Consider the following 57312-nt stretch of genomic DNA (forward strand, 5'->3'; position numbering starts at 1 on the left):
TCCTGTATAGGAGATAATCACTCATAATGGTTTTTAAACTGTAAAAACAATATATTAGCACCATTCAACAGCGAGTGCTGCCATCTGCTTTTTCTGACGATGCGTCATTGTGGATCATAGACGCGCCGATTGTCTAATTTACCTTGCCCCCAATGGAAGGTAGACAAGGCACCCGATGGCCTCGCCTTTCACGGCAGACCGTCTCAGCCGGCGGGAGGTGCCGGTCAGTTTTTGGGTGCATTTATACGAGCGGGATATCACAGTCCGGCTCGCGGAATGCTGAAGGAGGAAATCATGTCGGAAAAGCTTTACCCGGTACTTGCCGAGGCAAAGAGAAACACGCTCATCGACAACGCAACCTATCTCGACTGGTATGAGGAGAGCGTGAGCGACCCGGACGGCTTCTGGGCAAAGCACGGGCGGCGCATCGACTGGTTCAAGCCCTTCACCAAGGTCAAGAACACCGATTTCAACGGTGACGTGTCCATCAAGTGGTATGAGGACGGCGTTACCAACATTTCCTATAACTGTATCGACCGCCACCTGAAGAGTCGCGGCGATCAGGTCGCCATCATCTGGGAAGGCGACAATCCCTATATCGACAAGAAGATCACCTATCGCGAATTGCACGAAAACGTCTGCCGTCTGGCGAATGTGCTGAAGAAGCATGGCGTGAAGAAGGGCGACCGCGTCACGATCTACCTGCCGATGATCCCGGAAGCCGCCTATGCGATGCTCGCCTGCGCGCGTATCGGTGCGGTGCATTCGGTCGTCTTTGCCGGTTTCTCGCCGGAGGCACTTGCCGGTCGTATCGTCGACTGCGAATCCACGTTTGTCATCACGGCCGATGAAGGCGTGCGCGGCGGCAAGCCGGTTCCGCTGAAGGAAAACACCGACACCGCCATCGACATCGCTGCCAAGCAGTATGTCATGGTCAACAAGGTTCTCACCGTGCGCCGCACCGGCGGCAAGGTGAGCTGGGGACCGGGCCGCGATCTCTGGTACCATCAGGAAGTCGCAAGCGTCGAACCGACCTGCGACCCCGAACCGATGAATGCGGAAGATCCGCTGTTCATCCTCTACACGTCCGGCTCCACCGGCAAGCCGAAGGGCGTGCTGCACACTACGGCTGGCTATCTCGTCTATGCGTCGATGACGCATCAATATGTCTTCGACTATCACGACGGCGACATCTACTGGTGCACGGCGGATGTGGGCTGGGTGACGGGTCACTCCTATATCGTCTACGGCCCGCTCGCCAACGGCGCGACGACATTGATGTTCGAAGGCGTGCCCAATTTCCCCGATCAGGGGCGTTTCTGGGAAGTCATCGACAAGCATCATGTCAACATCTTCTACACTGCGCCTACGGCCATCCGTGCCTTGATGGGCGCAGGTGATGAATTCGTCACCCGTTCGTCGCGCTCGACGCTGCGCCTGCTCGGTTCAGTCGGCGAGCCGATCAACCCGGAAGCCTGGGAATGGTATTACAACGTCGTCGGAGACCAGCGGTCGCCGATTGTCGATACATGGTGGCAGACGGAAACCGGCGGCATTCTCATCACGCCGCTACCCGGCGCAACAGACCTCAAGCCGGGCTCGGCAACGCGTCCGTTCTTCGGTATCAAGCCGGAACTGGTGGACAATGAAGGCGCCGTTGTTGAAGGTGCAGTAGACGGCAATCTCTGCATCATCGATAGCTGGCCGGGCCAGATGCGCACGCTTTACGGCGATCATAGTCGCTTCATCGAAGCTTACTTCTCGACCTATAAGGGCAAGTACTTCACCGGCGATGGCTGCCGTCGCGACGAAGACGGCTATTACTGGATCACGGGCCGCGTCGATGATGTGCTCAATATTTCCGGCCATCGCCTCGGCACGGCGGAAATCGAATCGGCACTCGTCTCGCATCATTCGGTTTCGGAAGCTGCCGTGGTCGGCTATCCGCACCCGATCAAGGGACAGGGCATTTACTGCTATGTCACACTGATGACGGGCGAGGCAGTTCAGGACGAAGATGCCCTGCGCAAGGAGCTGACCCAGCACGTGCGCAAGGAAATCGGCCCGATCGCTACGCCCGACAAGATCCAGTTCTCGCCGGGACTGCCGAAAACCCGCTCTGGCAAGATCATGCGCCGCATCCTGCGCAAGATCGCCGAAGACGAATTCGGTGCACTGGGCGATACCTCGACGCTCGCTGATCCGGGCGTCGTGGACGATCTGATCGAAAATCGTCAGAACAAGAAGTAACAAACAAAAAGGCCGGGAAATTCCCGGCCTTTCCTTTTAAAACCGTTTTGACGTTCCTCATCCTGAGCAGGCCCTTGTGGCAGGCCGCAGGAGCGGAAACATCTCAATCCTAAAAATCGATCGATCTGCCCTTGATCTCCCAATCGCCGAAACGTGCGGGATCCTTGCCGCCGCGACCGCCGATTTCACGAGGCGCTTCGTTTGCCTTTTCGGCAACGCGGCGCGCTTCGGCTTCCTTCAGCGCGCGCTGGGCGGCAGGCGGAAGATCTTCGAACGTGCGCTTGTCCACGTTTTCCGGGCTTTGGGTTGCTTCGGCTTTTTCACTCATCGATCACATTCCCGTTCTCGGCTTTTGCTTCAAACATTGAAGCGAAGGCTTTTCATACCCATCATATAGGCAGAAAGGCTTGCTGTGCAAAACCCTTGCGGGTCACTCAGCTTAAGATTTGGAGACCGCCACGGATGAATATGACGAAAACGGCCATGCTGATCGCCCTCATGACGGCCATGTTCATGAGCATCGGCTATTTGCTGGGCGGTGGCAGCGGCATGATGATCGCGCTTGTGATCGCCGTCGCCATGAATCTGTTCGGCTACTGGAACTCCGACAAGATGGTGCTGCGCATGTACAACGCGCAGCAAGTGGATGAGCGCAGCGCGCCGGATTATTACCGCATGGTAAGCGGCCTTGCCGCCAATGCGGGCCTGCCGATGCCGAAGGTCTATATCATCCACGAAGACCAGCCGAACGCTTTTGCTACGGGCCGCAATCCCGAAAATGCCGCCGTTGCAGCCACGACCGGACTACTCAACCGCCTGACGCCGGAAGAAGTCGCAGGCGTGATGGCGCATGAGCTGGCACACGTCCAGAACCGCGACACGCTGACCATGACCATCGTGGCGACCCTTGCCGGTGCCATATCCATGCTCGGCAATTTCGCCTTCTTCCTTGGCGGCAATCGCGAGAACGGCAACGGCATCATGGGTGTCATCGGCACCATTCTCGCCATGATCGTTGCGCCCTTTGCCGCGATGATCGTGCAGATGGCCGTCAGCCGCACCCGCGAATATGCCGCCGACAAGCGCGGCGCCGAAATCTGCGGCAATCCGCTATGGCTCTCATCCGCCCTTGGCAAGATCGCGCGCGGCGCCAAGGCCATCCCAAACGAAGAGGCCGAACACAACCCGGCAACCGCGCATATGTTCATCATCAATCCGTTGAGCGGACGGGGTGCGGACAATCTTTTCTCGACACACCCGGACACTGACAACCGTATTGCGGCACTCGAACAGATGGCTGCCCAGATGGGTATCCGCTCGGCCGGAATGGCTCCCCGCGCTGCTGCCCCTTCCCAAAGCAGTGGTCCATGGGGTAATGCAGGCGATAACAACAGTGGCGGTTCCGGCTTTCGTGGACCGTGGTCATAAATAAAGTTGAACAGTGTGAACGATAAAAAGCCCGCGCCGAAGCGTGGAAATAAAAAGCCGCAATCCAACAACAGCGCTGCAGAGCTGCGCCCCGGTCTGGCCGCGCGCTTGACTGCAGCACGTCTGCTCGGCGCCGTGATCGAAAAGAACACCTCGCTCGATGGCCTGACCGACAATACGCATGGCCATCCGCAATATCTGGCGCTGGAGCCGCGCGACCGTGCGCTGGTTCGCGCCATTCTCGGTTCCGCACTGCGCAATCGCGGCAGCATCGAACGCGCCATCAACAAGCGCCTCGACCGGCCTTTGCCGGAAAATGCGGTGGCACTGAAGCATCTTCTGCATGTCGCCATCGCGCAGATTTTCTATCTCAATCTGCCTGATCATTCGGCAGTCGATCTGGCTGTGGAAGCAGCCAATGCCGATCCGCGCAATCGCAAATATGCCGGTCTCGTCAATGCACTGCTGCGGCGTCTGTCGCGCAACAAGGAACGCGCGCTCGCCCACACGCTTGAGCCTGAAACCAATGTGCCGGAGTGGTTTGCAAAGAGCATCGCCGACGCCTATGGCGCGGAAAAAGCAGCAAGCATTCTCGCCATGCATGCCTATGAGCCGTCGATCGATTTCACTGTGAAGGGTGATTCGAAGGCATGGGCCGAAAAGCTCGGCGGTGTCGCCCTGCCCAACGGTTCGGTACGCCTCCCGACGGTCGAAGGCAATCTCACCGAACTGCCCGGCTTTGCCGAGGGCGACTGGTGGGTGCAGGATGTGGCCGCCAGCCTGCCTGCGCGCCTGATGGGCGACATCAAAGGCAAACGCGTTGCCGACCTGTGTGCGGCTCCCGGCGGCAAGACGGCGCAGCTTGTGCTTCAGGGCGCAGACGTGACAGCACTCGATATGTCCGAAAACCGGCTCAAGCGCCTGCGCGGCAATCTGGAACGTCTCGGTTTCGAGGCGAAGACCGTCGCTACCAATCTGATGGATTTCCAGCCGGAAGAACTGTTCGACGCAGTCCTTCTGGATGCGCCCTGCTCTTCCACCGGCACCGTGCGCCGTCACCCTGACGTGCCGTGGACCAAGACGCCGCAGGACATTGCAAAGCTCGCCGAACTTCAGGGCAAGCTGCTGGCGCATGCGGCCACTCTGGTCAAACCCGGCGGCGTGATCGTCTTTTCCAATTGCTCGCTGCATCCGCTTGAAGGCGAGGAAATGGCGCGCAAGGCGGCGAAAAATCCGTTGCTTGCGCCCTACCCGATCACAGAGCAGGATTGCCCCGGCCTGGAAGGGCTGGTGACGGCGGAAGGTTTTCTGCGATCCACGCCGGCAGACCTGCCTTCGGATCGTTTTGACGGCAATCCGCACATGGCTGGCATGGATGGATTCTTCGCGGCCCGCTTCAAGCGCGTATAGCAATCGCTGCTAAATGAGCAATATTGGCATACGATGCATGACTTGCCTCGTATGGTTAACGCTCGATTCATCATTTCTGTACAATTGTATAAAAGGAAACCGGCTGTTCGATCTGGCCGCAGAATAATGACAAACGATACGGAGAAAGACCGGGTGGCAGTCGCCCTCAGCGAAACCCCACACCTCTGGGGACTGGCCGTTGCACAGGCGTGGCGCAAGTTCAGCCGCCGTCTGCGCATGGGGCCGCTCTATCGCTGGCGCTTCACCGGCTTTACCCCGGATCGCATCCTGATCGCACCACCCGATCTGCGCGTCGCAGACCCGCAGCTTGCGCAGGAATTCTATCACGGTCGTTTTGCCCTTGCTGGACGCCTTGTCGAAACAGGCGGACTGTCGCCTTTCGCCGTCGAGCCGCCGACGCCCGAATGGGAAGCTGCACTTCACAGTTTCGGCTGGCTGCGTCATCTGAAAAGCGCCAATAGCGAACTGGCGACCGCCAATGCGCGCGCGCTTATTGATGACTGGATGCGCATGTTCGGCAAGCGCATCGGTGGTCTCGCCTGGTCGCCCGAGGTGACCGCCCAGCGCATCATCGCCTGGCTTCAGCATTCAAACCTCATTTTGTCCGGAGCCGAACTCCCCGCCTATCGTCGCTTCATGCGCTCGCTGGCCATGCAGGTGCGCTATCTGCGCACAGTGGCTGCCGCCATGGATGACGGCGAAGAACGCTTACGCGCCCGCATCGCGTTGGCATTCGCCGCTCTGGCGCTACCAGTATCGCCGCCGACGGCACGCGCCGCCCGACGCAATCTTGAATATGAGCTGAAGCGTCAGATCCTGCCCGATGGCGGGCATATCTCGCGTAATCCGGTCACTGTTCTGGAACTTCTGGCCGATCTTCTCCCGCTCCGCCAGACCTATGCCAACGGCACGGAATCACCGCCCAAGGCGCTGATCGAAGCTGTCGAACGCATGTTGCCAGCCCTGCGGTTTTTCCGCCATCAGGATGGCAGCCTTGCGCTTTTCAACGGCGTCGGCCCGACCATGCCGGAACGCATCATCTCGGTTCTGCGACACGACGAAACGGCTGGCTCGCCGCTGACCCATGCCCCCTATTCCGGCTATGAACGGCTGTCGATGGGGTCAACCACCGTCATCGCCGATACAGGACTGCCGCCTCCGGTCACCGCTTCGCGAGATGCCCATGCCGGTTGCCTCGCCTTCGAAATGTCCTCCGGGCGCCAGCGCTATATCGTCAATTCCGGCATCGACCGTTTCGGTCCGCCGGAATTTCGTCCCTTGGGCCGCTCGACGGCTGCGCACTCCACCGTTACCATCAACGACACTTCCTCGTGCCGCTTCAGCCTCAATGCGGGCCTTTCCAACATGATCGGCACGCCGATCATTGCAGGCCCTGCCCGCGTGCAGCGTGACCGGATCGAGGAAATGGGACGGCAGGGATTTGTAGCCAGCCATGACGGCTATGCGCGCCTGTTCGGCATCTATCATGAACGTCGCCTCGTGCTTTCCCACAATGGCAGCGTCATCCAGGGCGCGGACCGTTTCTATCGCGGCGATGGCCGTCCGCTGAAAGCGAATGGACGCGACAATATTGCCGTGCGTTTCCATCTGCATCCGTCAGTCGACATTTCCTTCGATGAGAACGGATTGATCGTTCTGTCGGCGGACCGCGACGACACCTGGGTCTTCTCCTGCTTTGAAGTTGCACCGCAACTGGAAGATTCGATCTTCTTTGCAGGATTCCGCGGCCCTGTGACGTCAAAGCAGATCGTGCTTTCCTTCCCGGCTTCCGAATTGCCGGAAGTGAACTGGCAGTTCAGCCGCGTCGCGCTCGGCAGTTACGTATAAAGTTCAAACCGGTCTTTTGCGGTAGGATTCTCGGCGCGGCTGTGTTAGGGCGAGCCGTCCACTTTCCTGAACGCATCCGTTTCAGCAACGAAGAGACCAACTCCCTATGGCTGTCAGCTCCAAGCATATTCCCGCTCCCGATCTTCATCGGGTGCGCCGCGCTCTCATTTCCGTGTCCGACAAGACCGGCCTCATCGATTTCGCCAAGGCACTTCATGCCCATGGCGTTGAAATCCTCTCGACCGGCGGCACCGCCAAGTCGATTGCCGCAGAAGGCATTCCTGTAAAGGACGTTTCGGAAGTCACCGGCTTTCCGGAAATCATGGACGGACGCGTGAAGACGCTGCACCCGTCGGTGCATGGCGGTCTGCTCGCAGTGCGCAACGACCCTGAACACGTCGCAGCCATGGAAGCGCACGGCATTGGCGGTATCGATCTCGCCGTCATCAATCTCTACCCGTTTGAAGAAGTCCGCTTCAAGGGCGGCGACTACGACACCACTGTCGAGAACATCGACATTGGCGGCCCGGCGATGATCCGCGCTTCGGCCAAGAACCATGCCTATGTCGCAACCGTTGTCGATCCCGCTGACTACGCAGACGTTGTAGCTGAACTCGAAAAGAACGCAGGCTCGCTGCCGATTTCTTTCCGCAAAAAGCTCGCAGCCAAGGCGTTCTCGCGCACTGCTGCTTATGACGCCGCGATTTCCAACTGGTTTGCCGAAGCAATCAACGAAGAAACCCCCGTCTATCGTTCGGTTGCAGGCAAGCTGCATTCGGTCATGCGCTATGGTGAAAACCCGCACCAGACGGCTGGCTTTTATCTAACGGGCGAACAGCGCCCCGGCGTCGCCACCGCGACCCAGCTTCAGGGCAAGCAGCTTTCCTACAACAACATCAACGACACCGATGCAGCCTTCGAACTCGTCGCCGAATTCGATCCAGCCCGCACCGCAGCCGTTGCCATTATCAAGCACGCCAATCCTTGCGGCGTCGCGGAAGCTGCAACGATCACCGAAGCTTATCTCAAGGCGCTTGCCTGCGATCCGGTTTCGGCTTTTGGCGGCATCGTCGCCCTCAATCAAACGCTTGATGAAAAAGCTGCTGAAGAAATCGTCAAGATTTTCACCGAAGTCATCATCGCACCGGACGCCACCGAAGGCGCACAAGCCATCGTCGCGGCCAAGAAAAACCTGCGCCTGCTCGTGACCGGCGGTATGCCAGACCCACGCGCCAAGGGCATTGCCGCCAAGACTGTTGCCGGAGGTCTGCTGGTTCAGTCGCGCGACAACGGCGTGGTCGATGATCTCGATCTCAAGGTCGTCACCAAGCGTGCACCGACCGAAGCCGAACTCAACGATCTGAAATTCGCCTTCCGCGTCGGCAAGCATGTGAAGTCGAACGCCATCGTCTATGTGAAGGATAGCGCAACGGTCGGCATCGGCGCAGGTCAGATGAGCCGCGTGGATTCGGCTCGCATCGCAGCCCGCAAGGCGGAAGATGCTGCTGAGGCCGCAGGCCTTGCAGAACCGCTCACCAAGGGTTGCGTGGTCGCTTCCGACGCCTTCTTCCCCTTCGCCGATGGTCTGCTTTCTGCCGTTCAGGCCGGTGCGACCGCCGTCATCCAGCCGGGCGGCTCAATGCGTGACGACGACGTGATCGCCGCTGCCGACGAACATGGCATCGCCATGGTCATGACGGGGATGCGCCATTTCCGGCACTAACCCCTTATAGAACATGCATTTATCGAGGCCCCGGAACCAACCATTCCGGGGCTTTCGTTTACGTTGAGTTTCGTATTGTTTCGTTTAAATTCGTTTTAAACATAAGCCAGATCAACGGAGAAACCCGCCCCATGACGCAGTTTATCGGTTCCATCGACCAGGGAACCACGAGTTCGCGTTTCATCATTTTCGACAGGCAGGGCGATATCGTCGCGAGCGACCAGCGCGAACACGAGCAGGTTTATCCGAAAGCGGGCTGGGTCGAACACAATCCGCTGGAAATATGGCGCAACACGCAGCATGTGATTGCCGCCGCACTCAAAAAGGCAAAACTGAAGGCAGGCGATATTGCTTCTGTCGGCATCACCAACCAGCGCGAAACCACCTTGCTCTGGGACAGAAAGACCGGTGTGCCGCTTTATAATGCGGTCGTGTGGATGGATACCCGCACCGACGAACTCGTTGCCCGCTACACGAAGGAGGGCGGCGCGGATCGCTTGCGCGCCAGGACGGGCCTGCCGATTTCCACCTATTTCTCCGGCCTCAAGCTGCGCTGGATACTCGACAATGTTCCCGGTGCGCGCGAGAAGGCCGAAGCTGGCGACGCCCTTTTCGGCACCATCGACACATGGCTGGTCTGGAACCTGACCGGTGGCACCGATGGAGGCATTCACATCACCGATGTGACCAATGCATCCCGTACCCAGCTGATGGATCTGGCGACGTTGAAATGGGACGAGGACATCCTCCGCCTGTTCGATATTCCAGCCGCCTGCCTGCCGGAAATCCGCTCTTCAAGCGAAGTCTATGGCGAGATCACGCTGCCGTCGCTTTCCGGCGTCAAACTTGCGGGCATTCTGGGCGACCAGCAGGCCGCGCTCTTCGGTCAGGCCTGTCTGGAGCCGGGGGAAGCCAAGAACACCTACGGCACCGGCTGCTTCATGCTGATGAATACCGGCGAAAAACTGGTGCCCTCCAATTACGGGCTGCTGACCACGGTTGCCTACAAGCTCGACGGCGCCAAGCCGGTCTATGCGCTGGAAGGGTCCATCGCCATCACCGGCGCTCTGGTGCAATGGCTTCGCGATAATCTCGGCATCATCAAGAACAGCAGCGATATCGAGACGCTGGCGCGCACCGTCGATGATAATGGCGACGTCTATTTCGTTCCGGCCTTTTCCGGTCTCTTTGCGCCGCACTGGCAGGATTCCGCGCGGGGCATCATTGCTGGTCTGACCCGCTTCGCCAATAAGGGCCACATTGCGCGCGCAGCACTTGAAGCAAGCGCCTATCAGGTGCGCGAAGTGCTTGAGGCGATGGTCAAGGATTCCGGCGTAGAGATCACGGAGCTGCGCGCCGATGGCGGCATGACCATCAACGACCTTCTCATGCAGTTCCAGTCCGACATTCTGGATGTACCGGTCGTGCGCCCGAAAATCATCGAGACGACGGCGCTGGGCGCTGCCTATGCGGCGGGGCTTGCCGTCGGTTACTGGAAATCAACAAAGGACATTATCGAAAACTGGCAGGTGGGCCAGCGCTGGCATCCGCGAATGCCGGTCGAAGAGAGCACGCGCCTGTTTCGCGCCTGGGAAAAGGCAGTGCAACGTTCGCTCGGCTGGATCGAATAAAGCCGGCTGACTATCCTGGTTCCGGCCCGTCACAGCGGGCCGGCTGTGACCTGCTTGTTGGCGGGATAAGGCGTGATGGCCGCCAGATAGAGCCCGACAGCGAAGAACAGCACCAGGACCGACATCCCGAGCGTAGCCGACTGCGTAAGCGCGGTAACGGTTGCCACGAGGAAAGGACCGAGGAAGCTGGTTGCACGTCCGGAAAGCGCGTAGATGCCGAAATAGCGGCCCGATTCCTCCGGCTTGACGCTGCGGGCAAACCACGACCGGGATGAAGCCTGTACCGGACCGAATGCTGTACCAAGCAGAATGCCGTAAAACAGGTAGGCATGTTCGGCAGACGTCGAGAACAGGCCTTGCGTCACCGAATAGTCAAGCGCCACCAGACCAAACAGCAGGTAGTCCCGCCCCGTCGACACCATTCCTATGGTAGCAAGAAGCAGCAGCACGACCGCAATCATGACGATCACCTTGGAGCCGAAGCGCGTATCCATGCGGCTGGCTATCAGGCAACTGAAGGTCGCGATGATGATCGTGAACATGCCATAGAGCCCGATTTCGGTAATGGACCAGTTAAATAAAGACGCCGCATAGCCTGCCCCCAGAGCCGCGATGGAATTGACGCCATCCTGATAGATCATCCGGGCAACCAGAAACCGCCTGATCCCGGAACGCCTGCGCACTTCGCCAAGTGTGGCCTTCAATTCCGACAGGCCTTTGCCGACAGCCTGCCGCAAGGGCTTTCCTCGTGCCTGATCGGGCGTGAACAGGAACATCGGCAGGATGAAAACCAGATACCAGATAGCCGAAATCGGCCCCGTTATTCGGGCGTCCTCCCCTTTAGTCGGGTCGAGCCCGAACAAAGGCTTTATGCCGATGATCGTCCTGCCGGTTTCAGGCGAAGCCGAAAGGCACAGGACGACAAAGAAAAGAACGATCATACCGCCCATATAACCAAGGCCCCAGGCCAGGTTCGAGACCTTTCCGATATCTTCCCGCGGAATCAGGCGCGGCATCATGGAATCGTTGAAGACGATGGAAAACTCTGCCGAGATCATTGCGATGCTGAAAGCGAGAAGCACCCAGAACAGGCTTGCGCCAGGCACGGCGAACCACAGCATCATGAGGCTCACGATCTTCAAAACGGCAAAGAAGCCGATCCATGGTTTGCGCGCGCCGGTCTGATCGGCAATCGAGCCGAGAACCGGAGAGAGGATGGCAATAACGAAGCTGGCGGCGGCAAAGCCATATCCCCATGCGATCTGGCCAGCCTGCGGCGTTACTGCCATGCGGGATATGAAATACGGACCGAAGATGAACGTGACCACGACCGAAAAAAAGGGCTGCGCTGCCCAGTCAAAGAATATCCAGCCCCAGATGCCGCGCCGCATGGCATGGCTGCGGGCAGTCGCAACCTGATCGCTCAATTGCTCATTCCTTCCCCCGAAACCGAAAGCTATTTCCGAATAAGGACCGGCCAGTCGATCGGATGCTTCTCTTTGTTTTTACGCATTATCCTGCGCAAAACCGCTTCGCACTTTTGCTGGAAATGCTCTAGCGGGACCATATAACCCGAAATGTAAATGCAAAAGAAATGAAAAGGGCGGCCAAAGCCGCCCTTCTGCAAAAATTATATCGTGGCTTTTTACTTTGCGAGATCCGACATCAGGCCCGCCGCAACCGCCAGTCGCGAGACTGTCAGATCACCACCTTCTGTCAGCGCCACCATGCGGCTTTTCACCTGCTCGATACGCGCGCCGTCGGCTGCAAACCAGGCTGCAGCCGGGTCCTTGTCCTTGGCAAAACGCTTGAGCGCCGTAATGGTGATACCGCGTGCAGCCTGCGTGATCGTATCGCTTGCTCGTGACAGAGCAAGCCCGTCATAATAGTCCGTGACGGGGATGGAGCGCGCGGCTTCCTCGATGCGACCGATGCGGAAGGCTTCCGAAACACCGAAATAGGTCTTGGCGGTCGCCACCCGATCAGCGCCGGCCAGATGCGCGATCAGTGCAATATCCGGCATGATGCCTGCAAGCTGCAGATTGGCGAGACGCTGTGCGAGCTTTTCCGGCGCACCTTTTTCCACAAAAGCGGCCTTGTCGGCCTGAAGCGCGCTTTTCAGGTATTCCGGCATCAGGCCGTCGAAACGCGGTTCCAGCTCGGCACGTGCCCTGGTGATCGTATCCACCAGTTCTGTCAGGTTGGCGCGTGTCGTGTCGTTGCGCAGCACCCAGGCCGTCGTCGCCTGCAGCATTTCGCCGACGAGATGGTAGAACTGGTTCTGCACATCGCCCGTCACCTTGCTGTCGAGCGCATCGATGGCATCGTAGATCGTGTCGATATCGAAGCCGTCACGCACCGCCACATAGGCGCGGACGATATCGGCGGGCGACTTGCCCGTCGTATCGGCCAGACGGCTGATGAAGGTGATACCGCCCCGGTTGATGATATCGTTTGCCAGCAAAGTAGCGACGATTTCGCGGCGCAGACGATGGCCTGAGATTTCCTCGGCGTAAGTCTTGGTCATGCGCTTCGGGAAATAGCCGAATAACAGCGACTGGAAGTAAGGCTCGTCCGGAAGCTGACTTGCCACCAGATCATCCGACAGAGACAGCTTGGCATAAGCGAGCAGAACCGCCAGTTCCGGGCGCGTCAGTGGCTGGCCTGCCTTCTGGCGTTCAGCCAACAGCGCATCGGATGGCAGATACTCGACCTTACGGTCGAGAAGCTTGCGGTTTTCAAGCTCCGCCATGAATCGCGCCTGATAGGGCAGTTCCGCCAAACCCTGCCTTTCGCTGAGCGAAAGCGCCAGCGGCTGCAGGTAGTTGTTGCGCAGAACCAGTTCGGACACATCGTCGGTCATGCTGACCAGAAGCTTGTTGCGCGCCGGCCGCTTGAGATTGCCCGAACGCATGGCAGCCGCCAGCGCGATCTTGATGTTGACCTCGACGTCCGAACAGTTGACGCCCGCCGAATTGTCGATGGCATCGGTATTACCGCGACCGCCTGCCAGCGCATATTCGATGCGCCCGCGCTGTGTCACGCCAAGGTTTGCACCTTCACCGATCACACGCGCTCCCACTTCCGAGCCGGTGATACGGATCGCATCATTGGCACGGTCGCCAACCTGCGCATCCGTTTCAGCCGACGAGCGGATATAGGTGCCGATACCGCCGAACCAGAGGAGATCGACCTTCGATTTCAGGATCGCGGTCATGATTTCCTGCGGCGTGCCGGAGGTCTTTCCAAGGCCGATGACTGCGGCAGCTTCTGCTGACAAGGTGATCGTCTTCTGGCTGCGGCTATAAATGCCACCACCAGCCGATAGCTTGGAGCGGTCATAATCCTGCCAGCTCGAACGCGGCAGTTCGAACAGACGCTTGCGTTCGGCAAAGCCATCGGCCGGAACCGGATCCGGATCGATGAAGATATCGCGATGGTCGAACGCCGCCACCAGCCGGATCTGTTCGGAAAGCAACATGCCGTTGCCGAACACATCGCCCGACATGTCGCCCACACCGGCAACCGTGAAAGGCTCAGTCTGGATATCCGTGTCGAATTCGCGGAAATGCCGCTTCACGGCTTCCCACGCACCGCGCGCGGTGATGCCCATGCCCTTATGGTCGTAGCCTGCGGAACCGCCGGATGCGAAGGCATCGTCCAGCCAGAAATCATGCGCCTGACTGATGGCATTGGCCGTATCGGAGAAGGTAGCTGTGCCCTTGTCGGCGGCAACGACGAAATAAGGATCGTCATTGTCATGGCGCACGACTTCCGCCGGCGGCACAACATGGTTGTCCTCGATATTGTCGGTGACCGAAAGAAGCGTCGAGATAAACACCTTGTAGGCATCGCGACCGGCTTCGAACACCACATTGCGATCACCGCCGACCGGCAGACGCTTCGGATAGAAGCCGCCCTTGGCACCGACCGGCACGATCACCGCATTCTTGACCTGCTGTGCCTTCACGAGACCCAGCACTTCGGTGCGATAATCCTGCGCACGGTCCGACCAGCGCAAACCGCCACGGGCAACAGCGCCGAAGCGTAAGTGCACGCCTTCCACTTCAGGCCCATAGACGAAGATTTCGCGATAGGGGCGCGGGTCCGGCAGGCCTTCGACCAGACGCGGATTGAGCTTGAAGGCGAAGGTGACGCGCGGCTTGCCTTCAGCATCCGGCGAGAAAGCATTGGTGCGCAACGTTGCTTCGATCAGATTGCGGAAACGGCGCAAAATCTGGTCGTCATCGATGCTCGGCACGCCAAGCAATGCGGTCTCGATGGCATCGACCAGCTTCTTTTCAGCCGCATCACGGCGCTTTGCCGAAGGATTGAAGCGCAGGTCGAACAGCGAATAGAGATCGCTGGCGATTTCCGGATAGCGGTTCAGTGCTGCCGCGATGAAGCCCTGCGAATAGGCAATGCCAGCCTGCTGCAGATAACGGCCATAGGAACGCAGGATCATGATCTGGCGTGCCGTCAGCCGGGCGGTCTGCACCAGCGCGTTATAGCCGTCATTATCAGCCAGACCGTCCCAGACGTTGCGGAACACATCTTCCAGCATCTCGCCGTCATCGGAAAGATCGACCGGTGCGCCATAGGCGTTCACGAGCTGCATGTCGTGCACGTAGACTGCGGCACCGTCCTTGCCAGCATGCGGCAGGTCGATGGTCTGCTCGCTGACGACACGGAAGCCCATATTTTCCAGAAGCGGCACACGCTGCGACAGCACAACCGGCGCGCCGTGATGGTAGAGCTTCAGCGAAACAGCGTCAGGACCATCGGTACGATAGCGATAGAAGTCCACGAAAAGCGGAGCCTCTGCGCTCAGACCGGCGATGCGTTCAGCATCGACCAGCGCTTCCGGTGCTGTGAAGATTTCGCGATAGGAAGGCGGGAAGCTTGCAGCAAGCGCGATGGTCTTTGCGTCCGCGCTGTCCGAGCTTTCACGCACGGCGTCGTCCCAGGTGCGGACGATGGCGCGCACTTCGGCTTCCAGTGCTTCACGATCCACGTGCGGCGTGGAACGCTCGTGACGGCGGATCACAAACTGGACGCGCGTCAGGCCGTTCTGCAGGAAGACCGGGTGGAATTCGAAACTGTCACCGCCATAGACGTCCACCAGATAGTGGCCGATCTTCTCGCGCACGACCGAGTCGTAACGATCACGCGGAATATAGATCAATACAGTCGCGAAACGGCCAAAACGATCAAGACGCGGAACGGCGCGTACACGCGGACGTTCGCCGAGCGCTAGAATCAGTTCGGCATTGGCTGTCAGGCTTTCCACGTCGATCTGGAAAAGCTCGTCGCGTGGATATTCTTCCAGCACGTTGATGAGCGCCTTGCCCGAATGATCCTCGCGGTTGAAACCCAGATGCTTGATAACCGCATCAGCCTTGGAACGGATGAACGGAATGCCTGCAACCGAACTCGTATAGGCAACCGAGGTGAAGAGACCAACAAGGCGCAGTTCGCCGATGGCTTCGCCCTTCTCTCCAAAAATCTTCACGCCGACATAATCGAGATAGGAGCGGCGATGCACCAGCGAAAGCGAATTCGCCTTGGTCACGATCAGCGGTTCGTTGCTGTCGAGGAATTCGGTCACCTCGCGAGGGGTCACCGTGTCGTCGTCATCCTTGCGCAGAACGCGGACTTCACTGTCGTTGAGAATACCGAGCGTTTCCTTGACCGGAACCAGTTCGCGCTTGTCACCCTTGCCCTTGAAGGTCAGCTCGCGCAGTCCAAGGAAGATGAAACGGTCGTCGCGCAGCCATTCAAGAAACGCGATGGCTTCCGGCATGGCCGGATCGCTCGTCATTTCAGAAACGCGCTTGTAATCGGCAATCGCGCCATCGAGGCGCTTGAGCATCGGCTTCCAGTCGCTGACAGCGGCACGAACCTGTCCAAGCACGCGCTTGATGGCGGCAGTCAGATCGGCTTTGGTCTGCTTGTCGAGGGCGGGAAGATGAATCTGTACCAGGCTGACGCGCTCAACGCCCTTGGCAGGCGCGAGCTGCGATGCTTCACCCAGAATGACCAGCTCGTCCTTTTCATGCGCAATATCCAGAACCGGATGCACGACCATGAAAATCTGGCTGACATGATCGTTCAGCTCACCCATTATGGAGTCGAGCAGGAACGGCATATTGTCATTGACGATGGTGATGACGCTCACCGGCCGGCTATGGGGCTTACCATGGCGTTCGATACCGTTATCGACGCTGATGATGCTCTTACCCTTGCGATAGGCTTCGAGGGCGGCATAGCCGTGACGGGCTGAACTGTCGAGGGCGGCAGCATCGTAAGCGGCCAGATCTTCTGGTGGCGCCCATTCGAAGAGAAGCTGCGAAAAGGCTGTAAGCGCCTTCGACTTTCCTCCCTTCTTCTCCTCCTTGCTTGCCTTGGAACCTTTAACCTTGCTCGACCGATCCTGCTTTGCAGTCACGTCGGATACTCCTGTCATGATGGCAATGCGCGCCAAACTAGCAGATTAGGCATTGGTTTCGATGGTATTTCATTGAAAATAACGAAAATTTTCCCGGAAAGTCAGAAAGACAGCATTTAATCCATTTAATTTGGAACAAAACTTCGAAAACTTCCCGCGAAATTTCGGATTATGCCAGCGGATTTCCCCGCCGGTCGCGAAACGCCCCGCAAAAGGGTGATGCCGCAGGCCAGCTTCGCCACATTTCAGACTAAAGTTGCAGATGATTCTGATAAAGGAACTGGCCGGTCAGAGCTCGATCAAGTGGTCGTCGAGTTCATTGACATTTTCCGGCCCTGCCGGGAAATGTTTCTCCAGCAAAAGCCCGGCCTGACCGATGGCCAGCACGAAACCTTCGGCCACCTGTGCGCGCGATGCATGATGGATGAGCGTCGCGACGATCGCATTCCACTCCTCCTGCTCGACACGCGCATGGATGCCCGCATCGGCGATCACCTCGGCATAATGTTCAGCCATCGAGACGAAGAGCAGAATGCCGGTACGATGCTCCGTAATATGAACATTGCGCGCCAGAAACTGTTGCAGGGCATTGAGATGGGCGCGCTTGTAACGGATGCGGCGCGGCACCAGCAACATGCGGATTGCCGGGAAAAACCACAGCACCAGCATCGCAGTCAGGAATGCCGCCAGCACTGCAAGCCCGAACATGGGCAGGCGGATATCGAACCAATACCAATGGGCGGCAAAGGCCGCGATCACCGAAGCAACCAGAATACCGCAGGTCGCAACAAAGCCCGCCGCAAAGAAATAGTCGTCGCTGGAGCGCGCCAGGACGGCATAGATTTCGCCGCTGGTTTCGGCCTCCGCCTTGCGGATGGCCTCGGCAATGCGGGCATGGCCCTCGGCGCCAATCAGCGTGTGATGCTTCATCTTTGCGTCTCCCTACCAGCTACCCGAGGCGCCGCCACCACCGGATGAGCCGCCACCGCCGGAGAAACCGCCGCCTCCGCCGCCGGACGACCAGCCACCGCCGCCCCAGCTGCCCCCGCCCCTGCCGCCGGAGCCGCCGCCGCGATTGTTGTAATCCATAACCACGCCGAGCCACTGATATTTGCCGGGCCCGATCTTGCGCCCGAAAACCGGCGTTAGGATCGCCATGCCGAAACCGCCGAAGAAGATCAGGCACCAGAAGGCGATGAAGACGACGAAGATCCAGTCAACATCGTCCGAACTCGACTGCACATTGCGCTTGGCGCGCGCTTCAAGCTCGGCCGCATCGCCGGAAAGAACCGAAAGAATGCCGTCAACGCCCTGCACGATGCCTTTTGAATAATCGCCGGTGCGGAATTCGGGAATGATGGTGCCATTGATGATGACGCTTGAAAGCGCGTCGGTCATGACGCCTTCGAGGCCATAGCCGACCTCGATGCGCACCTTGCGGTCATTGGGCGCAACCACCAGCAATATGCCGTTGTTTTCCTGTTTCTGCCCCAGCGCCCAGGCGCGGAACAGACGGTTGGAATAGGTTTCGATGTCTTCGCCATTGAGGCTGGGAACCGTCACCACAACCACCTGATCCGACGACTTCGCTTCGAAATCGGCAAGCTTCTGGGTCAGTTGCTGGCGCTCTGCGGGATCGATGATCCCCGCCGCATCCACCACGCGACCGGTCAAGGCCTGTGCAGGCTTCGCCGCATCCTGTGCAAGGGCTGCCGTGTGCAGCGTCAGCGCTGCGGAAAACAGCATGAAAGCGAGCGCAAGGAGATGCCGCGGCCAGCGAAGGCCGCGACGATCAGCCAAGAGTGCTGCACCCGCCCCGAAACGCATCATGAAACGCGCCGTCAGTTGAAGTTGACTTTGGGCGCGGCCTGGCTGCCTGCATCAGCACTGAAGCTCTGCATCGGCTGCGCATCGCGATACCAGATCCACGTCCAGATCATCGTCGGCATGGTGCGCAGCGACGTGTTGTAGACGCGAACCGCCTCGATATAGTCGCGGCGTGCGACGGCGATGCGGTTTTCAGTGCCCTCGAGCTGCGACTGCAATGCAAGGAAGTTCTGGTTGGCTTTCAGGTCCGGATAGCGCTCGACCACCACCATCAGGCGCGACAGCGCGCTCGTCAGATTGGCCTGATTATCCTGAAACTGCTTGAAGAGCTCAGGATTGTTGAGCGTTTCCGGGGTGATCTGCACTTGCGTCGCCTTGGCGCGCGCATCGATCACCGCTTGCAGCGTGTCCTTTTCATGGGCGGCATAGCCCTTCACGGTCTCGACCAGATTGGGCACGAGATCGGCGCGGCGCTGGTACTGGTTCTGCACCTCGCTCCATGCGGCCTTTGCCTTTTCCTCATTGGTCGGGATCGTGTTGAAACCGCATGCGGAGAGCAGCGGAACAAGAACGGTGAGACCAAGAGCGATGAAAATACGGCGGAAAGAGAAAGAAGTGGCAACCGTCGCAGCCGACATGGACTTCTCCTGAAAAGAGCGCTTTGCCAAGCGCCGGGGATAAAATTCATCACTCACATATGCGCGTTCACGCAAATGCGAGCCGTCAAATCAACAAGATAGACGAAATTCACTCGTTTTCCAGTCGATTTAAACAACAAGGTAAAACCGGCAGGCTGGCCCTGCCCGATTTCAGGGATGCAGCCGGAGAACGCCACTTTCAACCGCCGACTGGACAGATGCAAGCGTCTGGCTCCGCGAAAACCCTTCCGTGGCCAGCACGTGCGGCTCAAGCGGACCCAGTGCAGACAATTGCCTGTGCAGTTCCGCAATCGGTCCCGGATCGGTGAGCGTGTTGCCGCCCCGCTCGCGGCAGCGCCGGATCGCCTCATCGAGAGACGGCCTCAGAACCACATAATGGAGCGGCGCGGCAAGCGTTCGGAAAGGCTCGAGGAACCACGGCCCGATGATTCCGTCGACAATGACGAAATAGCCGCCATCGGCATAAGCTTTCGCCACCTTGGTCAGCGCATCCATCACAATGGCATTTTGCACATGCGCTTCGGGCAGATAGGGCTGGATCGCACCGTTCTTGATGAAGTGCCAGAAATCGTCCGAATGAAGATGAACCTTTGGCGAACCCGGCTGGTTCGCAAGCATCTCGGCGGTTGTGGTTTTACCGGCGCCCGGTGTGCCGGTCAGGATAAGAATTTCACCAGAATGTTTCATGATCCGGCCTTATCACAAAATGACACAAGGTTCAGGTCCGACTTCTCAATTCATATCGGGATCATCGCCACAGACACCTGTGAACGCGCATCTGGAACCGATCCTCGGCCTGTGATCGGGGAGCTTTTTGATCTTCTCGCATATGCTAATCGAACTTGCATAGGTACTGTCGATTTCATTCCCGTCGATCATGACAATACCATTCCTGACGACCGGTTCAGTCTCACCTGCAGAAACGAGAAGAACAATGGACCTGAGAGCGATGTTCGCTTGATGGCAAGGTCCCATGGTCATTGCCAACTGCGCAAACGCGTTGCTGGCAACAGGTTCTGCCCCTTCCGCTACCGGTTCATTCTGTTCCTGAAGTACGGCCAAGGCTTCAAAAAACGGGCCATCCTGTTTCTTGATCTGTGTAGCAAGTGCGTCCAGACCAGCCTTGTCCCCAGCCTCAATGAGGTCAGCAATCCGGTCTTCGAGGCGCTGCGCTGCCGCTCCGTCTTCAAAAGAGATAACCGCCGCCGCCAGTTCCTTCGCTTCCATTGCGCCCGCCGGACCGGCAAGCCCGGCAAGCTCGGCGACAATAAGCGCCGACAGCACTGTGGCAAGTTTCAAGGCAACCCTCACTTGCATCCTTCATCCCCCGCGAAAGTCGCCAACAAAGAAAGCGGCGGATTGCTCCGCCGCTTTCTCAAAATGCAAACTGCGCGAAAGATTATTCGCTTGCAGCTTCTTCAGCCGGAGCAGCAGCGGCGGCAGCAGCTTCAGCGGCTTTTGCAGCAGCTTCTTCTTCAGCCTGCTTGGCCATGGCCAGACGTTCCACGGCCTTCTTGCCCGGCTCACCCTTGGTCGGGTTGCTGCGGGTCGGACGCTTTACCAGGCCAGCCTGATCGAGGAAGCGCAGAACGCGGTCGGTCGGCTGTGCGCCCTGCGAAATCCAATGCTGGATGCGGTCAGCGTCGAGCTTCACGCGTTCAGCGTCCTTGGCAAGCATCGGGTTCCATGCGCCAACGGTTTCGATGAAGCGGCCGTCACGCGGGCTGCGGACGTCAGCGATGACGATGTGGTAGTAAGGACGCTTCTTGGAGCCAGCGCGGGCGAGACGAATCTTCAGAGACATTTTTTCTTTCCTTTAGACAAGTGGTTCTGCCCTGACGGGCGATTGGTTGAGCCGTTGGACGGCTATTCACTTTCCGCCGTGGTTTGCGGCGGCATGCTCATGATGCCGAATGACTTCCTTCACGATGAAGTTCAGGAATTTTTCGGCGAAATCTGGATCGAGATGGGCGTCAACAGCGAGACCACGAAGGCGCTCTACCTGACGCTTCTCGCGGGCCGGGTCAGCAGCAGCAAGGCCGCGCTCGGCTTTCAGGACACCCACAGCCTTGGTGCAGCGAAAGCGCTCCGCAAGCATGTGGATCAGCGCCGCATCGATATTGTCGATGGAGGCGCGCAGTGCCAGAAGTTCAGCCGGTGCAGTGTTCTGTTCGTCGTTCATGATGCTCACTTCTTCTTCGGCAAACCGGGAAGGCCGCCACCAAGACCGGGAAGCTTGGGTCCACCCAGACCGGGCAGTCCGCCGCCGGGAAGCCCCGGCATCCCACCCTTGGTGAGACCGGCTGCTTCCGCCTGCTTGGCGAGCGCCTCAAGCTGTTTCGGATCCATCTTGGACAGATCAGGCATACCGCCCATTCCACCCCCGAGGCCACCGAGCCCCATCTTGCTGGCAAGGCCACCCATCATCTGCTTCATCATTCCGCCCTTGCCCTTGCCCATGACTTTCATCATGTCGGCCATCTGGCGGTGCATCTTGAGAAGCTTGTTGATGTCGGCAGCATTCGTGCCGGAACCCTTGGCGATACGCTGCTTGCGGCTGTGCTTCAGGAGGTCCGGATTGGCGCGCTCGGCTTTGGTCATCGAGCCGATGATTGCGAGCTGACGGTCGAACACCTTGTCGTCCAGACCGGCTGCTGCTGCCTTGTCCTTCATGCCGCCCATGCCGGGCATCATACCCATGATGCTGCCCATACCACCGAGCTTTTTCATCTGGCCCAGCTGGTCGGCAAGATCGTTAAGATCAAACTTGCCCGACTGCATTTTCTTGGCCATCGCAGCGGCTTTTTCCGCATCGATGTTTTCGGCAGCCTTTTCGACGAGCGAAACGATGTCGCCCATGCCAAGAATACGGTCGGCAATGCGCTTGGGATAGAATTCCTCGAGCGCATCCATTTTTTCGCCGGTGGCGATCAGCTTGATCGGCTTGCCGGTGATGGCGCGCATCGAAAGGGCTGCACCGCCACGGCCATCGCCGTCCATGCGGGTCAGAACGATACCGGTGATGCCGACACGATCGTCGAAGTTGCGCGCCAGATTGACCGCGTCCTGACCGGTCAGGCTGTCGGCAACGAGCAGGATTTCATGCGGATTGGCGGCCTTGCGGATATCCGCCATTTCCACCATCAGTGGCTCGTCAATATGCGTGCGACCGGCGGTATCGAGAATGACGACATCATGTGCGCCAAGCTTTGCAGCCTGAACGGCGCGCCTGGCAATTTCGACCGGCGACTGACCGGCGATGATCGGCAGCGTGTCGACGCTGGTCTGGATGCCTAGCTGGCGAAGCTGCTCCTGCGCGGCCGGACGGCGCGTATCGAGCGAAGCCATCAGCACTTTCTTGCGCTGGCGCTCGGTCAAACGTTTGGCAATCTTGCCGGTCGTGGTCGTCTTACCCGAACCCTGCAGACCGACCATCATGATGACGACCGGAGCAGGCGCGTTGAGATCAATCGCAACGCCTTCGGTGCCCAGCATTTCGATAAGTTCGTCATGGACGATCTTGACGACCATCTGGCCGGGCTTGATGCTCTTGAGAATCTCTGCCCCGACGGCCTTCTCACGAACGCGGTCGGTGAAGGAGCGAACCACTTCCAGCGAAACGTCGGCCTCGATCAGCGCGCGACGCACTTCGCGCAGCGCTGCCGTCACGTCGGCTTCGGAAAGAGCGCCGCGTCCGGTAAGGCCGTTCAGGATGGAGCCAAGACGCTCCTGAAGTGATTCAAACATCAAATTTCCCTTTAATCCAAGAAGAGGCTTATGCTTCGTCAGGGATAAATCGTCCCGCTTATCTGCCAGTTCAAGAAGCAACCAAAGCGATACAGCACCCGAGGGCGCATCGCGCTGTCGGGTGTGGACCTCCGGGATCGTTTTATACCAAATGGGTCCCGGTCGGTGGCTCGCGTTCTGAAGATCGCGGATAGATTGGGCAGGCTTTAAGGCGACCAGCCTGCAATGTCAAGCAAAAGGCGGAAAACAGGCTGAAACCGGCCCCGGTTTTATCCAGGGCCGGTTTCACCTTATGGCTTCATTTTATTGTGCTGCCGCACCGGCAAGCGGATCACCGATGCCCAGCACATAAAGACCGATCATCAGCAGCGTTCCCGCCAGAACCACATAATAGATCGTGGGAATGATGGTCATGCGCAGTGTCGTGCCTTCACGTCCCAGCAATCCGACGGTCGCGGAAGCCGCCACGACATTGTGGATCGCGATCATATTGCCTGCCGCTGCACCCACCGACTGACCGGCGACCATCAGCGCACCGGAAATACCGAGCCCTTCCGCCACACCATACTGGAACTGGCTGAGCATGAGGTTCGATACCGTGTTGGACCCGGCAAGGAAAGCGCCCAGCGCACCAACGGACGGCGCGAAGAACGGATAGACATTTCCGACTTCCGTTGCCACCCACTCCGCAACCATCAGCGGCATGCTGATGAGTTCCTTGCCGTTGACGCCGGAATTGATCATGACGCGCACCATCGGCACGGTGAACAGAAGCACGAAGCCTGCACCCAGCAGCGTTTTGGTGCTTTCTCCGAACGCCTTGGCGAACTGTCCGCCATTCATGCGATGCAGGAAGAAGGTGATCACGCAGACGAGGACCAGAAGACCGCCCGGCAGGAATAGCGGCGTGAAATCACCGCCGATCCCGGTTTCGCCCATGATATCCTTGGCAACGAAAGTGACCGACTTCAGCGCATTGCCCACGGAAGGGAATGTACGGCTGGCCACCAGAAAGATCGCCAGAAGAATGTAGGGCGTCCATGCCAGAGCGAGCGGGATCTTCTTCGAGGTCAATTCATCCAGCTTGATCTGGACACTGCCGACCCAGCCTGCAGGCCATTGCGAAGCGGGAGGGAAATCCCAGATTTGCTTCGGCATCAGGAAGCCGGCGCGCGCCGCAAATGTTGCCAGCGCAAGTCCGACCAGACCGCCGATCATCGACGGGAATTCAGCGCCGAGGAAAACCGCGCTCAGCACATAAGGTATGGTGAAGGAGAAGGCCGCAAACAGCGCGAAGGGCAGAATGGCGAAGCCTTCCGTCCAGGAGCGGTTGCGCCCGAAGAAGCGGGTCATGATGACCACGAGGAACAGCGGCATGAACGTGCCGCAGATTGCGTGCAGGATAGCCACTTCCGATGTGATGATATGGAAAAACTGTTCCCAGCTCGATCCGACGCCCTGCAATTGCGCCGTCAGCGCCTCGCGATTGAGACCGGACTGGACACCGACGATCAGCGGCGTGCCGACAGCACCGAACGATACCGGTGTGGACTGGATGATCAGTCCGAAAGTAACGGCGGCAAGCGCCGGGAACCCGACAGCCACCATCAGCGGTGCCACAACGGCAGCAGGTGTGCCGAAACCGGATGCGCCCTCGATAAACGAGCCGAACAGCCAGGCAATCAGGAACACCTGAATGCGGCGGTCAGGGCTGATTTGGGCAAAGCCCGAGCGGATTGCAGAAATGCCGCCTGAATATTTAAGCGTATTGAGAAGCAGGATTGCGCCGAAAATGATCCAGAGCAGCCCCGCTGTCTGGATCAAGCCCTGAATGGTCGAAGCAATGACGCGGTTGCCGCTCATACCCCAGATCGCCATCGCGATCACCACAGTCAGCACATAGGTCACCGGCATCGCAATGCGGGCCTGAATACGAAATCCAACCAGCATCACGCCGGCTACAAGAATTGGTAAAAACGCAAATAGCGCAAGAAATCCGTTCGACATGTGGCGTCCTCCCCGTCAATGTCACGAACCCTGAAAAAAATCAGTGATGAGATGGTGGTAAAGAAATTTTACCAGTCCATCCATAAGCAATAGGTATGAAAGCCACAGCTTCCAAGCAAAAAATGCCGATCAAGGTTTGAGGGCCAACAAAAGCTTGCTGTTTTTGTACAAAAGTGTTTGTAGACGCGGCATTTCGCACCCGCTTCTTCCCGCTTTTGCCGTTGCCGCATGACATTTGGTGTAAGGAATGGCAAATTCGCGTCGAGGTCGAATCAACTCCAAAGGAGAAACGAATGGCATTGGTTGCCAAGGGCCGTTCTTGGACGGCAGCAGCAGTTCTTGCAGTGGGCATGATGACCGGAACAGGCATTGCCGAGGCAGCCCAGTGCGGCAACAACGCCGCCGGTTATAATGCCTGGCTCCAGCAGACGGTGAAGGAAGCCGCTTCGCGCGGTATCGGCAAGGCCGGGATCAGCGCGCTGGGCAATACCAAATATGCGCAGGCAACCATCAATGCCGACCGCAACCAGAAGAGCTTCAAGCTCTCCTTCGAACAGTTCATGCAGAAGCGCGGCGCTGATACCATCATCAAGCGCGGCCGTGCGCAGAAGCAGCAGAACGCTGCTCTCTTCGCCGCAATCGAAAAGCGTTACGGCGTTCCAGCCGGTCCGCTTCTGGCGATCTGGGGCATGGAAACCGGTTTCGGCGCCTATCTCGGCAAGCAGCACACGCTGTCGGCCGTCGCGACACTCGCTTATGATTGCCGTCGTAGCGACTATTTCACCGACCAGCTCTATGCGGCCCTTCAGCTGATCGACCGTCAGGATCTCAATCCGAATGCGGTTGGCGCCATGCATGGTGAAATCGGCCAGACGCAGTTCCTGCCGGTCAACGTCCTGAAATACGGCGTCGACGGCGACGGCAGTGGCCATATCGACATGGCGCGCTCCAAGGCGGACGCGCTTTATTCAACCGCGAACTTCCTCGTCGGCCACGGCTGGAAGCGTGGTGCGGGCTATCAGCCGGGTGAACCGAACTACGGCGCAATCCAGGGCTGGAATGCCGCACAGGTCTACCAGCGCGCCATTGCAGTTATGGGCAAGGCCATCGACGGCAACTAAGAACTGAAGGCTGAAATCGCAATTCTGCTTTGGAATTGCCACGGAAAAGCCTCAAGCTTCACAGAATAGCCCCAAAGTTTGGGGCTATTTTTGTATCTTTTCCCGCGATTTTTCACGTTTGGGAAAGAAAACCGTCAATTTAAGCTGTCCAAATTATGGCAAAACGGCCCCTCTCGATCTGAAAGGAGCCGTTTCAAGAAGCAATATTGAAAGCTGGATCAGGCTGGGTCAGGACGCTTGAAATCACCCGTCTGATGATCCATCACCCAAAGCTCGCCGGTCGAAATATCGAACCATGCGCCATGCAGGGTGAGCTTGCCCTTCTTCTCCAGAATGTCGACGCAAGGAAATGTGCGCAGATTGTTGATGGAGTAGCGGATCGATATCCGTTCCAGCGCGGTCTGGCGCTCGCTTTGCGTCATGAGCTGATTGCCGCTGATGGCTTCCGCGGCAGGCGCGATGAGGCTCATCCATTTGCCGATGAAATCGCCCGGCGAAAGCGGCGCGCTTTCGGTATCGAGCGCAGCCTTGATACCGCCGCAGCGGCCATGGCCCATGACGACGATATTCTTCACCTTGAGGCTCTGGACTGCAAATTCCAGTGCCGCCGAGGCAGCATGATATTCGCCGTCAGGCTCGTAGGGCGGAATGAGATTGGCAACATTGCGCAGGACGAAGATTTCGCCGGGCGCCGTATTGAAGATGGTTTCGGGAGCCGCACGCGAATCGCAACAAGCGATAACCAGCGTTTCCGGTGATTGTCCCTTATCGGCCAAATGGCGATATCGTGAGGTTTCGTGGGTAAAATGCTCGCGCATGAAGGTTCGATAACCGGCGAGAAGTGAGTCTGGAAGATCAACCATATTTTTCCAATATCCCTATCGAAAACCGAGATCAATCGAAATGCATTGAACGGGCTGCGTCCAATTGGACATGCAATCCTGTTCGCTTTCATGCAAGCTTCTCAAGCCCATATCGCCATGCGAAGACCGAAAGCGTCATGTTCCACATGGTCGGGATGCGGGCGAGCTTCTCCGCGCGTATAGCGACCGGCCACAAGATACATGGCGCAGGCATCGAGAAAGTCATCCTCTTTTGCGCCGCGCGGAACGGGACCTTTCAAAAAATCCTCAGGCAATCCGCAACGTTGCAGCAATGCCCGGCGTTCAGCCATCCCGTCCGGGTTGACGCAGCTTTTGATCTTCTTCGGCAAGGACATAGCCTTCATGCCATTCAGCGCTGCAAAGGCCAATTCGGGATGCGATTCGATGACGCGCGCGGCAAGCCCGGCATCGCAGCGCAACAATTCATCCACCTCGCAAATCTTCGGGAAAAGCCCGAAAGCCTGCCGGGAAACCTTGCGTGGCGGGTCGGTTCGTTCGAGCGACAGCGCACAGCTCTCGCGATAATCCTCGGCATAGACGGCAGCACGCGGCGGAATGGAAAAGACACTCGATTGCCGCTGGCCGAGATGCGCCCGCGCGGCCCGCTCCGCCGCTCGCCCGTCTTTTTCCGGCAGGCCGATCGGCATATCGACGGCAATGATCGCCCCATCCGGAAGCGATCGCAACAAAGCGGCAAAGCTGGCGAATACTTCCGTGCGCAAGCCACTTTCGCCACCAATCACTGCAATCCAGCCGCGAGGGCAGCCGTCAACGCCAGCGAACACAGTGGCCGGAGATGTCACGCGCGAAGCCCCTTGGTCGGATGCATCAGCCGCCGCGTCTGCACCATCGCCATCGGCGTGGCGAGGCTCGACGCATCGGCCTCCAGCATTAATTCATCCGCCCCGCGCTTGGCCGAGCGCGCCATGATTTCGAACACTGCCGCCGTGGTGCTTTGCAGCATCTTTTCTTCCGGCATGCCGGACAGGCGGCGCGCGAGAAACACGGCTGACGTCAGATCGCCAAGACCGTTGGTCGGACCATCGACACGGCGATGCTCGGCCATCAGCGCCACAGTGGGCGTCAGCAGAATATTGCCGATGCTGCCGGTCATCAACGGAAAGGCCGATGTGACCAGCATGGTTGCCGGACCAGCCTCCAGCGCGGCCTCCATCAAGGCGTTATTGTCTTCCAGTGGAACACCGGTCAGCCAGGAAAGCTCGAACCGATTGGGCGTTGCAATATCGGCGAGCGGCAGAAGCTTGTCACGAATGCCCATGGCAGTCGCTTCCGGCACATAAAGCCCCTTTTCATCGCCGATCACCGGATCGCACAGATAGACGGATTGCGGATTTTTCGCCTTTACGGCTTTGACCAGTTCGGCAACGGCTGCCGCTTGTTCAGGATGTCCCAGATAGCCAGTCAGGACGGCGCCGACTTCGCCAAGCCACGGCGCGCGCTGAAGATCCTGCATCAGGCGCGAAAACTCTTCCGCCGGCGGCACGATGCGTCCGGCCGGAGCGCCTGGAACTCCGTGGCCCGGATGCCAGGGCAGCACCACTGTCGGCACGGCCCAGACGGGAAATCCCAGCGTTTCCAATGCGAAAACGGCGGCACGATTGCCGACAGAACCGCGCACGACATGGCTTGAGATGACAATAACGGTTGTCGCATCCGAAGGCGCAGAAAGCGTCATTGGGTACCTAGCTTTGCATGAGATAGAAAATGAGCCAGACGATGATCGCCAGCGTGATGAGGAAGCCGAGACCGCGCCCGACACGCGTGGCCCAAAGCTCGATAGGATCATTTTCGGGAGCGTCGGCGGCAGTCAGATGATGCGCCGTCCGGGTAAACCTGCGCCGTACGATACCTTCGGCACCGGTCTGCTCGCGTTCGAGCCGGTCAAGAATACGCCGGGCCTCTTCCTGGCGCTCGCGCCCCGGCCCGCCGCCTTCCCCTATGCCCGCCTGCTGGCGCTCGCCCATGCTCTGCCTGCCTGTCGAATAGTATTGACGGACACAGCATCACGCCCAAAGGACCGTTCTGCAAGCAGAATATTACGTGTTCAGGCGAGCTTTACGATGAGCTTTCCAAAATTGCCGCCTTCCAGCAGGGAAATGAAAGCTGTCGGCGCATTTTCCAACCCCTCAGCGATATCCTCGCGATAGCGCACCTGCCCGTCGGCAATCCACTTCACCATGTCATGATAGAAAGCCGGCCTCTGATCGGCAAAGTCACGCTGGATAAAGCCGCGAATGGTCAGGCTTTTCGACAAAATATCCCGCATCACCGGCGGCAGCCGGTCTGGCCCATCGAACGGTCCGGTCTGATTATACTGCGCGATCAGGCCACAGACCGGCACACGCGCAAACTGGTTCAACAGTGGAAACACCGCCTCGAAAACCTTGCCGCCGACATTCTCGAAATAAACATCGATACCCTTCGGACAGGCCTGCGCCAGTTCCTGCGCAAAATTCTCGCTGCGGTGGTCAATCGCCACATCGAAGCCGAACTCGTCGATCAAGGCCTTGCATTTAGCCGCCCCGCCCGCAATGCCGACGGCGCGCGCGCCTTTCATCCGGGCAATCTGCCCGACAGCAGAACCGACAGGTCCGGTTGCCGCAGCAACCACGACGGTTTCGCCCGATTTCGGTTGGCCGATGGTGAGCAGACCGGAATAGGCGGTAAAGCCCGGCATGCCAAGAACGCCAAGCGCCGTCGTTACTGGCGCTTCCTTCGGATCGAGCTTGCGCAAGGACGAGGCATCGGCGACCGCATAATCCTGCCAGCCGGAATGGGAAAGCACGAAATCACCTGGAGCAAAGCCAGCACTTCTGCTTTCAATGACTTCGCCGACCGTGCCGCCTTCCATCAGTTCGCCGATTGCCACTGGCGCAGCATAGGATTTGGCAGCGCTCATACGCCCACGCATATAGGGGTCGAGCGACAAATAGTGCAGTCTCAGGAGAACCTCGCCGTCACCGGGGCTCGGGATCGCCGCTTCCTCCAGCCGGAAATTTTCTGCGGTCGGTCGACCGTCTGGGCGCGATGCGAGCACGATACGGCGGTTGATCTTTTCGCTCATGGACGGAACTCCTGATAGTGATGATCAGACTTCAAGCTTTGTATTATTTAGGGCGTTGATCGGAAAAGTTGACCTCTTGCCATCGGGATCAAGCTATACATCCATTGTAAGCGTCTGGCTTGGAAAGCTGTTCTAGAACGCATCCCGAAAAGTGTGAAACGGTTTCCGGAACAGACGCACGTTAAAACGTGCAATTTCGCCCCACGCATCACCCTCTTTGCAATCCGCTCCAGCTTTGGGACATATGGCATGAATCAGGACAGGCTTTTTCTCTTGAAACCCGGCTTTGAAGACCCGGCTTATCCCGGCCAGCAATTCTATTGCTGGCATTGTGCACTCATCGAAGGTGTTCTGGCTTCATTTCCGGAGCTGGGAAACAGGCTGGACATCAAGCGCATCGACTGGCAGCGCCCCCGCAAATCCGTCATAGCGCTGGCAGGCGAAGACAATCAAAGCCTACCCTTGCTAATATTGAAGGATGGTGACCGCTCCGCGTTCGAGACCGGCGTGCATGAAGGGCGTTCACTGATCGCCGACCCGCATAAGATACTGTCTGCCCTCACCGAGCGGCATGGTTGCCCGCCACTACACCCCTGAAACAAAAACCCCGCCACAAGGGCGGCGTTTCGCTTGGCGGACTGTAAGGTTGCCGATCACCTCATCCTGAATTCATCGAAGGACGAGGTGACGAGTGCAAGGCTTACTTCATCGTCGGGATGACGAACTCAGCACCATCCTTGACGCCAAGCCGCGCGCCCGCAGCGGAGCGAGGACGCGCAAGCAAAGCATAGTCTGGCGTTACTTCATCGTCGGGATGACGAATTCTGCACCATCTTTCACGCCAGACGGCCAGCGCGAGGTGACGGTCTTGGTCTTGGTGTAGAAGCGGAAGGCATCCGGGCCGTGCTGGTTGAGATCGCCGAAACCGGAAGCTTTCCAACCGCCGAAGGTGTAGTAGGCGATTGGAACCGGGATCGGCACGTTGATACCGACCATGCCGACCTGAACGCGGCTGGCGAAATCGCGGGCCGCATCGCCATCACGGGTGAAGATGGCAACGCCGTTACCAAATTCATGTTCATTCGGCAGAGCCAGCGCTTCCTCGTAGTTCTTGGCACGAACGACCGAGAGAACCGGGCCGAAGATTTCTTCCTTATAGATGCGCATGTCCGACGTGACATTGTCGAACAGGCAGCCGCCCATGTAGAAGCCGTTCTCATAGCCCTGCATCTTGAAGTTACGGCCATCGACGACCAGCTTCGCGCCTTCCTCGACGCCGAGATCGACATAACCGCGAATGCGGTCAAGGGCTGCCTTGGTCACAACCGGGCCGTAATCGGCGGAATTGTCGGTGGACGGGCCGATCTTGAGCGATTCAACGCGCGGGATCAGCTTTTCCATCAGGCGGTTGGCGGTGTCTTCACCGACCGGAACAGCAACGGAAATTGCCATGCAGCGTTCGCCTGCCGAGCCGTAACCGGCACCGATCAGCGCATCGACGGTCTGGTCCATATCGGCATCGGGCATGATGAGCATGTGGTTCTTGGCGCCGCCGAAGCACTGTACGCGCTTGCCGTTCGAGCAGCCGCGACCATAGATATACTGGGCAATCGGCGTGGAACCGACGAAGCCGATGGCCTGTACGTCCGGATCGTCGAGCAATGCATCGACCGCATCCTTGTCACCGTTGACCACGTTGAAGATACCGGCAGGCAGACCAGCTTCCATGAACAGTTCGGCCAGACGCATCGGGACGCCGGGGTCGCGTTCGGACGGCTTCAAAATGAAAGCGTTGCCGCTGGCAATCGCCGGGCCGGCTTTCCAGAGCGGGATCATGGCCGGGAAGTTGAACGGCGTGATACCGGCAACAACGCCAAGCGGCTGGCGCATGGAATAGGTGTCGATGCCTGTACCGGCATTGTCGGTGAACTCACCTTTAAGCATATGCGCAGAACCGAGGCAGACTTCCACCACTTCAAGACCGCGCTGGATGTCGCCCTTGGCATCGGCAATCGTCTTGCCGTGCTCGCGTGCCAGCAATTCGGCCAGGCTGTCATATTCGGCTTCGACCAGCTCGAGGAACTTGCGCAGGACGCGGACGCGGCGCTGCGGATTGGTCGCGCCCCATGCAGGCTGTGCAGCCTTGGCGTTTTCGACCGCAGCGCGCACTTCAGCCTTGGTGGCCAGCGCCACTTTCGCCTGCACCGTGCCGTCAAGCGGCTGGAAAACGTCGGCGGTGCGACCGCTGTTGCTGGCAACGTGCTTGCCGCCGATGAAATGTCCGATATTGCGCATCGAAGAACCTCCCTGATGATCGCTTTGGAGAGCTTGCAAAGCTCCCATCGTTGACCTCATCTTGACTCTGCAAATTCATGATTGCAAGACACTGAAAAGCGTATCCGTTGTGCAAATTTTATAGTACTAAGGAAACATGCTCACGCAGAGAACATCATGAACTGGGACGATATTCGCATTTTTCTGGCTGTCGCTCGCTCAGGCCAGATTCTGGGCGCGGCCAAACGGCTTGGTCTCAACCACACCACCGTCGCGCGGCGGCTGACCGCGCTTGAAACGGCGCTGTCCACCACACTTCTGACACGCCGCACCAACGGCTCGACGCTGACGCAGGCTGGCGAGGAGTTTCTGCTTGCCGCCGAACGCATGGAAGCTGAAATGCTTTCCGCCCGCTCCCAGGTCGGCAATGCGGATATTGCCGTGTCCGGCACCGTGCGGATCGGCGCGCCGGACGGGTTCGGGGTCAATTTCCTGGCGCCGCGGCTGGCACGGCTGACACAGAAATATCCCGACCTCACCATCCAGCTGGTGCCGGTGCCGCGTTCGTTTTCGCTGTCTCGCCGCGAGGCTGATATTGCCATTACGGTCGAACGTCCGGAGCAAGGCAGGCTGATTGCGCGCAGGCTCGTCGATTACACGCTTAGTCTCTATGCGCATCGCAGCTATCTGGAGGAAAACGGCACGCCGGAAAACACCGACGATCTCGCCCGGCACCGGCTTATCGGCTATGTGGAGGATCTCGTCATCAATCCATCGCTGGCCTATGCACCGGAAATCAGCCGCGACTGGAAAGCCGCCTTCGAGGTATCCAGCGCATTGGGGCAGGTCGAGGCCGTGCGGGCCGGCGCAGGTATTGGTATATTGCACGCCTTCATCGCCCGCGCCGATCCCGATCTCGTGCCAGTCCTGCCCGACCGGGTGATCCGCCGCGCCTACTGGCTCGCCTATCACGAATCCGCCCGCACACTGCGGCGTGTTACCGCCATATCGGCGTTGATTTCCGAACTGGTAGAGAGCGAGAAGTCACTCTTCAGCTAAGCTTCATATAGGCGACCATGACACCAACGATCATCGCGGCCGGAACGAACAGGGCGTCGAGACCGATGAAATAGTGGCCGAGGCCGCCACCGACAGCGCCCAGCATCAGGGATAGCCAGACCGCCACATGCTGCAGCCAGCGCCATTTCGGCGTCTCCCCGCGCAGCGAACAAGCAAGATCAGCGGCAGCGTTGAAGAGCGTGCCCGTCACATAGGTCACGCCAAGACGCGCAGCACCGATCGGCTGCACCGCGGCGTTCTGCGCGCCCATGGCGGCGGCAAGCAGCAGCACCGGCTGGATGAGCATCGCGCCCTCACGCTGCAGCACGCCGACCATCAGCAAAATCGCCACGACGCTCGCCATCACATAGAGGCTGCCCCGGCGGCCATAGGCGCGCACCGCAAGCGTGCCAAAGAAGGCGCCTGAGAAGAACAACACGATCAGGATCGCGGGAAACCAGATCAGCACCGTGCCTTGCACACCCGGCTGTCCCGCCAGCGCAACACCGAGCTGCGTGGTGTTACCGCTCATGAAAGAGGCAAAGAACCCGCCCAGTTGCAGGAAGGCAATCGCATCGACGAAGCCAGCCGATGCGGTGAGAACAAGACCGAGCGACAGTTTGGAATTCGGTGTCATTTCATTGGATTTCGAGAAAGGAAACGGCCCGGCTCGAATGGCCGGACCTTATAAACCGTCTGATCGTCAGGCGCGTTTGACGATGCGCAGAATAATCAGCAGGATGGCCGCACCGATAAAGGCGTTCACGATCGAGGCGACCATACCTCCGCCGACGGAAAATCCGAGACGCGGCAAAAGCCAGCCCGCAAAAAATGCGCCGATCACGCCAACGATGATATTGCCGATCAGACCGAAACCGCCACCCTGCACAACCTTACCGGCCAGCCAGCCAGCGATGAGACCCACGAAAAGAAATACGAGAAGACTTCCAACATCCATGCGCTTTTCTCCCTCTCAAAACGCAACCGTTCGGTGCGCCTGAAGCGAGTTGACAATATGTTGGTCACGCGCACAAGAGGGGCAAGGAAATTTGAGTTCATCCTAAAACTGCCGCGCATTTTCAGGATGAGCCTGCAAATTACGGGGCCAGATGCCGGAACGCGGCCACGACTTCCTCGTAAACCTTGCGCTTGAAGGGAACGATCAGTTCCGGCAGTTCCGACATAGGTTTCCATTCCCAGCGGTCGAATTCGGCAGTATGTCCGCCGGGCGGCGGGTTGATGGCAATCTCGCTCTCGTCGCCCTCGAAACGATAGGCAAACCATTTCTGCGTCTGACCGCGATATTTGCCCTTGAGCGCCTGGCCAACCAGATGCGGCGGCAGATCATAGTTGATCCAGTTCGAAGCTTCTTCGAGCAGGGATACCGACTTCATGCCGGTCTCCTCATAGAGTTCGCGGATAGCCGCTTCGACCGGGTCCTCGCCCTTGTCGATACCGCCCTGCGGCATCTGCCAGAGCTGGGTCGCGCCGTCCATCTCGTCGCCCGGTATGACGATACGGCGGCCGGCCCAGACCAGCCCGGTCTTGTTCAACACCATCAACCCGACGCATGGGCGGTAGGGCAAGCTTTCAGGATCGATAGGGCCTTTGTGCTTCGACATGACATTCTCCATGATATGTAAACTTAGAGCATTTCCGAGCCAAAAGTGCGAAGCGCTTTTGCGTAGGATAATGGGCAAAAACAAAGGGATAAAGCATTTCCAATGATTCAGTTCAAACTGGAAATGCTCTATTGCCGTTCCGGATCGCGGACCAGCGCCGAAACGGGAACAATTTCGATGCCGCGCTTTTTGACCTCATTGGCCCATTCCGCAACCGCGTCGACAGTCACCGCAAAGGCCGAACCGGTGCCGATGGCGCTACCATTGGCGCGCGCGGTCCGCTCCAGTTCGTCGAGGCGATCGAGGATCGCGCCGCGCTCCTGCGCCGCATCGATCAAAACATTGGCGGCAGCGAAAGGCACGGCGTCGCGCTCGGCAATCTTGTCAGCCTGACTGCGCGCCGACGTGCCGTCATCGAGATAATACAGGCCGCGTCTGCCGACCTCACCCAACACCGGAGCAAAAGCATCCGCCTCGGATGTGAAACGTGCACCCATGTAGTTCATGATACCGGCATAATTGGTCATCCGCGACAGCGCCCACAGCACTGAAGCCTGATTCTTCTGAGGCCCGTCATCAACCGTCAGCGTATTGCGACCCGGATTGACACGTGGATAATCGAAAGGCTCCATCGGCAATTGCAGCACAAGTTCATGACCGTTTTGCCGGGCTGCCTGCATCCATCGCTGCAGACTGTTGCCCTGCGGCGCAAATCCGAGTGTGACCTCTGGCGGAAGCTTGTCAACCGCCTCCATGCTGCCGGTTTGCGACAATCCCAGTCCGCCGATGACAATGGCGACCCGCGCCCCGCGCGCGCCGGACCAGCCGACCGCATAGGCATCCATCGGGCGCAGCCCGTCTGCCCCGCGCACCGGAAGCGGTCCGGTGGGGCTTTGCTCGACCAGCGCCTGTTCCGGCAGATGCGCGACACGCTTATCTTGCCCGGATTGATGCGTGTTCTGCACCACAACCACATTGCCTTCCGCCGTACCGGCAGTGACACCTGGCATGCCGGGCGGCATATCGGGTGTCACTTTGATGATGGCAGGACCCGGCTGGCCGTTCGTTCCGCGCAGCGCACTACCGGGCGGCGGCGTATTGCCGGTTACCGGTTTCGTCTCGGTCTTGACGGCTGGCGCTTCGGCTTGCGAGGGTTCCACAGCAGCGGTTTCGGTTTTGCGGAAACCCGCCTGATTGTTCTGCCAGATGGCGAATACTGCACCACCGGCAAGACAAAGCCCCGCCACAACGGCAAGACCTGTCATTGACGAACGAAAAGCGCGGGAGCGTGAGCCCCCGCGCTTTTGCGGCTTCTTGTCCAGTCCTAACGGGCTGTTCAGATCCAGCATGGAGCGATCAGTTCAACACGCCCTTCTTCGGATCCGGCGGGAATGCGGCATTGGCCACTTCGCCACGCAGGAGCTTGAAGGCTTCGTTGAGCTGGATATCGTCCTTCGGATCGGCCGGGACATAAGCCGACGAACCGGAGCCATTATCATCTTCGGCATTGCCCTTGATATGGCCCTTGAGTTCGGATTCGCCGCGAACGACGTCCTCACCCTTCAGTTCAGCCGGCAAAGGCTGATCGACCTTGATGTCAGGCGTGATGCCCTTGCCCTGAATCGACTTGCCCGACGGCGTGTAATAAAGCGCCGTCGTCAGACGCAGCGAACCGTTTTCGCCAAGCGGAATGATCGTCTGCACCGAGCCCTTGCCGAAGGACTGCGTGCCGAGCACGGTGGCGCGGCGATGATCCTGAAGCGCACCGGCAACGATTTCCGACGCGCTGGCCGAGCCGCCATTGATCAGTACGATAACCGGCTTGCCATCAGTCAGATCGCCCTTGCGTGCATCGAAGCGTGTCACATCCTGCGGATCGCGGCCACGAGTCGAAACGACTTCGCCCTTGTCGAGGAAGGCATCGGAAACGGCGACCGCCTGATCGAGCAGGCCACCTGGATTGAGGCGAAGATCCAGCACAAAGCCCTTGAGCTTGTCGGCAGGAATCTTGTCCTGAATATCCTTGATCGCCTTCTTCAGATCCTCGGAGGTCTGTTCGGTGAACGAGATGACGCGCAGATAACCGATATCGTTCTCGACACGATAGCGAACGGCCTTCACCTTGATGACGGCGCGTGCAATCTTCAGCGTGATCGGCTTGTCGGCACCCTGGCGCAGGATGGTCAGTTCGATAGGCGAACCGATTTCACCGCGCATCTTGTCGACCGCATCAGTCAGCGAAAGGCCGCGAACTTCCTGTCCGTCGATCTTGGTGATGAGATCACCTGCCAGCACACCAGCCTTGGAAGCTGGCGTATCGTCGATCGGTGCAATGACCTTCACGAGATCGTTGTCCATGGTGACTTCGATGCCGAGACCGCCAAATTCACCCTTGGTCTGCACGCGCATGTCCTGCGCGGCTTCCGGGTTGAGATAGGAGGAATGGGGATCGAGCGAGGTCAACATGCCGTTGATCGCGCTTTCAGTCAGCTTCTTATCGTCCGGCGGCGTCACATATTGCGCGCGCACCCGTTCGAAAATATCGCCGAAAAGAGCCAGTTCCTTGTAGACATCGCTATCTTTCCCTGCCGCAAAAGCGGTGGAAGCCGGCGCGCCCTGGACCATCACCATGGCTGACGCCCCCAGAAGGGCCCCGGCGAACAGCAGCGACAGTTTACGTATCATTTTCACGTCCTTCCAGAAAGCCGTTCGGTCCACCAAGGGGCAGGATCGACGGGTTTTCCATCCTTTCGAAATTCAATGTAAAGCAATGGCGCACCATTGCCCACCTCTATCGGCGCAACACTTGCGAGAAGTTTTTCACCCATTGCACCGACCGGCTCTCCTGCAAGTACAAATTGGCCTTGCGATACGTCGATTCGACCCATGCCAGCCATTACGACATGATATCCATTGCCCGCGTCGAGTATCAAGAGCTGCCCGTAAGAACGGAATTTGCCCGCGTAAAGTATCACGCCATCGGAAGGTGACGTAATCGTGGCGGAAGGCAAGGTTTCGACCACCTGCCCCATCATGCTGCCGCCGACGCCATCCTTCTCGCCGAAGTGCCGCATTGTCTTGCCAGCCGCTGGCAGAGCGAGCTTGCCCTGCAGGGACGCAAAATCGATCTGGGCCCGCAGATGATTGTCGTCCGGCGTCGAATCTCCGGCCTTTTCCCTTGCAGCAGCAAGGCGATCCGCCTCTGCCTTGCGGGCTTCTTCGGCCGCATCGCGCACGCCTGCCATCTGCTTGTCGAGCCCGTCGATAAGGTCTTTCAGGCTGCCCGCCTTGGCGGCGAGTGCTTCGGAACGCACGCGCTGGGCATTGATTTCCTGTTCCGATTGCGACTGTAATTTCTTCTTCTCTTCAAGAAGAAGTGATTGCCGCTTCTGTTCTTCCGCCTGAACTGTGCGGGTTGCTTTCAGTTTTTCCTGCTCTTCCGTAATGGAAGCGGTTACCCGCTGCATATCCTTCAGATCGCCGGTCAGCTCCTCCACTTGGCTGCGCATTTCAGGCACTACGGCACCAAGGAGAACGGCGCTGCGCACAGAGGCAAGCGCATCGTCAGGCCGAACGAGAATAGCCGGCGGCGGATTCAAGCCCATGCGCTGCAAAGCGGCCAGCACCTCCGCCAGAACGCCGCGCCGCGCTCGCAGCGATGATCGGATGCCGTCTTCCTGCTCGCGCAGCGCGGTCAGCTTGTCGGCAATATCGGCAATATCCTGCTGCAGCTTCTTGTCGGTCTTGGCCGACTGGATCAGCGCTGCCGTGATGGTCGTCTGGTCCTTCTTGAGCCCGGCCACCTCGTCTTCGAGCTGTTTCAGCTTGTCGCCGGTGACGGTGAGTTCGTTGGAAAGCTTTTCATATTCGCTTGCCGCCTGATCGCGCTGCTGTTGCAAGGCTTCCTGCGCAAAAACCGACGGCGCGCAAAAGAACAGCCCGGCCAAAATGACGCCAGCCAAAAGGGGGCCAGCCTGCGTGAAAGCAGGCAATCGTGGTCGTTTGAAAAGGCGTACAGGACTCATGCGTGTTCTATCGGGACGAAACAAGGCCAAATTCGGAACTGAAACTAGCCCGAACCCGTTAACGAACCATCAACCATAACCCCGTCAACCGCAATGCCATCTGCAGTCATCGAGCCGCTTATGAATCGATCAGACCAAGTTCGGCTTTCCTACGTCGCATCATTTCACGCATCGATGTCGTGCGGAGGGCCGCCTTTTCATCGACCGTTTCGGTCTTTTTCCAGATGCCGTAGTGTTGCCGGAAATAGTCGATCACCAGCAAATCCGCCTCGACACGGTCCTGTCCGTCCTCGACATGGTTTAGAAGAGCGCTCACGCCGCTTCCCTTGCCTTCGGCACGGCGGCTGTTCTGGCCGATCATCCAGATCGGAATGCCGCGCCTTTCCAGATGACCGGAAATCCAGGGATCATCCACCGTCCACATGATATCGGGGATATCGTAGAACAGGTCATCGAACCAATCGGGATGAACAAGGACGCCGGCAAAACCGGAAATATGATCAACATAGCCGGGCATGCTCCGGTCCGGCTTGTGCAGAAACAGGGAAGCGATCCGCTTCATCCTGTATTTATAGTCCTTGGGTTTCCAGCGGCTGCGTGGAAGCCGGTCGGCGGGCCTGCCTGCATCGGCAATATCGGGAAATGTTTCCCCGACTTCGATGATGCAATGGCCCGGCTTGCGCGCGGCTTCCGTTTTGAAACGCCTGTGCCACGCGGCGTCGTAGATCTTGTCGTCGTCGCAGAACAGAATATCCACATCCCGCCCCTTGAGGTCGCGGGCGGCTGGCAGAACCTTGGTGGCAGGTCCGAGGTCCTCGTCACAGCGAACAATTGTTATACCCGCTGGTACTTCGGGCAAGCGCCCGTCCCAGTCCGGAAAACGCCTATACTTGCGCGGTATATAAAGGCGAACTTCCTCAGCCTTCAGTCTTTGCGACAGAAGCGACAAAAGAGTTGGCTTCAATAGATGAAAACGTGGCGGAATGGTCGATAGCGTTATGACGGTAGGCCTGCTCATGTTCCCCAAGCACTTTAGTTTATTCTAATAAAACAATGCATTATGAACAATCAAATGCATTTTCTATGGGGAGCAATCCTAAGATTTCAGCGCTTTGTCAAGGTAATGAAGATCGTCACGAACGATGATGGAGCGAATTGGCACACTGGATCGTTTCTAGCGCGCGTTTCGATCTGATTGAATCGGATCGGCGCTCTAAGCTATTCAATTTTGAGCATAATCTTATCGATTATCGTTTCACTCCGGTCGGATTATTCTCTAGCCACTCCAAAAGTGCACGCCGGGTTGCAATCTCCGATGGCTCGGAACGCGTGAAAGCCCACCAGATATTGGCGCCTTGCCAGACGCTTGCCATCTGCCAGCCGAGACGTTCAGCTTTTCCCGCGTCATCCGAAAGCCGCCGCCCGAGCGCATCCGCCAGATAAAGTCCCCATGCTGCCCCCCGCGCCCGCAAGACCGGATTTCGAATGTCCTCACGCAGAAGCAGCAGGCCGTCTGTGGCGTTATATTCCGCAGTACCAGAGGGCGTCAGCGCCATCAGCAGATCAACCGCACCTTGCGGCGTGAGTGCGGCGTTTTCATCGGCTGTACGCGTTGCCGCATCGAGCTGATCCCATGCCCGCAACAGCACCGCCTCAAGCATGGATTGACTACTGCCATAACGCTGGACAAGCGTTGCAGCCGAAAGCCCGGCCGCCTTTGCAGCCCGCGCAAAGGTAAGCCCGGTGGGACCTGCTTCCACCACCACGGCCAGCAGCCGATCGAGCACTGCCTCATCAGGCACGGATTTGGTTCTTGCCATGGATAATATAAACGTATATTCATTTATAAGTCAACAGGAACGTTCATCATGGCAAGGATTGTCGGCTACATCGCCGCCAGTCTCGACGGATTTATTGCCGCCGGGAATGGAAACCTCGACTGGTTGTTCAAATATGGGGACGCTGACCTCGGCGAGCACAACTATCGCAACTTCATCAAAGGCATACGCACCGTTGTCATGGGCCGCGCTACCTATGACTTCGTGGCTGAAAGCGATGAGCCTTGGGCCTATGGCGACCAAAGGTGCATCGTCGTCACGTCGCGGCCTATCGGGAACCCGAAGGGACCGCTCGAACGACGTCAGGATGTGGATGCGTTGATCGCTGAATTGCGGGCGCTCGACGATGGCGATGTCTGGATGCTCGGCGGCGGGCAATTGCAAATGGCATTTCTGGAACGCGGCGCGCTGGATGAGATCGAAATCTACCTCATTCCCGAACTCATCGGCGGCGGCATACCGCTATTTCCTGCAACCGGCTTCAGGGCGAGCCCTGTTCTCCTCAGCGCCAAGACACTTGACCGCGGCTGCGTCCGCCTGCATTACGCATTTCACGAGCGGTGATAAGGGTGGCCCGCCAGAATGGTGGCAGCGCGATAAAGCTGCTCGGCAATCAGAATGCGGGCGATCTGGTGCGGCCACGTCAATTCGCCCAGCGCCAGAACGAGATCGGCGCGTGATCGCAATGCCGGATCGTGGCCGTCCGGCCCGCCAATGGCGACGATAAGCTGACGCTTGCCATCGTCCCGCATCCGCCCGATGCGTTCCGCAAAGGCTTCCGATCCGAGCGCCTTGCCGCGCTCGTCAAGCAGGATCAAAGCAGCGCCCCCAGAACTGGCATTGTCGAGCGCTTCATGGATGCGCTGGGCCTCTTCGGCCTTGCGCAACTCTGCCGTCTGGCCCCTGCTTTCGGGAATTTCGCTCACACCGGCGAATTCAAGCCCCAATGGCGGTCCAGCTTTCGAAAATCGGTCGAAATAACGCTCGACCAGTTCCCGTTCGGGGCCGGCTTTCATCCGGCCCACGGCAAAAACACTCACACGCATGACGCTCTCATTTCATCGGATTAAAGCGTATCACGCTTTAATCTTCTTTTTTCACGCATTATCCTCCGCAAAACCGCTTCGCACTTTTGCGGGAAATGCTCTAATGCACCAATCCCGGCGCTCGTTCGGTCTCGAACGCGTCGAAACCCTCATCGAGCCAGATCTTCTCGATATTGTAGAAGTCACGGACTTCCGGTCGGAAGACATGGACGATGATATCGCCGGTATCAATGAGAACCCAGTCGCCACTCTCGAGACCTTCGACCCGAATATCCTTGCAGCCTGTTTCACGCAGGGCCTGCAGAAGATGGTCGGCAACCGCCGTCACATGGCGATGCGAACGGCCCGACGCGACGATCATATAATCGCCGATCGTTGATCTTCCGCGAATGTCGATGGGGATGATGGATTCCGCCTTGGAGTTTTCGAGACTGGCCAAGGCCGCGTCGAAGGTCTGGGACACGAGATCGGACTCGTCCATCCTGACCGTTGAAGGCGCGTGATGAGCCTTCTTCTCAATTGCTGTTCTCAGTGTATTCCCTTTCTTACCAGAACAACGCCGTGTGGCAGTGATAAGCACCACACACCTTAAAATAGGCAGAGTCCCTGTTTTGTTTCAAGAGTATCGGCTTTTCCGGCCCGTTCACTTTTTCAGTTTTCCGCCCATTTTGCATATATCTTGTTAAAATCGTCACGAAAACATCAAGATCATGTACGGGTTTTGCGGATCGCGCTCGAAGACAGCGACGAACGCGGTCCATGGATGAAGGTCCAGGCCGGGGGCGTGCGTCGCGCCAGCATCGACGCATATTGTTCATCGACGCGGCTGTCGGAGAATGTCTGCGCCATGCGTGACGACAGATAGGCCAGTGTGGAACCCGGCCGGTCGATGACCGCAATCGGAAAATTCTGCGCGATCTCGCGCCAGCGCTGCCAGCGGTGGAAGGAGGCGAGATTGTCCGCACCCATTACCCAGACAAAATGGACACCGGGATTGGCATCGCGGATGAGCGCCAGCGTATCCGCCGTATAGCGCACATTGAAGGCTGCTTCGAGCGCCGTCACCTTGATACGCGGGTCGGATGCGATTTCCTCGCTCAGCTTCAGCCGGTCGGCAAGCGGCGCCAGTTCGCGACTGTCCTTCAGCGGGTTGCCGGGCGTCACCATCCACCAGAGCTGGTCGAGCTTCAGCCGCCGGATGGCAATTTCCGCCACCAGCGCATGCCCGCCATGCGGCGGGTTGAACGAGCCGCCGAACAGCCCGACCGCCATGCCCTTTTCGACATGCGGCATGCGCAGATAATGCGCATCGACACCGGGATATTGTTCCTTCAATGCGGAAAGACCGAAGCCGAATTTCATCCGCGTCTAACCACGAATCTGCCCGTTGCCGCGCACACGATATTTGAACGAGGTGAGCTGTTCGACGCCGACCGGCCCACGCGCATGCATTTTGCCGGTGGCGATACCGATTTCCGCACCCATGCCGAACTCGCCACCATCGGCAAATTGCGTCGAGGCATTGTGCAGGAGAATGGCCGAGTCGATCTCGTTGAAGAAACGTGCAACCGCCTCCGCATCCTGCGCCACGACCGCTTCCGTATGGTGCGAGGAATAGCGGTTGATGTGTTCAATCGCCCCCGAAATACCGTCAACCAGCGCAACGGAAATAATCGCATCAAGATATTCGGTCGACCAGTCTTCCTCGGTCGCAGGCTTTGCTGCCGGATAGAGCGCCAGCACGTCCTGCGAACCGCGAATTTCACAGCCCTTGGCGGCAAGGTCGTCAAGGATAGGCACCAGATGCGTGCCTGCCACGGCGCGATCCACCAGAACCGTTTCCGCCGCACCGCAGATCCCGGTGCGCCGCATCTTGGCATCGACCGCAATCTTGCGGGCCATGTCGAGATCAGCGGACTTGTCGACATACAGATGGCAGATGCCTTCCAGATGCGCAAAGACCGGCACCCGTGCTTCCGACTGAACGCGTGCAACAAGGCTTTTGCCGCCGCGCGGCACGATCACGTCAATCGCACCGTCCAGACCTTTCAGCATTTCGCCGACAGCGGCACGGTCGGTCACCGGCACGATCTGGATCGCATCGGCAGGCAGGTTGGCTGCTTCAAGCCCCTCGACCAGCGCCTTGTGAATGGCAGCCGACGAATGCGCGGAATCCGAGCCACCACGCAAAATGACGGCATTGCCCGCCTTGAGGCACAGCGCGCCAGCATCGGCGGTCACATTGGGGCGGCTTTCATAAATGACACCGATAACACCGAGCGGCGTGCGCACGCGCTCGATATGGAGGCCATTCGGGCGGTCCCACTCGGCAATCACTTCCCCGACCGGATCAGGCAGGGCAGCGATGGCGCGGATACCCTCGGCGATGGCATTGATCCGGCTGTCATCGAGCGTCAGGCGATCAACGAAAGACGCGGCCATGCCGCTGTTTTCCGCATGGCTAAGATCAAGCTTGTTGGCTTCAAGAATGGCATCTTTGTTTGCGAGCATCGCATCGGCGGCGGCAAGCAAGGCTTTGTTTTTCTGTTGAGGCGAAGCGATGGAAAGCGGAGCCGCTGCCTGCCGAGCTTTACGGCCAACCTTTGCCATGATGGCTGCAATGTCAGTTTCGGCACCCACTTTGTTCAACATCCTCTTCCCCCTTTATGCAGCTTCCGTATTACTGGCAGCGCGCACCACCAGATCGTTGCGATGGATCATCGCCGCTCGCGCATCATAGCCAAGAATTTCGCTGATCTCATCGCTTTTATGGCCTGCAATCTTGCGCGCATCCTCGGCATCGTAAGCAATCAGTCCGCGCGCAATCTCGCGACCATCTTCATTGATCACCGCAACCGTATCGCCGCGCTCGAACTGGCCGTCGATCTCTTTGACACCTGCAGGAAGGAGCGATTTGCCGGATTTCAGCGCCTTGGCCGCACCGGCATCCACCGTCAGACGGCCTGCCGGTTCAAGATTGCCGGAAATCCAGGTCTTCCAGGCATTGACCGGTGCCCGCGCCGGTTCGAACAACGTTGCGCGCTCCCCGCGGTCGATTGCCGAAAGCGGACCGAAACGCGTGCCCGACGTAATAATCATCGCAGTGCCTGCCGCATTGGCGATCTTGCCCGCGTCCAGCTTCGTCTTCATGCCGCCGCGCGACAGTTCGGAAGCTGCGGCTCCGGCCATGGCTTCAATTTGCGGGGTGATGGTTGTAACCAGCGGCAAAAACTCCGCATCCGGGTTCTTGTGCGGCGGGGCGGTATAAAGTCCGTCAATATCGGACAGCAGGACCAGCAGGTCCGCACCCATCATGGTCGCCACTCGCGCGGCCAGACGATCATTGTCACCATAGCGGATTTCGGTGGTTGCCACCGTATCGTTCTCGTTGATGACCGGCACGGCCTTCAGCTTCAGCAACGTCTCGATGGTCGCGCGCGCATTGAGATAGCGGCGGCGCTCCTCGGTATCGGAGAGCGTGACGAGAATCTGGCCAGAGCGGATGGAGTGGCCGCCGAGCACATCGGCATAGGCCTTGGCGAGCGCGATCTGGCCAGCTGCGGCAGCCGCCTGACTTTCCTCAAGCTTCAGCGCCTTCTTTGGCAAGCCCAGAACCGTGCGCCCGAGTGCGATTGCGCCCGATGAGACCACCAGCACTTCGACACCTGCATGATGAAGAGTAGCAATGTCCTGCCCGAGGCTCTCCAGCCAGTCGCGCTTCAGACCGGTTGCACGATCCACCAGAAGAGCGGACCCGATTTTGACAACGATGCGGCGATAGTCTTTCAGTTTCTTCAGCATGCTTTCATTCCCCTCGCCGCATCTAAAACGCATCCCGAAAAGTGTGAAACGGTTTTCGGACAAGATACGCGCCCAAATAAAACCCGATGCTTACTCTTCGGCTTCTGCCGTACCCGCCTCTGCGGCGCGGCTTCGATCGATGACGCTTGCGAGCTGGCGCAACGCATCGTTGAGACCTTCATGGCTCACCGCCGAAAGCAGCAGCGGCTCACGCCCGCATGCTTTTTTCAGCGCCTTGATCTTCGCCTTGCGTGCTTCGGGATCGAGCGTATCGATCTGCGACAAGGCAACAATTTCCGGCTTTTCGGCAAGCCCGTGTTCGTATGCTTCGAGTTCACCGCGAATGACCTTGTAAGCCTTCGCCACGTCCTCTTCCTGCGCGGAAACCAGATGCAGCAGAACGCGCGTGCGCTCGACATGACCGAGGAAACGGTCGCCAAGACCGATGCCTTCGCTGGCGCCTTCGATCAGGCCAGGAATATCGGCGATGACGAATTCGCGGCCATCCACACGCGCAACGCCCAGATTGGGATGCAGTGTGGTAAATGGATAGTCGGCAATCTTCGGCTTGGCTGCTGTCACACTTGCAAGGAAGGTGGATTTTCCGGCATTGGGCAGACCGACCAGACCGGCATCGGCAATCAGCTTCAGGCGCAGCCTGATCGTGCGCTCGATACCGTCCTGCCCGGGATTGGCGCGGCGCGGCGCGCGATTGGTCGAGGTCGTGAAATGCAGATTGCCGAAGCCGCCATTGCCGCCCTTAGCGAGCCGGTAGCGCTGGCCGATTTCGGTGATGTCGCAGATCAGCGTTTCGTCGTCTTCCTCGAAAATCTGCGTGCCGACGGGTACTTTGAGAACAACGTCATCGCCCTTGCCGCCGGTCATGTTGCGGCCCATGCCGTGCATACCGGTCTTGGCCCGGAAATGCTGCTGATAGCGATAATCGATCAGCGTGTTGAGACCGTTTACAGCCTCCACCCACACATCGCCGCCGCGTCCGCCGTCGCCGCCGTCGGGCCCGCCGAATTCGAGAAATTTCTCGCGGCGGAACGAAACCGCCCCCGCCCCGCCATTGCCGGAGCAGATATAGATCTTTGCCTGATCGAGAAACTTCATTTGAATGTAACCTTCTTGGATGCCTGCGCTCTGGCAGGCTTTTGGGCGGCATGCGCCCCGAATGTCGTTACATGCGGGCGTGCCCGCATGTGGTGTGTTGCAATTACAGCAAAAGCGGCCTCCTGCAAACAGTTGAGGAGGCGAGATTTCACCCGAGTTTGTCTTTCCAGACCGGATCAGTGAAATCGATATAGATCAACTCCTGATCCAGATACTGACCCTGCACGGAAAGTGACTTGGGTTCGACACCGTAAGTCTTGAAACCGAGCGCATAATAGACGCGTTTGGCGGCATCGTTGGTGGCCACCACCTTGGCATCCAGAACGACGACCTGGCTTGCAGCATGATCGATGACCTTGCTGACAAGAGCCTTGCCCAGCTCCAGCCCACGCGCTTCGGGAGCCACATAGACACCCCAGAGCGTGCCGCGATGGCGCTCCGACTTGCGATCGTGACGGAACATGCCTGCCGTTCCCAACAGGTTTTCACCATCGAAGGCGCCGAAAACCACATTGCCGTTCACCTGCTCCAGACGACGTGCAAACAGGCTGTCCGAATAGGCGTTTTCTTCGTCGAAACTCGAACCGAATGCCATTGGCGCACGCTGCAAAGCGCTTAATCTTATGGCCCGATAGCGATGCAGGTCGCCCTTTTCGAGCGCACGCACCACGATCTTGTCGCGGGCGATTGCGTGAGTATCCATCATTTCATTCCCCGTTATTTCAGGTCCTGCGCATATCCGGTAAGGTTTGGTACGCAGCAGGACCCTTTACTTATGACTGCCAGCTTCTCAGCCCGATCCAGGTGCGGCGATCGAGGACATAGCGCTCGACCGGGACATTGCCTGCGGCAAGCGAGTCGGCCATGCCCATGCTGCTGAACTGGAACCCGCACTTGTGGATCACCCGGCGCGAGCCGCCATTGCTGGCACGGCACGAGACATGCAGCCGCTCGATAGCAGTTGCACGGAAAGCCAGGTCGATCAGCGCGTGAGCAGCTTCCGTGGCAAAGCCGTGGCCCCAATAGGGTTCACCCAGCCAATAGCCGATTTCCAGCCCTTCACCGTGTTTATACGCATGGATGCCGCAGCACCCCATAAAGATGCCGGTTTCCGCTTGCGTGATGGCGTAGATACAATTGCCCATCTCGCCTTTTCGCACGCGCTCGACAAAATCGACGGCATTTTCACGCGTGTAGGGATGCGGCATACGAGCAAGCATACCGGAGACGCGGGCGTTATTGGCAAGATAGGAAATCGCATCCACGTCTTCGACATGCGGCGGGCGCAGGACCAGCCTTTCAGTGACGAGGACAGGACAGTCTAATTCATAAGCCAGATCGGGCCCTAATCCGGGCGACAGATCCGTGTAACTGTCTCGTCTTTCGCTACTGCTTGCGTCGTAACAATCTTCTTCCAGAACTTCGACAACCATTTTTCGTTCCTCCAGATGCAAAAAGGGAAGATGGTGGCCCCATCTTCCCTTCGATCTTTTGGCTAGGCTGCCATTTACACCGGGTCCGATGGGACGCCGGTGCTTTAGAGAGTGCCCGGCTTACTCTGCTGCTTCCGCGATCGGGTTAACCGATACGTACGTGCGGCCGTTGGCTTTCGTACGGAAAGACACGGAACCGTTTGTGGTTGCAAAAATCGTATGGTCCTTGCCGAGGCCGACATTGGCGCCCGGATGCCACTTCGTGCCGCGTTGACGCACGATGATGTTGCCAGAAACGACAGCTTCGCCGCCGAACTTCTTCACGCCAAGGCGTTTGGATTCTGAATCGCGACCGTTACGCGAGGAACCGCCAGCTTTTTTGTGTGCCATTGGTGTTCTCCTTTAATCTCTCTACTTACTCAGCCGACTCGGCCTTGGCTGCAGCCTTCTTAGGCGCTGCCTTCTTCGGCTTTGCGGCTTCGCCTTCAGCGGCGCCTGCCTTCGGAGCCTTCTTCTCGGCGGCCTTCTTGGATGGCTTTGCGCCGTCAGTGAGGATCTCCGAGATACGGATGGTCGTCAGTTCCTGACGATGACCGCGGGTGCGCTTCGAGTTCTGACGACGACGCTTCTTGAACGCGATGACCTTGCGAGCACGGCCCTGTTCAACAACTTCGGCGGTGACGAGAGCGCCAGCGACGACCGGTGCGCCAATGGTCGAGCCGACCATCAGGACTTCTGCGAATTCTACGATGTCACCGGCTTCGCCAGCAACTTTTTCGACCTTGATCAGGTCATTTGCGGCAACGCGGTACTGCTTGCCACCGGTCTTGATGACTGCGAACATTTGTTGTCCTTTCGGTTGTTCGGTCCGGCTCTCATTTCCACGACATTGGCGTCGAAGTGATGGGCCGTCTTTTTATCAGTCGGTTGATGAGTGGGCGTGAAGCCCTTGATTGCGACCTCGGAAACCCGAAATTCCGCAATCAAAACAATAGGCGCAGATCACCCCACGCCCAAGGTCTGGTGCTTATAGGTTTGAAGCTGCAGAAAAGTCAAGAATTTTCACAACGGAATGCAAATTAGCTCTTGTCTAATCAGCGCTGGCCCGTTATTGAGCCGCTACACACTTAGCATTCGCTTTAGATGCTGTTTGACGGCGCGATTTTATAGATCGCTTTACCGGATTGCACAATGCGGAGAGGTGGCTGAGTGGTCGAAAGTACCGCACTCGAAATGCGGCGTGGGGGTAACTCCACCGTGGGTTCGAATCCCACCCTCTCCGCCATATAACTTCAAGGTCGTGCGTCTTCCTGACAGGTATTCTCGGGCTTACAGGTCAATCCGGCCTGCGCCAGCAGACCAGCCACGCCATCACGCGCGCCCAGCCCCTCGGGATCGCACAGATATTCCATGTGATCACTCAGATATCCGGCCATCGGCGCACGCCAGTCTGATGAGGTTTCGATCATCTGTTCCGACGTATAAAGCAGATACTCGACATATGCCCCATAGGCGGTGAGCTGCGTCTTATCGCTGAGCGAGCAATAAGACGCACGCGCCAGCTCAGGTTTTTGCACAGTCAAATTCAGAAACTCGCGATATATCTCACGCGCGGTCTGGTCGCGCTGAATCAAATCGGCCTGACCGACCTGATAAGGAATGATAACCAGCGCAGAAAGCGCGGCAAAGGCCGTAGCGATCCCGCCCAAAGCGGTCAAGGGTTCGATATTGCGCCGCAACCAGTTCCGCATGGTCAGACCTTGGGTTGCTCATGGGTGGCGCAATGGATGCCGCCGCCAACCTCACCCACCGGATCGATATTCAACGTGACAATCTCCCTGCCGGGATACAGCTTGCCAAGAATGGCCGCTGCTTGTTCGTCGACTTCCCGATCGCCAAACTCAGCAGCAATCACCGCGCCGTTACAAACATAATAGTTAACATAGGAAGACACAAAATCGCTGTTGCTCACGCGGATGTCATAGGGCTCCGGCAAAATGACCATATCCAGCTTGCGCCCTTCGGCATCGGTGGCTGCGGCAAATATGTCATGTGTTTCGGAGGCAGCAACCGACCATGGATCGTCGGAGTCGATCTTGTCTCCCATCTGGATTAACAACTGCCCCGGTTTGACGAAACGAGCCAGCGCATCAATATGATAGTCGGTGATATCCGCACCGATGATACCAGGCGCCCAGATCATCTTGCGCGCACCCATCGTGTTCAACAACATCTGTTCGATTTCAGCTTTGCTACCCTGATTGCGATTGGCATTGATGAAACTGCTTTCGTGGGCGATCAACGTGCCGTGGCCGTCGGTCTCAACACCTCCCGCTTCACCCACAAGGCCTGCGTCGAAAACCTGCAGCCCCAGCCGTTCGGCTATCCGCGCGGCGATCTGACCGTCTGCACCGTGGGTTTGCTTGTTACCCCAGCCGTTGAAGTTGAATTGTGTAATGGCCAGACCACCCTTGCCGTCAATGACAAATGAGGGGCCGGAATCGCGACACCACAAATCGTCAGTCGGAATGTCCCAAATTTCAACGTTGCGCGAGACCAGCTTGCGGACAGCGCGGTGATACCGGGCCGCAGCCAGCATCACAACCGGCTCGAACTGTGCAATGGCGTTCGCAATTTTCGCAATGGTTTTCTGAATATCATCAAGGAAATCAGGATCGTCATAGACAGCGGGATTTACCGGCCATTGCATGAACGTGCGCTCATGGGGCTCTGTTTCTTCCGGATACCAGAAACCGGCAGAACGAGCCGAGGAGCTGCCTGCCTGCCCACGGAGTGATTGTATTGACAGGCCAGCGGTGGCAGCAGCGGCAAAAAGCAAGGTCTGGCGGCGGGTCATCATTGCATCACCATGAAAATAACAAAGAAAATTAATACTTTAGACTATTTTAATATAAGGTAGAGCTACCCACACGCACTGTCAACAAAGGCGCGCTTCTCCACGCCGCGCAAACCATGCTAGAAGAGCATTATGACTGTGTTATCCGCCGATGCTCCCATCTATCATCCCCCGCTGGAACCCTATGTCTCGATCCTTCATCGCGACGCAGGCTTTCTCGTGCTGGACAAGCCGAGCGGTCTGTTATCCGTGCCGGGGCGTCATCCAGCACTGTCGGACAGCCTCGCGACACGAGTTCAAAAGCAGTTTCCGCAAGCCCAGATGATCAACCGTCTCGACAAGGATACGTCCGGCCTTGTGCTGATGTCGCTCAACCGCAAGGCCCACGCCGCCATCGCCTCGCAGTTCGAGGCCCGAACGGCGCAAAAATCCTATGTCGCCGTTGTCTGGGGCTGCGTCGAAGATAACGAAGGGCTGATCGACCTGCCCCTTGCGATAGACCCCGACAACAAGCCGCGCCATCGCGTCGACCATGATCATGGCAAACCGGCGCAGACCCGCTGGCAGGTTCTCGACAGGGGTGATGCAAGCACCCGGCTGCGGCTCTTTCCCCTGACAGGCCGGACGCACCAGTTGCGCGTTCATATGAAAGCGCTCGGCCATGTGATCCTCGGCGACGAATTCTACGCCGAAGGTGAAGCCCTCGCTGCTGCAGACCGTCTGCTGTTGCATGCGGAAGAACTGGCTTTCCGGCACCCCGACGGGCGCGACGTGACATTCACCGCGCCCTGCCCCTTCTGAGAGCATTCATGTCGCAGAAAATAGATACATCGGAGCTGATCGTCGATTTTGTCGGAGGCGCTGTCGGCCACCGGTTCCGCTCCGGCGAAGGACGCGGGCAGGCTCTCGCCAAGGCTGTCGGAATGACGCGCGATGTCATGCCCGAAATCGTGGACGCAACAGCCGGGCTCGGGCGTGATGCTTTCCTGCTGGCATCGCTCGGTGCAAAGGTGACTTTGATCGAGCGCTCCGAAACGATGCATGGCCTTCTGGCCGAAGGGCTGGCGCGCGCAGCGGCGGAAGGCGGGCGCTATGCCGAGACTGTCGCACGCATGACACTTCTACAGGGCGATTCCTGCCTGCTCCTGCCGGAACTGAAGCCGCAGGTCGTTCTGGTCGATCCGATGCACCCTCCCCGCGGCAACAGCGCACTCGTCAAGAAGGAAATGCGCCAGATCCGCGAGATCGTCGGTACCGATCCCGATGCCGAAAAGCTGATGCAGGTTGCGCTGGAGGCAGCACAGAACCGTGTGGTTCTGAAATGGCCCTTGCGCGCCGACCCGATGGCCGGATTGCGCAAACCATCCCACCAGATACTCGGCAAAAGCACGCGCTATGACGTGTTCGTCAAGGCCCGAATTAGCTGAATATTGCGCAATAGCTACGACTGCTTGCTCCCGCCTGAAGCAAGGCCACGCGACATTTCGACGGAATAGACGCTGACCCCATTGCGGCCCTTCGCCTTGGCATCGTACATCGCAGCATCTGCGGCCGCGAACAGTTCCGCAGCCGAGCGACCATGTTTCGGAAAGCAGGCGACACCGATGCTGCAGGTGACTTCCAGATAAGTTCCGTCAAGTTCGACCGGCTCGCTGATCTTCCGTCTGATTTCATCCAGCCGGGAGCAGAAATCGCCATCATCCGCCTGCAAGACGAGAATGAACTCATCGCCTCCCATGCGCCCGGCAAGTTCACCATCGCGCAGTAAAAGTGAAATCCGTCCGGCAATCTGCTGCAGAAGCTTGTCGCCTGCAGCATGACCAAGCGTATCGTTGACCGGCTTGAACTGATCCAGATCGAGAAAGCCAACGGCCACTCGCTGAGAGTGTGCCGCCGCCTGTTCGAGAATCTGTCCAAGTTTCCGCTCCAGGAAAGCCCTGTTAGCCAGCCCCGTCAACGTATCGTGTTCGGCCAGATAGCGGATGCGCTCGTCGGCGATACGCCTGTCGATGGCAATTCCGCTCATCCTGGCAGCAGTGGTAAAAAACTCCGTGAGGACGCGGTCATCCGAAGCGTCGCCATTGACCGCGAAACCAAGAGCACCATGCCCCTGCCCGTCCGCAGACGGGATTTCCATGGAGAATATGGCTTCACTATCGGGAACCAATGTCTTCAGCACCGCTTCAAGCGCTGCGAGAGAAAGTGGCTCACGTCCGTTTCTCACACCGAACGACAAAGAAGGGAGGGAAGGCGCAGAAATGACAACATCTTCAGCGGTCTCCCCGGTAACAACGGCAACACAGCGAATACCGGCGGCAAGACCTTCCAGCAAACGGGTCAACTGATCGACGAAATCCGGTATGGCCACCGCACTTACCGTCATTTCCAGAATACGGGCCTGAACCTGCATGAAGCGTTCGGCCTTTTTCTTGAGGGAAATGTCACGAGACGCGCCCACAACGCCGATGATATTGCCGTTTCTATCGCGCAAAGGCACCCGCGAGATCATCAGCCAGCGATCCGTTCCGCCACGCATGGCGCGCTCTTCATAGCCGAGATCGGGCTGGCCGCTTTCCATGACCTGTTTTTCAATCTCGGAAATATGGGCCGTGATCGCGGCTTCCCCGTGAATATCGAAATCGGTCAGTCCAATGAGTTCATTGATGTCCGAAAGGCCGTTGTTGCGAACCACCGCATCATTGGCGAACAGAAACCGCCCCTGCAAGTCCTTGGCATAGATGAAGTCCGGCACGTGATTGATCATCGCAACGAGCCAATCAAGCTGCTCCGTGCCAACGGGGGCATTGTCGCCCACCTTCAGTTGTGACGGTTGACTGGTCCCTTCAGCAGGGTGCGGATTGCCGTTGTTCTCATCAGCGCCTTGCGCCGCCTGATCTGCCAGTCCTTTCATGGATAGAGCCCCTCCATGCCTACAAGATCATATTAGCAATCTTTTGATTGCTGTGAATGGCATAAAACGGCCGCATCCCCCGCTTTACTCACATCCGATACTCTTTTCCGTGACTTTACGAGCCGCGCACAAACTGCCAACATCGATCCTGAGTAGAATAAATTACGATTCCCCCGTTTGAATTCGCGGGATTTATTTAAGCAATTAATTCACGACATATCAGTCCGATGACGAGGTCTCATGAAACAGAGCATCGACCTGACGACGGCCCCGATCAATCAGGCTTTGCTGCTCTTCGCGTTGCCGACACTCGGCTCATCAATATTGCAATCGGCGAACGGGTCAATCGACACGATCTGGATCGGCCAGTTGCTTGGCGAGAATGCACTTGCGGCAACGACAAACGGCAATCTGGTGATGTTTCTGCTGACTGCTTTCGTATTCGGCTTTGGCATGGCATCAACGATCCTGATCGGACAGGCATTCGGACGGCACGACGTTGAAACGGCGCGCACGATAGCGGGCACCACCGTCGGCACTTTCGTGCCGCTCAGCATCGTTGTCGCCGTCATCGGCTGGCTGCTTGCCCCCAAAGTGCTTGAACTGCTCGGAACGCCTGAAACAATCGAGCCGCTGGCCCGCGCATTTCTGCAAGTCACCTTTCTCGCTATGCCGGCAATCCTGATGCAGACGATCCTGATGATGGCTTTGCGCGGCAGTGGTGACGCCATGACCCCGCTGATATTCATGGGAATGGCCGTGCTGCTGGATATAGCCCTCAATCCCGTCTTCATTCTGGGATGGGGTCCCCTACCTGCACTGGGTATTGCGGGTTCTGCATTGGCGACGGCTGCCGCCAATTACATAAGCCTGACCGCAATGCTTTATTATATCTATCACCGCGACCTTCCGTTGCGCTTGCGTGGCAAGGAATTATGGCTCCTTGTCCCTGACCGGGAACTACTGCGACTGATCTTCACCAAAGGGTTGCCGATGGGCATCCAGATGATTGTCGTATCAAGCTCGATGCTCACAATGATGCGGCTGGTCAATCAGGAAGGTGTCGATACGACGGCTGCCTTTGGCGCCACACAACAGCTCTGGACCTATGTGCAGATGCCTGCAATGGCGTTGGGCGCCGCTGTGAGCGCCATGGCTGCCCAGAATATCGGAGCCGGAAAATGGGATCGTGTGAACTCGATAACTCGCATCGGGGCAATTTACGCGGTGCTGATGACGGGAGCACTTGTTGTTCTTCTGCTTCTCGCGGACCGGCAGGCCATGCAGATATTTCTCGGCGCAGACAGCGCGGCGATCGCGATCGGTCAGCATATCGGGCGGATCGCGACGTGGGGCTTCATCGCCTTCGGTGTGTCGATGGTTCTTTTCGGAACCGTGCGCGCAAACGGTCAGGTCATCTGGCCACTCGTCATTCTTTTCGTATCCATGTACCCGGTGCGCCTTGGCGTCGCCATTGGCCTGCGTGAACAGCTTGGTTCCGATGCGCTCTGGCTGAGCTTCCCAGCCGCTATGGTATCAACCCTGCTGATGGCGACAGTCCTTTATTTTTACGGCGGGTGGCGAACGAACTCCTCAATGCATACTGACACCCACGAACTTCAAGGGGAGGCGGCTTGCGTGTCGCAATCGGCAGAAGCCACCCCATCAAGCAACGCGCTTACTCCAAATGCTCCACTTGTTGCGGAAGTTGAGCCCGAGACATAGGTTCCCGTACAACCAATAAACAGCGTTTCGTTCATGCTCGATCAAGACAACACGAACGATGGCCTGGTTAGACTATCGTTTCACAGCCTCTCCAACAAAAGCGCGGAGTGTGACACGATCCCGGTCCATATTATGAAAGGAACCTTCATGCTCCAATTAAGACCTATGCGAGAGGATGAGTTCTCGACCTATCTCGGCTATTTCATTCCTGATTACGCAGTAGAAGTTGCATCAAGTTATCGTCTTTCCGACGCAGCCGCTCTTGAGCAAGTAAAACGAGAAATGGCTTCGGACTTGCCTGACGGTGTCAATACGAGCGACCAGATTTTGCTGTGTTTAATCGATCCTGCCAGCGGCCCTGAAAAGCTCCTCGGCTATCTCTGGTACAAACAGGATCCAGCAAAGCATGTGGCATTCATTATGGACTTCTACATTTTTCCTTCGTTTCAGGGAAAAGGATACGGCAAGTTGGCGTTAGCAACCCTGGAGATGGACCTAAAACGTAAAGGCTTTCGGCAAATCAAACTCCGCGTCGCTGCTGACAACGTGCGCGCAAGGCATGTTTATGACGCAACGGGATTTCACGTGACCGGTGTCAATATGAACAAGTCACTCACTTAACAGAACATTTGGACCCAAGTCGGCAAACGCACTCGAGCTTTCTGATCCGATGACTGATAGCGGAAGTTGAGACGCCGATTTCGTTAGCGGCCTGTTTCATGCTTTGTCGCCGTACGATGGTGACGAATATGTTGAGATCGGCGATGACCGACCGGTGGAGGTTCGCCATTGCGCTTCCTTTTCTACCCGCGCCGTTTGATAGCTTGGGTGTGCTTGTTTGTCTCTATTCTGGGAGGTGGGGAGTTTTGACGAGGGGTGCTGCCAACGCAAAAACCCCGTGGCATATGCCACGGGGTTTTATGTTTTGTTGCGGGCAGGATTTGATCCGTTCGTCGGTGAACTGGTTCACGGGATCAATTCCTTGTCGTCGTCCCGCTTCGGCTTGTGATCCTGCTGGGGTGAGAGCATAAAAAAATCGATCCAGAGGATCGATTTGCGGTCGAACGTGCCGCTCGATGCAGCTTGCACGAGCCGTACAGCTACGACCAGGATGGCGTATGCATCAGAGCTTTTAGTGATTTAAGGGGATTTGGTTGCGGGGGCAGGATTTGAACCTGCGGCCTTCAGGTTATGAGCCTGACGAGCTACCGGGCTGCTCCACCCCGCGTTATGGGTGTTATATTGTAACCGGTTTTGGTATTTTTTTGCGTATATCGCTTAAATGATCTGTTTTGTATGGGATTTGAGAAGATGTTTTGATTTGTGTGCTTAGCAGACCTGGCAGCGACCTACTCTCCCGTGTCTTAAGACAAAGTACCATTGGCGCTGGAGCGTTTCACGGCCGAGTTCGGAATGGGATCGGGTGCAGCCGCTCCGCCATAACCACCAGGTCGGCGAAGAACACAAATATGAGAAGCTGGTTGTCTTTCGTGCTGATTGTAATGATATCAGTTTA

At 58.0% G+C, this 57312-nt stretch carries 54 protein-coding genes, 2 tRNA genes and 1 rRNA gene; 15 read left to right on the plus strand and 42 right to left on the minus strand.

Annotation, left to right across the window (positions count from 1 at the left end; genetic code table 11):
- Positions 1-294 precede the first annotated feature (294 nt).
- Complete coding sequence (acs, locus tag CQZ93_RS11940; protein WP_105543288.1) at positions 295-2250, plus strand: acetate--CoA ligase; 1956 nt, start codon at positions 295-297, stop codon at positions 2248-2250.
- A gap of 109 nt (positions 2251-2359) precedes the next feature.
- Here acs and CQZ93_RS11945 read toward each other — a convergent pair whose 3' ends face one another.
- Positions 2360-2578, minus strand: coding sequence for a DUF1674 domain-containing protein (locus tag CQZ93_RS11945; RefSeq protein WP_105542743.1), 219 nt, complete (start codon positions 2576-2578; stop codon positions 2360-2362).
- Between the two features lie 134 nt (positions 2579-2712).
- On the opposite strand from CQZ93_RS11945, the gene htpX reads away from it, so the two are divergent.
- The 5 genes from htpX to glpK all read left to right on the plus strand — a co-directional run bounded on the left by htpX (position 2713) and on the right by glpK (position 10311).
- A complete protein-coding gene (htpX, locus tag CQZ93_RS11950; RefSeq protein ID WP_105542744.1) occupies positions 2713-3678 on the plus strand; it encodes a zinc metalloprotease HtpX in 966 nt (321 codons plus the stop codon).
- A 15-nt stretch (positions 3679-3693) separates the two neighbouring features.
- Positions 3694-5088, plus strand: a complete 1395-nt coding sequence (locus CQZ93_RS11955) for an RsmB/NOP family class I SAM-dependent RNA methyltransferase (RefSeq protein ID WP_105542745.1) — start codon at positions 3694-3696, stop codon at positions 5086-5088.
- A 126-nt stretch (positions 5089-5214) separates the two neighbouring features.
- Complete coding sequence (locus tag CQZ93_RS11960) at positions 5215-6957, plus strand: heparinase II/III family protein (protein WP_105542746.1); 1743 nt, start codon at positions 5215-5217, stop codon at positions 6955-6957.
- 106 nt (positions 6958-7063) lie between these two features.
- Positions 7064-8680: a bifunctional phosphoribosylaminoimidazolecarboxamide formyltransferase/IMP cyclohydrolase gene (purH, locus tag CQZ93_RS11965; protein WP_105542747.1), complete on the plus strand. Its 1617-nt coding sequence runs from the start codon at positions 7064-7066 to the stop codon at positions 8678-8680.
- A gap of 131 nt (positions 8681-8811) precedes the next feature.
- Positions 8812-10311 (plus strand): glycerol kinase GlpK, encoded by a 1500-nt coding sequence (glpK, locus tag CQZ93_RS11970; RefSeq protein WP_105542748.1) that lies wholly within the window; start codon positions 8812-8814, stop codon positions 10309-10311.
- Between the two features lie 29 nt (positions 10312-10340).
- Here glpK and CQZ93_RS11975 read toward each other — a convergent pair whose 3' ends face one another.
- The 11 genes from CQZ93_RS11975 to CQZ93_RS12025 form a co-directional block, all read right to left on the minus strand.
- Positions 10341-11702: an MFS transporter gene (locus CQZ93_RS11975; protein ID WP_105543289.1), complete on the minus strand. Its 1362-nt coding sequence runs from the start codon at positions 11700-11702 to the stop codon at positions 10341-10343.
- A 254-nt stretch (positions 11703-11956) separates the two neighbouring features.
- The gene (locus tag CQZ93_RS11980) at positions 11957-16759 is read right to left on the minus strand and encodes an NAD-glutamate dehydrogenase (protein WP_105543290.1); all 4803 of its coding nucleotides are present in this window, start codon (positions 16757-16759) and stop codon (positions 11957-11959) included.
- Between the two features lie 288 nt (positions 16760-17047).
- Positions 17048-17689: a TPM domain-containing protein gene (locus tag CQZ93_RS11985; protein ID WP_105542749.1), complete on the minus strand. Its 642-nt coding sequence runs from the start codon at positions 17687-17689 to the stop codon at positions 17048-17050.
- A gap of 12 nt (positions 17690-17701) precedes the next feature.
- Complete coding sequence (locus CQZ93_RS11990; RefSeq protein WP_286153482.1) at positions 17702-18505, minus strand: TPM domain-containing protein; 804 nt, start codon at positions 18503-18505, stop codon at positions 17702-17704.
- A 95-nt stretch (positions 18506-18600) separates the two neighbouring features.
- Positions 18601-19224 (minus strand): LemA family protein, encoded by a 624-nt coding sequence (locus tag CQZ93_RS11995; RefSeq protein WP_105542751.1) that lies wholly within the window; start codon positions 19222-19224, stop codon positions 18601-18603.
- Positions 19225-19395: 171 nt separating this feature from the next.
- Complete coding sequence (locus tag CQZ93_RS12000) at positions 19396-19932, minus strand: ATP-binding protein (protein WP_105542752.1); 537 nt, start codon at positions 19930-19932, stop codon at positions 19396-19398.
- A gap of 45 nt (positions 19933-19977) precedes the next feature.
- Complete coding sequence (locus CQZ93_RS12005) at positions 19978-20544, minus strand: hypothetical protein (protein ID WP_286153187.1); 567 nt, start codon at positions 20542-20544, stop codon at positions 19978-19980.
- 100 nt (positions 20545-20644) lie between these two features.
- The gene (gene rpsP, locus CQZ93_RS12010) at positions 20645-21049 is read right to left on the minus strand and encodes a 30S ribosomal protein S16 (RefSeq protein ID WP_105542753.1); all 405 of its coding nucleotides are present in this window, start codon (positions 21047-21049) and stop codon (positions 20645-20647) included.
- A 66-nt stretch (positions 21050-21115) separates the two neighbouring features.
- Positions 21116-21427, minus strand: a complete 312-nt coding sequence (locus tag CQZ93_RS12015; protein WP_105543292.1) for a chorismate mutase — start codon at positions 21425-21427, stop codon at positions 21116-21118.
- Between the two features lie 5 nt (positions 21428-21432).
- Positions 21433-22992 carry a signal recognition particle protein gene (ffh, locus tag CQZ93_RS12020; protein ID WP_105542754.1) on the minus strand — a complete coding sequence of 520 codons (1560 nt, stop codon included), beginning with the start codon at positions 22990-22992 and terminating at the stop codon, positions 21433-21435.
- A 303-nt stretch (positions 22993-23295) separates the two neighbouring features.
- Positions 23296-24999 carry an L-lactate permease gene (locus CQZ93_RS12025; protein WP_105542755.1) on the minus strand — a complete coding sequence of 568 codons (1704 nt, stop codon included), beginning with the start codon at positions 24997-24999 and terminating at the stop codon, positions 23296-23298.
- A gap of 293 nt (positions 25000-25292) precedes the next feature.
- On the opposite strand from CQZ93_RS12025, the gene CQZ93_RS12030 reads away from it, so the two are divergent.
- Positions 25293-26120 carry a lytic murein transglycosylase gene (locus CQZ93_RS12030; RefSeq protein WP_105542756.1) on the plus strand — a complete coding sequence of 276 codons (828 nt, stop codon included), beginning with the start codon at positions 25293-25295 and terminating at the stop codon, positions 26118-26120.
- Positions 26121-26338: 218 nt separating this feature from the next.
- Here the strand turns inward: CQZ93_RS12030 and CQZ93_RS12035 are convergent, their stop codons facing one another.
- The 5 genes from CQZ93_RS12035 to curA all read right to left on the minus strand — a co-directional run bounded on the left by CQZ93_RS12035 (position 26339) and on the right by curA (position 30089).
- Positions 26339-26983 carry a carbonic anhydrase gene (locus CQZ93_RS12035; protein ID WP_105542757.1) on the minus strand — a complete coding sequence of 215 codons (645 nt, stop codon included), beginning with the start codon at positions 26981-26983 and terminating at the stop codon, positions 26339-26341.
- Between the two features lie 101 nt (positions 26984-27084).
- On the minus strand, positions 27085-27807 hold the full coding sequence (locus CQZ93_RS12040; protein WP_105542758.1) for a DUF429 domain-containing protein: 723 nt from the start codon (positions 27805-27807) through the stop codon (positions 27085-27087).
- Positions 27804-28700: a pyridoxal kinase PdxY gene (gene pdxY, locus CQZ93_RS12045; RefSeq protein WP_105542759.1), complete on the minus strand. Its 897-nt coding sequence runs from the start codon at positions 28698-28700 to the stop codon at positions 27804-27806. Before pdxY ends, CQZ93_RS12040 begins: the two co-directional genes overlap by 4 nt.
- A gap of 7 nt (positions 28701-28707) precedes the next feature.
- Positions 28708-28989 (minus strand): hypothetical protein, encoded by a 282-nt coding sequence (locus CQZ93_RS12050; RefSeq protein ID WP_105542760.1) that lies wholly within the window; start codon positions 28987-28989, stop codon positions 28708-28710.
- Positions 28990-29069: 80 nt separating this feature from the next.
- Complete coding sequence (gene curA / locus CQZ93_RS12055; protein WP_105542761.1) at positions 29070-30089, minus strand: NADPH-dependent curcumin/dihydrocurcumin reductase; 1020 nt, start codon at positions 30087-30089, stop codon at positions 29070-29072.
- Positions 30090-30338: 249 nt separating this feature from the next.
- Between curA and CQZ93_RS12060 the strand changes: the two genes are divergently transcribed.
- Complete coding sequence (locus tag CQZ93_RS12060; protein WP_105543293.1) at positions 30339-30686, plus strand: DUF3088 domain-containing protein; 348 nt, start codon at positions 30339-30341, stop codon at positions 30684-30686.
- Between the two features lie 201 nt (positions 30687-30887).
- Here the strand turns inward: CQZ93_RS12060 and CQZ93_RS12065 are convergent, their stop codons facing one another.
- Positions 30888-32384, minus strand: coding sequence for a CoA-acylating methylmalonate-semialdehyde dehydrogenase (locus CQZ93_RS12065; protein WP_105542762.1), 1497 nt, complete (start codon positions 32382-32384; stop codon positions 30888-30890).
- 156 nt (positions 32385-32540) lie between these two features.
- Between CQZ93_RS12065 and CQZ93_RS12070 the strand changes: the two genes are divergently transcribed.
- Positions 32541-33422, plus strand: coding sequence for a LysR family transcriptional regulator (locus tag CQZ93_RS12070; protein WP_105542763.1), 882 nt, complete (start codon positions 32541-32543; stop codon positions 33420-33422).
- On the opposite strand, the gene CQZ93_RS12075 is transcribed toward CQZ93_RS12070, so the two are convergent.
- The 8 genes from CQZ93_RS12075 to CQZ93_RS12110 all read right to left on the minus strand — a co-directional run bounded on the left by CQZ93_RS12075 (position 33415) and on the right by CQZ93_RS12110 (position 40889).
- Positions 33415-34059 carry a YoaK family protein gene (locus tag CQZ93_RS12075; protein ID WP_105542764.1) on the minus strand — a complete coding sequence of 215 codons (645 nt, stop codon included), beginning with the start codon at positions 34057-34059 and terminating at the stop codon, positions 33415-33417. The two genes, CQZ93_RS12070 and CQZ93_RS12075, sit on opposite strands and share 8 nt — an antisense overlap.
- A gap of 66 nt (positions 34060-34125) precedes the next feature.
- Positions 34126-34380: a GlsB/YeaQ/YmgE family stress response membrane protein gene (locus CQZ93_RS12080; protein ID WP_105542765.1), complete on the minus strand. Its 255-nt coding sequence runs from the start codon at positions 34378-34380 to the stop codon at positions 34126-34128.
- A 139-nt stretch (positions 34381-34519) separates the two neighbouring features.
- Positions 34520-35044, minus strand: a complete 525-nt coding sequence (locus tag CQZ93_RS12085; protein WP_105542766.1) for an RNA pyrophosphohydrolase — start codon at positions 35042-35044, stop codon at positions 34520-34522.
- Positions 35045-35172: 128 nt separating this feature from the next.
- Positions 35173-36393, minus strand: a complete 1221-nt coding sequence (locus CQZ93_RS12090; RefSeq protein ID WP_105542767.1) for a divergent polysaccharide deacetylase family protein — start codon at positions 36391-36393, stop codon at positions 35173-35175.
- A gap of 7 nt (positions 36394-36400) precedes the next feature.
- Positions 36401-37729 (minus strand): S41 family peptidase, encoded by a 1329-nt coding sequence (locus tag CQZ93_RS12095; protein WP_105542768.1) that lies wholly within the window; start codon positions 37727-37729, stop codon positions 36401-36403.
- A 2-nt stretch (positions 37730-37731) separates the two neighbouring features.
- On the minus strand, positions 37732-39069 hold the full coding sequence (locus CQZ93_RS12100) for a murein hydrolase activator EnvC family protein (RefSeq protein WP_105542769.1): 1338 nt from the start codon (positions 39067-39069) through the stop codon (positions 37732-37734).
- Between the two features lie 118 nt (positions 39070-39187).
- Positions 39188-40087, minus strand: a complete 900-nt coding sequence (locus tag CQZ93_RS12105; protein ID WP_105542770.1) for a hypothetical protein — start codon at positions 40085-40087, stop codon at positions 39188-39190.
- 229 nt (positions 40088-40316) lie between these two features.
- Positions 40317-40889, minus strand: a complete 573-nt coding sequence (locus CQZ93_RS12110) for a TetR family transcriptional regulator (protein WP_105542771.1) — start codon at positions 40887-40889, stop codon at positions 40317-40319.
- A 48-nt stretch (positions 40890-40937) separates the two neighbouring features.
- Here CQZ93_RS12110 and CQZ93_RS12115 point away from each other — a divergent pair, with 48 nt between their 5' ends.
- Entirely contained in the window at positions 40938-41471 is a 534-nt protein-coding gene (locus CQZ93_RS12115) for a dihydrofolate reductase family protein (RefSeq protein ID WP_105542772.1), read from the plus strand.
- On the opposite strand, the gene rlmH is transcribed toward CQZ93_RS12115, so the two are convergent.
- From rlmH to rplU, 10 genes are all read right to left on the minus strand, one after another.
- A complete protein-coding gene (rlmH, locus tag CQZ93_RS12120) occupies positions 41459-41953 on the minus strand; it encodes a 23S rRNA (pseudouridine(1915)-N(3))-methyltransferase RlmH (RefSeq protein WP_105542773.1) in 495 nt (164 codons plus the stop codon). The genes CQZ93_RS12115 and rlmH overlap by 13 nt on opposite strands.
- A 100-nt stretch (positions 41954-42053) precedes the next feature.
- Entirely contained in the window at positions 42054-42434 is a 381-nt protein-coding gene (gene rsfS / locus CQZ93_RS12125; RefSeq protein ID WP_105542774.1) for a ribosome silencing factor, read from the minus strand.
- A gap of 227 nt (positions 42435-42661) precedes the next feature.
- Complete coding sequence (locus CQZ93_RS12130; RefSeq protein WP_105542775.1) at positions 42662-43315, minus strand: nicotinate-nucleotide adenylyltransferase; 654 nt, start codon at positions 43313-43315, stop codon at positions 42662-42664.
- A gap of 6 nt (positions 43316-43321) precedes the next feature.
- Positions 43322-44605 carry a glutamate-5-semialdehyde dehydrogenase gene (locus CQZ93_RS12135; RefSeq protein WP_105542776.1) on the minus strand — a complete coding sequence of 428 codons (1284 nt, stop codon included), beginning with the start codon at positions 44603-44605 and terminating at the stop codon, positions 43322-43324.
- 12 nt (positions 44606-44617) lie between these two features.
- Positions 44618-45754 carry a glutamate 5-kinase gene (gene proB, locus CQZ93_RS12140; protein WP_105542777.1) on the minus strand — a complete coding sequence of 379 codons (1137 nt, stop codon included), beginning with the start codon at positions 45752-45754 and terminating at the stop codon, positions 44618-44620.
- Positions 45755-45844: 90 nt separating this feature from the next.
- Positions 45845-46870 (minus strand): GTPase ObgE, encoded by a 1026-nt coding sequence (gene obgE / locus CQZ93_RS12145; protein WP_105542778.1) that lies wholly within the window; start codon positions 46868-46870, stop codon positions 45845-45847.
- 148 nt (positions 46871-47018) lie between these two features.
- Positions 47019-47576, minus strand: coding sequence for a GNAT family N-acetyltransferase (locus tag CQZ93_RS12150; RefSeq protein WP_105542779.1), 558 nt, complete (start codon positions 47574-47576; stop codon positions 47019-47021).
- A 67-nt stretch (positions 47577-47643) separates the two neighbouring features.
- Complete coding sequence (locus CQZ93_RS12155; protein WP_105542780.1) at positions 47644-48303, minus strand: GNAT family N-acetyltransferase; 660 nt, start codon at positions 48301-48303, stop codon at positions 47644-47646.
- A 120-nt stretch (positions 48304-48423) separates the two neighbouring features.
- Entirely contained in the window at positions 48424-48693 is a 270-nt protein-coding gene (rpmA, locus tag CQZ93_RS12160; RefSeq protein ID WP_105542781.1) for a 50S ribosomal protein L27, read from the minus strand.
- A gap of 25 nt (positions 48694-48718) precedes the next feature.
- Complete coding sequence (gene rplU, locus CQZ93_RS12165) at positions 48719-49147, minus strand: 50S ribosomal protein L21 (protein ID WP_105542782.1); 429 nt, start codon at positions 49145-49147, stop codon at positions 48719-48721.
- Between the two features lie 351 nt (positions 49148-49498).
- Between rplU and CQZ93_RS12170 the strand changes: the two genes are divergently transcribed.
- A tRNA-Ser gene (locus CQZ93_RS12170) sits at positions 49499-49588 on the plus strand.
- Between the two features lie 7 nt (positions 49589-49595).
- On the opposite strand, the gene CQZ93_RS12175 is transcribed toward CQZ93_RS12170, so the two are convergent.
- Together CQZ93_RS12175 and CQZ93_RS12180 are read right to left on the minus strand one after the other, a co-directional pair.
- Positions 49596-50054 (minus strand): hypothetical protein, encoded by a 459-nt coding sequence (locus tag CQZ93_RS12175; protein ID WP_105542783.1) that lies wholly within the window; start codon positions 50052-50054, stop codon positions 49596-49598.
- A gap of 2 nt (positions 50055-50056) precedes the next feature.
- Positions 50057-51163 (minus strand): agmatine deiminase family protein, encoded by a 1107-nt coding sequence (locus CQZ93_RS12180; protein WP_105542784.1) that lies wholly within the window; start codon positions 51161-51163, stop codon positions 50057-50059.
- Positions 51164-51292: 129 nt separating this feature from the next.
- Here CQZ93_RS12180 and CQZ93_RS12185 point away from each other — a divergent pair, with 129 nt between their 5' ends.
- Positions 51293-51961 (plus strand): pseudouridine synthase, encoded by a 669-nt coding sequence (locus CQZ93_RS12185; RefSeq protein ID WP_105542785.1) that lies wholly within the window; start codon positions 51293-51295, stop codon positions 51959-51961.
- Between the two features lie 8 nt (positions 51962-51969).
- Positions 51970-52587, plus strand: coding sequence for a class I SAM-dependent methyltransferase (locus CQZ93_RS12190; protein WP_105542786.1), 618 nt, complete (start codon positions 51970-51972; stop codon positions 52585-52587).
- 14 nt (positions 52588-52601) lie between these two features.
- Here the strand turns inward: CQZ93_RS12190 and CQZ93_RS12195 are convergent, their stop codons facing one another.
- Entirely contained in the window at positions 52602-54071 is a 1470-nt protein-coding gene (locus CQZ93_RS12195) for a diguanylate cyclase domain-containing protein (RefSeq protein WP_105542787.1), read from the minus strand.
- 240 nt (positions 54072-54311) lie between these two features.
- Here CQZ93_RS12195 and CQZ93_RS12200 point away from each other — a divergent pair, with 240 nt between their 5' ends.
- Both CQZ93_RS12200 and CQZ93_RS12205 read left to right on the plus strand, forming a co-directional pair.
- On the plus strand, positions 54312-55796 hold the full coding sequence (locus CQZ93_RS12200; protein ID WP_105542788.1) for an MATE family efflux transporter: 1485 nt from the start codon (positions 54312-54314) through the stop codon (positions 55794-55796).
- 33 nt (positions 55797-55829) lie between these two features.
- Entirely contained in the window at positions 55830-56417 is a 588-nt protein-coding gene (locus tag CQZ93_RS12205) for a GNAT family N-acetyltransferase (RefSeq protein WP_286153188.1), read from the plus strand.
- On the opposite strand, the gene CQZ93_RS12210 is transcribed toward CQZ93_RS12205, so the two are convergent.
- From CQZ93_RS12210 to rrf, 3 genes are all read right to left on the minus strand, one after another.
- A complete protein-coding gene (locus tag CQZ93_RS12210; protein ID WP_105542789.1) occupies positions 56410-56586 on the minus strand; it encodes a LysR family transcriptional regulator in 177 nt (58 codons plus the stop codon). The two genes, CQZ93_RS12205 and CQZ93_RS12210, sit on opposite strands and share 8 nt — an antisense overlap.
- A 361-nt stretch (positions 56587-56947) precedes the next feature.
- Positions 56948-57024 (minus strand) — tRNA-Met (locus CQZ93_RS12215).
- Between the two features lie 108 nt (positions 57025-57132).
- A 5S ribosomal RNA gene (gene rrf, locus CQZ93_RS12220) occupies positions 57133-57247 on the minus strand.
- Positions 57248-57312: the final 65 nt, after the last annotated feature.

Origin of the sequence: Ochrobactrum vermis (assembly GCF_002975205.1) — a bacterium.
Taxonomy (GTDB): domain Bacteria; phylum Pseudomonadota; class Alphaproteobacteria; order Rhizobiales; family Rhizobiaceae; genus Brucella; species Brucella vermis.

Coding starts and splice junctions, on each gene's coding strand:
- acs (WP_105543288.1), top strand. CDS start 295: ATGTCGGAAAAGCTTTACCCGGTACTTGCCGAGGCAAAGAGAAACACG.
- CQZ93_RS11945 (WP_105542743.1), bottom strand. CDS start 2,578: ATGAGTGAAAAAGCCGAAGCAACCCAAAGCCCGGAAAACGTGGACAAG.
- htpX (WP_105542744.1), top strand. CDS start 2,713: ATGAATATGACGAAAACGGCCATGCTGATCGCCCTCATGACGGCCATG.
- CQZ93_RS11960 (WP_105542746.1), top strand. CDS start 5,215: ATGACAAACGATACGGAGAAAGACCGGGTGGCAGTCGCCCTCAGCGAA.
- purH (WP_105542747.1), top strand. CDS start 7,064: ATGGCTGTCAGCTCCAAGCATATTCCCGCTCCCGATCTTCATCGGGTG.
- glpK (WP_105542748.1), top strand. CDS start 8,812: ATGACGCAGTTTATCGGTTCCATCGACCAGGGAACCACGAGTTCGCGT.
- CQZ93_RS11975 (WP_105543289.1), bottom strand. CDS start 11,702: ATGCGGCGCGGCATCTGGGGCTGGATATTCTTTGACTGGGCAGCGCAG.
- CQZ93_RS11985 (WP_105542749.1), bottom strand. CDS start 17,689: ATGAAGCATCACACGCTGATTGGCGCCGAGGGCCATGCCCGCATTGCC.
- CQZ93_RS11990 (WP_286153482.1), bottom strand. CDS start 18,505: ATGCTGTTTTCCGCAGCGCTGACGCTGCACACGGCAGCCCTTGCACAG.
- CQZ93_RS11995 (WP_105542751.1), bottom strand. CDS start 19,224: ATGTCGGCTGCGACGGTTGCCACTTCTTTCTCTTTCCGCCGTATTTTC.
- CQZ93_RS12000 (WP_105542752.1), bottom strand. CDS start 19,932: ATGAAACATTCTGGTGAAATTCTTATCCTGACCGGCACACCGGGCGCC.
- rpsP (WP_105542753.1), bottom strand. CDS start 21,049: ATGTCTCTGAAGATTCGTCTCGCCCGCGCTGGCTCCAAGAAGCGTCCT.
- CQZ93_RS12015 (WP_105543292.1), bottom strand. CDS start 21,427: ATGAACGACGAACAGAACACTGCACCGGCTGAACTTCTGGCACTGCGC.
- ffh (WP_105542754.1), bottom strand. CDS start 22,992: ATGTTTGAATCACTTCAGGAGCGTCTTGGCTCCATCCTGAACGGCCTT.
- CQZ93_RS12025 (WP_105542755.1), bottom strand. CDS start 24,999: ATGTCGAACGGATTTCTTGCGCTATTTGCGTTTTTACCAATTCTTGTA.
- CQZ93_RS12030 (WP_105542756.1), top strand. CDS start 25,293: ATGGCATTGGTTGCCAAGGGCCGTTCTTGGACGGCAGCAGCAGTTCTT.
- CQZ93_RS12035 (WP_105542757.1), bottom strand. CDS start 26,983: ATGGTTGATCTTCCAGACTCACTTCTCGCCGGTTATCGAACCTTCATG.
- pdxY (WP_105542759.1), bottom strand. CDS start 28,700: ATGACGCTTTCTGCGCCTTCGGATGCGACAACCGTTATTGTCATCTCA.
- CQZ93_RS12050 (WP_105542760.1), bottom strand. CDS start 28,989: ATGGGCGAGCGCCAGCAGGCGGGCATAGGGGAAGGCGGCGGGCCGGGG.
- curA (WP_105542761.1), bottom strand. CDS start 30,089: ATGAGCGAAAAGATCAACCGCCGTATCGTGCTCGCATCGCGCCCAGAC.
- CQZ93_RS12060 (WP_105543293.1), top strand. CDS start 30,339: ATGAATCAGGACAGGCTTTTTCTCTTGAAACCCGGCTTTGAAGACCCG.
- CQZ93_RS12065 (WP_105542762.1), bottom strand. CDS start 32,384: ATGCGCAATATCGGACATTTCATCGGCGGCAAGCACGTTGCCAGCAAC.
- CQZ93_RS12070 (WP_105542763.1), top strand. CDS start 32,541: ATGAACTGGGACGATATTCGCATTTTTCTGGCTGTCGCTCGCTCAGGC.
- CQZ93_RS12075 (WP_105542764.1), bottom strand. CDS start 34,059: ATGACACCGAATTCCAAACTGTCGCTCGGTCTTGTTCTCACCGCATCG.
- CQZ93_RS12080 (WP_105542765.1), bottom strand. CDS start 34,380: ATGGATGTTGGAAGTCTTCTCGTATTTCTTTTCGTGGGTCTCATCGCT.
- CQZ93_RS12085 (WP_105542766.1), bottom strand. CDS start 35,044: ATGTCGAAGCACAAAGGCCCTATCGATCCTGAAAGCTTGCCCTACCGC.
- CQZ93_RS12090 (WP_105542767.1), bottom strand. CDS start 36,393: ATGCTGGATCTGAACAGCCCGTTAGGACTGGACAAGAAGCCGCAAAAG.
- CQZ93_RS12095 (WP_105542768.1), bottom strand. CDS start 37,729: ATGATACGTAAACTGTCGCTGCTGTTCGCCGGGGCCCTTCTGGGGGCG.
- CQZ93_RS12100 (WP_105542769.1), bottom strand. CDS start 39,069: ATGAGTCCTGTACGCCTTTTCAAACGACCACGATTGCCTGCTTTCACG.
- CQZ93_RS12105 (WP_105542770.1), bottom strand. CDS start 40,087: ATGAGCAGGCCTACCGTCATAACGCTATCGACCATTCCGCCACGTTTT.
- CQZ93_RS12110 (WP_105542771.1), bottom strand. CDS start 40,889: ATGGCAAGAACCAAATCCGTGCCTGATGAGGCAGTGCTCGATCGGCTG.
- CQZ93_RS12115 (WP_105542772.1), top strand. CDS start 40,938: ATGGCAAGGATTGTCGGCTACATCGCCGCCAGTCTCGACGGATTTATT.
- rlmH (WP_105542773.1), bottom strand. CDS start 41,953: ATGCGTGTGAGTGTTTTTGCCGTGGGCCGGATGAAAGCCGGCCCCGAA.
- rsfS (WP_105542774.1), bottom strand. CDS start 42,434: ATGGACGAGTCCGATCTCGTGTCCCAGACCTTCGACGCGGCCTTGGCC.
- CQZ93_RS12130 (WP_105542775.1), bottom strand. CDS start 43,315: ATGAAATTCGGCTTCGGTCTTTCCGCATTGAAGGAACAATATCCCGGT.
- CQZ93_RS12135 (WP_105542776.1), bottom strand. CDS start 44,605: ATGTTGAACAAAGTGGGTGCCGAAACTGACATTGCAGCCATCATGGCA.
- proB (WP_105542777.1), bottom strand. CDS start 45,754: ATGCTGAAGAAACTGAAAGACTATCGCCGCATCGTTGTCAAAATCGGG.
- obgE (WP_105542778.1), bottom strand. CDS start 46,870: ATGAAGTTTCTCGATCAGGCAAAGATCTATATCTGCTCCGGCAATGGC.
- CQZ93_RS12150 (WP_105542779.1), bottom strand. CDS start 47,576: ATGATGGATACTCACGCAATCGCCCGCGACAAGATCGTGGTGCGTGCG.
- CQZ93_RS12155 (WP_105542780.1), bottom strand. CDS start 48,303: ATGGTTGTCGAAGTTCTGGAAGAAGATTGTTACGACGCAAGCAGTAGC.
- rpmA (WP_105542781.1), bottom strand. CDS start 48,693: ATGGCACACAAAAAAGCTGGCGGTTCCTCGCGTAACGGTCGCGATTCA.
- rplU (WP_105542782.1), bottom strand. CDS start 49,147: ATGTTCGCAGTCATCAAGACCGGTGGCAAGCAGTACCGCGTTGCCGCA.
- CQZ93_RS12175 (WP_105542783.1), bottom strand. CDS start 50,054: ATGCGGAACTGGTTGCGGCGCAATATCGAACCCTTGACCGCTTTGGGC.
- CQZ93_RS12180 (WP_105542784.1), bottom strand. CDS start 51,163: ATGATGACCCGCCGCCAGACCTTGCTTTTTGCCGCTGCTGCCACCGCT.
- CQZ93_RS12185 (WP_105542785.1), top strand. CDS start 51,293: ATGACTGTGTTATCCGCCGATGCTCCCATCTATCATCCCCCGCTGGAA.
- CQZ93_RS12190 (WP_105542786.1), top strand. CDS start 51,970: ATGTCGCAGAAAATAGATACATCGGAGCTGATCGTCGATTTTGTCGGA.
- CQZ93_RS12195 (WP_105542787.1), bottom strand. CDS start 54,071: ATGAAAGGACTGGCAGATCAGGCGGCGCAAGGCGCTGATGAGAACAAC.
- CQZ93_RS12200 (WP_105542788.1), top strand. CDS start 54,312: ATGAAACAGAGCATCGACCTGACGACGGCCCCGATCAATCAGGCTTTG.
- CQZ93_RS12205 (WP_286153188.1), top strand. CDS start 55,830: ATGCTCGATCAAGACAACACGAACGATGGCCTGGTTAGACTATCGTTT.
- CQZ93_RS12210 (WP_105542789.1), bottom strand. CDS start 56,586: ATGGCGAACCTCCACCGGTCGGTCATCGCCGATCTCAACATATTCGTC.